The 55,686-nt window shown below is 66.1% G+C and carries 52 protein-coding genes, 1 other RNA gene and 1 riboswitch (1 of these 54 only partly in view); of the genes, 27 read left to right on the top strand and 26 right to left on the bottom strand.

What is annotated here, in order from left to right:
• From F6X37_RS14480 to F6X37_RS14455, 6 genes are all read left to right on the top strand, one after another.
• Nucleotides 1-351, top strand: the 3' end of a protein-coding gene (locus F6X37_RS14480; protein ID WP_187611803.1) for a LacI family DNA-binding transcriptional regulator. The gene continues 738 nt to the left of window position 1, outside the view; the window shows 351 of its 1,089 coding nt (coding positions 739-1,089); its start codon lies off the left edge, out of view; its stop codon occupies nt 349-351.
• Between the two features lie 3 nt (nt 352-354).
• Entirely contained in the window at nt 355-1,842 is a 1,488-nt protein-coding gene (locus F6X37_RS14475; RefSeq protein ID WP_187611802.1) for a sugar ABC transporter ATP-binding protein, read from the top strand.
• Nucleotides 1,823-2,836: an ABC transporter permease gene (locus F6X37_RS14470; protein ID WP_090803383.1), complete on the top strand. Its 1,014-nt coding sequence runs from the start codon at nt 1,823-1,825 to the stop codon at nt 2,834-2,836. Before F6X37_RS14475 ends, F6X37_RS14470 begins: the two co-directional genes overlap by 20 nt.
• A 147-nt stretch (nt 2,837-2,983) precedes the next feature.
• Nucleotides 2,984-3,946 carry a substrate-binding domain-containing protein gene (locus F6X37_RS14465; protein ID WP_187611801.1) on the top strand — a complete coding sequence of 321 codons (963 nt, stop codon included), beginning with the start codon at nt 2,984-2,986 and terminating at the stop codon, nt 3,944-3,946.
• A gap of 67 nt (nt 3,947-4,013) precedes the next feature.
• The gene (locus F6X37_RS14460) at nt 4,014-5,063 is read left to right on the top strand and encodes a sugar phosphate isomerase/epimerase family protein (RefSeq protein ID WP_187611800.1); all 1,050 of its coding nucleotides are present in this window, start codon (nt 4,014-4,016) and stop codon (nt 5,061-5,063) included.
• 44 nt (nt 5,064-5,107) lie between these two features.
• Nucleotides 5,108-6,259, top strand: a complete 1,152-nt coding sequence (locus tag F6X37_RS14455; protein ID WP_187611799.1) for a Gfo/Idh/MocA family protein — start codon at nt 5,108-5,110, stop codon at nt 6,257-6,259.
• A gap of 42 nt (nt 6,260-6,301) precedes the next feature.
• Here F6X37_RS14455 and F6X37_RS14450 read toward each other — a convergent pair whose 3' ends face one another.
• From F6X37_RS14450 to F6X37_RS14425, 6 genes are all read right to left on the bottom strand, one after another.
• Nucleotides 6,302-6,562 (bottom strand): hypothetical protein, encoded by a 261-nt coding sequence (locus F6X37_RS14450; protein ID WP_090803389.1) that lies wholly within the window; start codon nt 6,560-6,562, stop codon nt 6,302-6,304.
• 162 nt (nt 6,563-6,724) lie between these two features.
• The gene (locus F6X37_RS14445) at nt 6,725-7,489 is read right to left on the bottom strand and encodes a ParA family protein (RefSeq protein WP_187611798.1); all 765 of its coding nucleotides are present in this window, start codon (nt 7,487-7,489) and stop codon (nt 6,725-6,727) included.
• A 90-nt stretch (nt 7,490-7,579) separates the two neighbouring features.
• Nucleotides 7,580-8,578, bottom strand: coding sequence for a zinc-dependent alcohol dehydrogenase family protein (locus tag F6X37_RS14440; protein ID WP_187611797.1), 999 nt, complete (start codon nt 8,576-8,578; stop codon nt 7,580-7,582).
• Between the two features lie 23 nt (nt 8,579-8,601).
• A complete protein-coding gene (locus tag F6X37_RS14435; protein ID WP_262419917.1) occupies nt 8,602-9,141 on the bottom strand; it encodes a DUF302 domain-containing protein in 540 nt (179 codons plus the stop codon).
• 168 nt (nt 9,142-9,309) lie between these two features.
• Nucleotides 9,310-10,479, bottom strand: a complete 1,170-nt coding sequence (locus F6X37_RS14430; protein ID WP_187611796.1) for an ABC transporter substrate-binding protein — start codon at nt 10,477-10,479, stop codon at nt 9,310-9,312.
• Nucleotides 10,480-10,518: 39 nt separating this feature from the next.
• The gene (locus F6X37_RS14425) at nt 10,519-11,460 is read right to left on the bottom strand and encodes a CysB family HTH-type transcriptional regulator (RefSeq protein ID WP_184059671.1); all 942 of its coding nucleotides are present in this window, start codon (nt 11,458-11,460) and stop codon (nt 10,519-10,521) included.
• Between the two features lie 225 nt (nt 11,461-11,685).
• On the opposite strand from F6X37_RS14425, the gene F6X37_RS14420 reads away from it, so the two are divergent.
• The 6 genes from F6X37_RS14420 to cobA all read left to right on the top strand — a co-directional run bounded on the left by F6X37_RS14420 (nt 11,686) and on the right by cobA (nt 17,919).
• Nucleotides 11,686-13,365, top strand: coding sequence for a nitrite/sulfite reductase (locus tag F6X37_RS14420; protein ID WP_187611795.1), 1,680 nt, complete (start codon nt 11,686-11,688; stop codon nt 13,363-13,365).
• A 21-nt stretch (nt 13,366-13,386) separates the two neighbouring features.
• Entirely contained in the window at nt 13,387-13,929 is a 543-nt protein-coding gene (locus F6X37_RS14415; RefSeq protein ID WP_187611794.1) for a DUF934 domain-containing protein, read from the top strand.
• Nucleotides 13,926-14,672, top strand: a complete 747-nt coding sequence (locus tag F6X37_RS14410) for a phosphoadenylyl-sulfate reductase (RefSeq protein ID WP_184059665.1) — start codon at nt 13,926-13,928, stop codon at nt 14,670-14,672. Before F6X37_RS14415 ends, F6X37_RS14410 begins: the two co-directional genes overlap by 4 nt.
• A 101-nt stretch (nt 14,673-14,773) precedes the next feature.
• Entirely contained in the window at nt 14,774-15,736 is a 963-nt protein-coding gene (gene cysD / locus F6X37_RS14405) for a sulfate adenylyltransferase subunit CysD (RefSeq protein WP_090803401.1), read from the top strand.
• Between the two features lie 24 nt (nt 15,737-15,760).
• On the top strand, nt 15,761-17,077 hold the full coding sequence (locus tag F6X37_RS14400; protein ID WP_187611793.1) for a sulfate adenylyltransferase subunit 1: 1,317 nt from the start codon (nt 15,761-15,763) through the stop codon (nt 17,075-17,077).
• Between the two features lie 86 nt (nt 17,078-17,163).
• A complete protein-coding gene (cobA, locus tag F6X37_RS14395; protein ID WP_184059800.1) occupies nt 17,164-17,919 on the top strand; it encodes a uroporphyrinogen-III C-methyltransferase in 756 nt (251 codons plus the stop codon).
• A gap of 57 nt (nt 17,920-17,976) precedes the next feature.
• On the opposite strand, the gene F6X37_RS14390 is transcribed toward cobA, so the two are convergent.
• Genes F6X37_RS14390 through lptF form a run of 3 tightly spaced genes read right to left on the bottom strand, consistent with a single transcriptional unit; the run spans nt 17,977 to nt 20,645 of the window.
• Nucleotides 17,977-18,357 (bottom strand): sirohydrochlorin chelatase, encoded by a 381-nt coding sequence (locus F6X37_RS14390; protein ID WP_187611792.1) that lies wholly within the window; start codon nt 18,355-18,357, stop codon nt 17,977-17,979.
• 38 nt (nt 18,358-18,395) lie between these two features.
• Nucleotides 18,396-19,544, bottom strand: a complete 1,149-nt coding sequence (lptG, locus tag F6X37_RS14385) for an LPS export ABC transporter permease LptG (RefSeq protein ID WP_187611791.1) — start codon at nt 19,542-19,544, stop codon at nt 18,396-18,398.
• A 3-nt stretch (nt 19,545-19,547) separates the two neighbouring features.
• Nucleotides 19,548-20,645 (bottom strand): LPS export ABC transporter permease LptF, encoded by a 1,098-nt coding sequence (lptF, locus tag F6X37_RS14380; RefSeq protein ID WP_184059661.1) that lies wholly within the window; start codon nt 20,643-20,645, stop codon nt 19,548-19,550.
• A gap of 137 nt (nt 20,646-20,782) precedes the next feature.
• Here lptF and F6X37_RS14375 point away from each other — a divergent pair, with 137 nt between their 5' ends.
• From F6X37_RS14375 to F6X37_RS14365, 3 genes are all read left to right on the top strand, one after another.
• Nucleotides 20,783-22,294, top strand: a complete 1,512-nt coding sequence (locus tag F6X37_RS14375) for a leucyl aminopeptidase (protein ID WP_187611790.1) — start codon at nt 20,783-20,785, stop codon at nt 22,292-22,294.
• 52 nt (nt 22,295-22,346) lie between these two features.
• Nucleotides 22,347-22,763, top strand: a complete 417-nt coding sequence (locus tag F6X37_RS14370) for a DNA polymerase III subunit chi (protein WP_187611789.1) — start codon at nt 22,347-22,349, stop codon at nt 22,761-22,763.
• 84 nt (nt 22,764-22,847) lie between these two features.
• The gene (locus F6X37_RS14365) at nt 22,848-23,675 is read left to right on the top strand and encodes a DUF2486 family protein (protein WP_187611788.1); all 828 of its coding nucleotides are present in this window, start codon (nt 22,848-22,850) and stop codon (nt 23,673-23,675) included.
• A 24-nt stretch (nt 23,676-23,699) separates the two neighbouring features.
• Here F6X37_RS14365 and F6X37_RS14360 read toward each other — a convergent pair whose 3' ends face one another.
• Both F6X37_RS14360 and ilvD read right to left on the bottom strand, forming a co-directional pair.
• Nucleotides 23,700-24,038: a c-type cytochrome gene (locus F6X37_RS14360; protein WP_187611787.1), complete on the bottom strand. Its 339-nt coding sequence runs from the start codon at nt 24,036-24,038 to the stop codon at nt 23,700-23,702.
• Nucleotides 24,039-24,185: 147 nt separating this feature from the next.
• Nucleotides 24,186-25,859 carry a dihydroxy-acid dehydratase gene (ilvD, locus tag F6X37_RS14355; protein WP_187611786.1) on the bottom strand — a complete coding sequence of 558 codons (1,674 nt, stop codon included), beginning with the start codon at nt 25,857-25,859 and terminating at the stop codon, nt 24,186-24,188.
• Nucleotides 25,860-26,017: 158 nt separating this feature from the next.
• On the opposite strand from ilvD, the gene F6X37_RS14350 reads away from it, so the two are divergent.
• The gene (locus F6X37_RS14350; RefSeq protein WP_090803415.1) at nt 26,018-27,004 is read left to right on the top strand and encodes a LysR family transcriptional regulator; all 987 of its coding nucleotides are present in this window, start codon (nt 26,018-26,020) and stop codon (nt 27,002-27,004) included.
• A 60-nt stretch (nt 27,005-27,064) separates the two neighbouring features.
• Complete coding sequence (gene lgt / locus F6X37_RS14345) at nt 27,065-27,970, top strand: prolipoprotein diacylglyceryl transferase (protein ID WP_187611785.1); 906 nt, start codon at nt 27,065-27,067, stop codon at nt 27,968-27,970.
• A 94-nt stretch (nt 27,971-28,064) separates the two neighbouring features.
• Here lgt and F6X37_RS14340 read toward each other — a convergent pair whose 3' ends face one another.
• The 5 genes from F6X37_RS14340 to F6X37_RS14320 all read right to left on the bottom strand — a co-directional run bounded on the left by F6X37_RS14340 (nt 28,065) and on the right by F6X37_RS14320 (nt 30,554).
• On the bottom strand, nt 28,065-28,790 hold the full coding sequence (locus F6X37_RS14340; RefSeq protein WP_187611784.1) for an SIMPL domain-containing protein: 726 nt from the start codon (nt 28,788-28,790) through the stop codon (nt 28,065-28,067).
• A 245-nt stretch (nt 28,791-29,035) separates the two neighbouring features.
• On the bottom strand, nt 29,036-29,494 hold the full coding sequence (locus tag F6X37_RS14335) for an EVE domain-containing protein (protein WP_187611783.1): 459 nt from the start codon (nt 29,492-29,494) through the stop codon (nt 29,036-29,038).
• A gap of 141 nt (nt 29,495-29,635) precedes the next feature.
• A non-coding RNA gene (gene ssrS / locus F6X37_RS14330) (6S RNA) lies at nt 29,636-29,817 on the bottom strand.
• Between the two features lie 66 nt (nt 29,818-29,883).
• Nucleotides 29,884-30,198 (bottom strand): cell division protein ZapA, encoded by a 315-nt coding sequence (locus tag F6X37_RS14325; protein ID WP_018419691.1) that lies wholly within the window; start codon nt 30,196-30,198, stop codon nt 29,884-29,886.
• Nucleotides 30,195-30,554: an ATPase gene (locus F6X37_RS14320; protein ID WP_090803421.1), complete on the bottom strand. Its 360-nt coding sequence runs from the start codon at nt 30,552-30,554 to the stop codon at nt 30,195-30,197. The genes F6X37_RS14325 and F6X37_RS14320 overlap by 4 nt, the downstream gene beginning before the upstream one ends.
• A 220-nt stretch (nt 30,555-30,774) precedes the next feature.
• Nucleotides 30,775-31,040: riboswitch (cobalamin riboswitch) on the top strand.
• 89 nt (nt 31,041-31,129) lie between these two features.
• On the opposite strand from F6X37_RS14320, the gene F6X37_RS14315 reads away from it, so the two are divergent.
• From F6X37_RS14315 to cobC, 6 genes are all read left to right on the top strand, one after another.
• Nucleotides 31,130-33,061, top strand: a complete 1,932-nt coding sequence (locus F6X37_RS14315; protein WP_187611782.1) for a TonB-dependent receptor domain-containing protein — start codon at nt 31,130-31,132, stop codon at nt 33,059-33,061.
• Nucleotides 33,062-33,100: 39 nt separating this feature from the next.
• Nucleotides 33,101-34,165 carry a FecCD family ABC transporter permease gene (locus tag F6X37_RS14310; protein ID WP_187611863.1) on the top strand — a complete coding sequence of 355 codons (1,065 nt, stop codon included), beginning with the start codon at nt 33,101-33,103 and terminating at the stop codon, nt 34,163-34,165.
• Nucleotides 34,166-34,194: 29 nt separating this feature from the next.
• Complete coding sequence (locus tag F6X37_RS36860) at nt 34,195-35,004, top strand: ABC transporter ATP-binding protein (RefSeq protein ID WP_410451339.1); 810 nt, start codon at nt 34,195-34,197, stop codon at nt 35,002-35,004.
• A gap of 33 nt (nt 35,005-35,037) precedes the next feature.
• Nucleotides 35,038-36,099 carry a nicotinate-nucleotide--dimethylbenzimidazole phosphoribosyltransferase gene (gene cobT / locus F6X37_RS36855; RefSeq protein ID WP_262419916.1) on the top strand — a complete coding sequence of 354 codons (1,062 nt, stop codon included), beginning with the start codon at nt 35,038-35,040 and terminating at the stop codon, nt 36,097-36,099.
• 73 nt (nt 36,100-36,172) lie between these two features.
• Nucleotides 36,173-36,949: an adenosylcobinamide-GDP ribazoletransferase gene (locus F6X37_RS14300; RefSeq protein WP_187611781.1), complete on the top strand. Its 777-nt coding sequence runs from the start codon at nt 36,173-36,175 to the stop codon at nt 36,947-36,949.
• Entirely contained in the window at nt 36,934-37,524 is a 591-nt protein-coding gene (gene cobC, locus F6X37_RS14295; protein WP_187611780.1) for an alpha-ribazole phosphatase, read from the top strand. The genes F6X37_RS14300 and cobC overlap by 16 nt, the downstream gene beginning before the upstream one ends.
• 53 nt (nt 37,525-37,577) lie before the next feature.
• Here the strand turns inward: cobC and F6X37_RS14290 are convergent, their stop codons facing one another.
• The 4 genes from F6X37_RS14290 to cobU are packed head-to-tail and all read right to left on the bottom strand — an operon-like array spanning nt 37,578 to nt 41,188.
• Nucleotides 37,578-38,528, bottom strand: coding sequence for a cobalamin-binding protein (locus tag F6X37_RS14290; protein WP_262419915.1), 951 nt, complete (start codon nt 38,526-38,528; stop codon nt 37,578-37,580).
• Nucleotides 38,529-38,582: 54 nt separating this feature from the next.
• Nucleotides 38,583-39,659 carry a threonine-phosphate decarboxylase CobD gene (cobD, locus tag F6X37_RS14285; RefSeq protein ID WP_187611778.1) on the bottom strand — a complete coding sequence of 359 codons (1,077 nt, stop codon included), beginning with the start codon at nt 39,657-39,659 and terminating at the stop codon, nt 38,583-38,585.
• A gap of 33 nt (nt 39,660-39,692) precedes the next feature.
• A complete protein-coding gene (gene cbiB / locus F6X37_RS14280; protein ID WP_187611777.1) occupies nt 39,693-40,634 on the bottom strand; it encodes an adenosylcobinamide-phosphate synthase CbiB in 942 nt (313 codons plus the stop codon).
• On the bottom strand, nt 40,634-41,188 hold the full coding sequence (gene cobU, locus F6X37_RS14275) for a bifunctional adenosylcobinamide kinase/adenosylcobinamide-phosphate guanylyltransferase (RefSeq protein ID WP_187611776.1): 555 nt from the start codon (nt 41,186-41,188) through the stop codon (nt 40,634-40,636). Before cobU ends, cbiB begins: the two co-directional genes overlap by 1 nt.
• A gap of 89 nt (nt 41,189-41,277) precedes the next feature.
• Between cobU and F6X37_RS14270 the strand changes: the two genes are divergently transcribed.
• The gene (locus F6X37_RS14270) at nt 41,278-42,804 is read left to right on the top strand and encodes a cobyric acid synthase (RefSeq protein WP_187611775.1); all 1,527 of its coding nucleotides are present in this window, start codon (nt 41,278-41,280) and stop codon (nt 42,802-42,804) included.
• A gap of 57 nt (nt 42,805-42,861) precedes the next feature.
• On the opposite strand, the gene F6X37_RS14265 is transcribed toward F6X37_RS14270, so the two are convergent.
• On the bottom strand, nt 42,862-43,281 hold the full coding sequence (locus F6X37_RS14265; protein WP_090803438.1) for a PaaI family thioesterase: 420 nt from the start codon (nt 43,279-43,281) through the stop codon (nt 42,862-42,864).
• Nucleotides 43,282-43,525: 244 nt separating this feature from the next.
• On the opposite strand from F6X37_RS14265, the gene F6X37_RS14260 reads away from it, so the two are divergent.
• A complete protein-coding gene (locus tag F6X37_RS14260) occupies nt 43,526-44,164 on the top strand; it encodes a ParA family protein (RefSeq protein ID WP_090803440.1) in 639 nt (212 codons plus the stop codon).
• Nucleotides 44,165-44,209: 45 nt separating this feature from the next.
• On the opposite strand, the gene panD is transcribed toward F6X37_RS14260, so the two are convergent.
• The 4 genes from panD to F6X37_RS14240 all read right to left on the bottom strand — a co-directional run bounded on the left by panD (nt 44,210) and on the right by F6X37_RS14240 (nt 46,927).
• Nucleotides 44,210-44,596 carry an aspartate 1-decarboxylase gene (panD, locus tag F6X37_RS14255; protein WP_187611774.1) on the bottom strand — a complete coding sequence of 129 codons (387 nt, stop codon included), beginning with the start codon at nt 44,594-44,596 and terminating at the stop codon, nt 44,210-44,212.
• Between the two features lie 60 nt (nt 44,597-44,656).
• Nucleotides 44,657-45,490: a pantoate--beta-alanine ligase gene (gene panC, locus F6X37_RS14250; protein WP_187611862.1), complete on the bottom strand. Its 834-nt coding sequence runs from the start codon at nt 45,488-45,490 to the stop codon at nt 44,657-44,659.
• Nucleotides 45,491-45,773: 283 nt separating this feature from the next.
• A complete protein-coding gene (locus F6X37_RS14245) occupies nt 45,774-46,721 on the bottom strand; it encodes a segregation and condensation protein A (protein ID WP_222944839.1) in 948 nt (315 codons plus the stop codon).
• 20 nt (nt 46,722-46,741) lie between these two features.
• Nucleotides 46,742-46,927: a DUF3460 family protein gene (locus F6X37_RS14240; protein WP_090803441.1), complete on the bottom strand. Its 186-nt coding sequence runs from the start codon at nt 46,925-46,927 to the stop codon at nt 46,742-46,744.
• Between the two features lie 267 nt (nt 46,928-47,194).
• Between F6X37_RS14240 and F6X37_RS14235 the strand changes: the two genes are divergently transcribed.
• Both F6X37_RS14235 and F6X37_RS14230 read left to right on the top strand, forming a co-directional pair.
• Nucleotides 47,195-49,048, top strand: a complete 1,854-nt coding sequence (locus tag F6X37_RS14235) for an autotransporter assembly complex protein TamA (RefSeq protein ID WP_187611773.1) — start codon at nt 47,195-47,197, stop codon at nt 49,046-49,048.
• 45 nt (nt 49,049-49,093) lie between these two features.
• Nucleotides 49,094-53,413, top strand: a complete 4,320-nt coding sequence (locus F6X37_RS14230; protein WP_187611772.1) for a translocation/assembly module TamB domain-containing protein — start codon at nt 49,094-49,096, stop codon at nt 53,411-53,413.
• A gap of 97 nt (nt 53,414-53,510) precedes the next feature.
• On the opposite strand, the gene metG is transcribed toward F6X37_RS14230, so the two are convergent.
• Nucleotides 53,511-55,643, bottom strand: coding sequence for a methionine--tRNA ligase (metG, locus tag F6X37_RS14225; RefSeq protein ID WP_187611771.1), 2,133 nt, complete (start codon nt 55,641-55,643; stop codon nt 53,511-53,513).
• Between the last annotated feature and the right edge of the window lie 43 nt (nt 55,644-55,686).

The following is a 55,686-nucleotide window of genomic DNA, read 5'->3' as shown; positions in this document are numbered from 1 at the left end:
ATGAATCTGAACAGCCTCGATTACGAAGCGGGTGCGTCGGCCGCAGCTGCGTTGATGCGGCAGCGCGATGCGCCGAGCGCGATCTTCGCGGTGTCGGACACGCTCGCGATCGGCGTGATCCACGGCTTGCGCAGCGTCGGCAAGCGCGTGCCCGACGACGTCGCCGTGGCCGGCTTCGACGACATCTCGCTCGCCGCGCAGATCGATCCGCCGCTCACGACGATCGCGCAGCCGATGCGCGAGCTCGGCGAGACCGCCGCGCGTCTGTTGCTGCAACGCCTCGCGAATCCGCAGGCCAACGTGCCGGGCGTGCTGCTGCCGCATCGCCTCGTGATCCGCGGGAGTGCGTGAGCCATGAGCCTCGCGATCCGTTTCGACGACATCCGCAAGGACTTCGGGCCCGTGCGCGTGCTGCACGGCGTGAGCTTCGAACTCGCACCCGGCCGCATCTACGGTCTGCTCGGCGAGAACGGCGCGGGCAAGTCGACGCTGATGAAAATCCTCGCTGGCTATGAAACGGCAACGTCAGGCAGCGTGCTGGTCGACGGCCACGCGCAGCGCTTCGCCGGCTCACGCGACGCCGAGGCGCAGGGCATCGTGCTGATCCACCAGGAGTTCAACCTCGCCGAGCATCTGACGATCGCGCAGAACATGTACCTCGGTCACGAGAAGCGCCGCGGCTGGTTAGTCGACGATGCCGCGATGCGCAGCGACGCTGCGCGCTATCTCGCGCAGGTCGGGCTCGAGCGCGCGCCGGACACGAAGGTGCGCGAGCTGATCGTCGCGGAAAAGCAGATGGTCGAGATCGCGAAGGCGCTGTCGCGCCGTGCGCGTCTCCTGATCATGGACGAGCCGACCGCGACGCTGACGCCCGCCGAGACAGAACGGCTCTTCGCGCTGATGCTGAAGCTCAAGGCCGATGGCGTGACGATCGTCTACATCTCGCACAAGCTCGATGAAGTGGAGCACATCACCGACGACGTGATCGTGATGCGCGATGGCCGCTTCGTCGCGCGCGGTGAAACCGCGGGGCTCGCGCGTCAGCAGATGGCGAACCTGATGGTCGGGCGCGACGTGTCCGACATGTTCCCCGACAAGCAGACGGTGCCCGCCGACACGCCGATCGCGTTGCGTGTGAACGGCCTGACGGTGCCCGACTGGGTCGAGGATCTGAGCTTCGAAGTGCGCGCGGGCGAAGTGCTCGGCTTCGCGGGCCTCGTCGGCGCGGGCCGCACCGAGGCGTTCGAGGCGATCCTCGGCTTGCGCAAACGCACGGGCGGCACGATTGAAATCGCCGGCCGGGCAGTCGATCTGAAGAACCCGCGCGACGCGATGCGCCACGGTCTCACGTATCTGAGCGAGGACCGTAAGGGCAAGGGTCTGCACGTCGACCTGAGCCTGCAGGACAACGTCACGCTGATGACGCTCGAACGCTACGCGCATCCGCTGCTCGACATGAAAGCGGGGCGCGCGGCCTTGCAGAAGGCCGTCGGCGAATTCGGCATTCGTACCGGCGACCTGTCGAGCCGCGCGCGCATGCTGTCGGGCGGCAACCAGCAGAAGCTCGCGCTTGCGAAGTTCCTGCAGCCCGACCCGAACGTGATCGTGCTCGACGAGCCGACGCGCGGCGTCGACGTCGGCGCGAAACGCGACATCTACTTCCTGATTCATCGTCTCGCCGCGCAGGGCCGCGCGGTGATCGTCATTTCATCCGAACTGGTCGAGCTGATCGGCTTGTGCCATCGCGTCGCCGTCATGCGCGCGGGACATCTGCAAGCGACGCTGACGCTCGAGCATCTGACTGAACAGGAGTTGATCGCTCATGCGACCGGCACCCACTGAAGCCGTGCAATCACGGCGCGCGCTGCGCGTCGCGCAGCGGCTCTACACGCTCGGGCCGCTCGCCGGGCTGATCTTGCTGTGCATCGTCGGCACGCTGCTCAATCGCGACTTCGCGACGCTCGACAACCTGATGAACGTGCTCACGCGCACGTCGTTCATCGGCATCATCGCGGTCGGCATGACCTTCGTGATCATCTCGGGCGGCATCGATCTGTCGGTCGGCTCGATGGCCGCGCTGATCGCGGGCATCATGATCTGGCTGATGAACGGGCTCGCGGCGGGCGCCGCCGGTCATGCGTTGCCGCCGCTCGTGATCGTGACGATCGGCATCGTCGCGGCGTTCGTGCTCGGCGCGCTGTTCGGCTGCGCGCATGGGCTGTTGATCACCAAAGGGCGCATCGAGCCGTTCATCGTCACCCTGGGCACGCTCGGGATTTTTCGCGCGGTGCTGACATGGCTGGCCGATGGCGGCGCGCTGACGCTCAATGATTCGCTATCGGACCTCTACGGTCCCGTCTATTACGCGAGCCTGTTCGGCGTGCCGGTGCCGATCTGGGTGTTTCTCGTGGTCGCGGCCGGCGGCGCGCTGATCCTCAATCGCACCGCGTTCGGCCGGCACGTGCAGGCGATCGGCTCGAACGAACAGGTCGCGCGTTATGCGGCGATTCGCGTCGATACGGTGAAGATCGTCACTTATGTGCTGCTGGGGATTTGCGTGGGCGTGGCCACCGTGCTCTACGTGCCGCGCCTCGGCTCCGCCACGCCGACCACGGGCCTGTTGTGGGAGCTCGAAGCGATTGCGTCGGTGGTGGTCGGCGGCACCGCGCTCAAGGGCGGCGAGGGACGCGTGATCGGCACCGTGATCGGCGCGATCCTGCTGTCGGTGATCGCGAACATCCTGAACCTGACCAGCATCATCAGCGTGTATCTGAACGCGGCGGTGCAGGGCGTCGTGATTATTTTCGTCGCGTTCGTGCAGCGTGGGCGGCGCTAGCCGCGCACTTCCAGCGGCGCGAGCGCAGTGAACAAAGCGCGCTGAACAAATCGCAGCGAAGCAGGCGTAGCAAAGCAGGCGCAGTAAACCAACGGCAGGTCCGAAAAATCGAGGCGAGCGAACGCCTCATGATTGGAGACACACACCATGAAGCAAGTCATTCGAGCGATCGGCGCCGGCGTGCTGGCGTTGGGGATACTGGGCACGAGCGGCGCGGCGCGCGCCGACGACAAGGTCACGCTGGGCGTCGCGATTCCGACGGCCGATCACGGCTTCACCGGCGGCATCGTCTGGTGGGCGAACAAGGCGAAGGCGGATCTCGAGAAGGCGCATCCCGATCTGAAAGTGATCGTGAAAACGGCCGCCAACGCGCCCGAGCAGGCGAACCAGTTGCAGGATCTCGTGACGGTCAACAAGATCAACGCGCTCGTGATCTTCCCGTACGAATCGGCGACGCTGACACAGCCGGTCGAGCAGGTGAAGAAGAAAGGCGTGTACGTGACGGTGGTCGATCGCGGCCTGACGAACACGAGCGCGCAGGACGCCTACGTGGCCGGCGACAACACCGCGTTCGGCAAGATTCCCGCCGAATATCTGGCGAAGGCACTCGACGGCAAGGGCAACGTCGTCGCGCTGCGCGGCATTCCGACCACGCTCGACAACGAACGCTGGAGCGCCTTCACCGGCGTGATGAAAAACTATCCGGACATCAAGATTCTCGACGCGAAATACGCGAACTGGAATCGCGACGACGCGTTCAAGGTGATGCAGGACTACCTGACGCGCTTCAAGCACATCGACGCCGTATGGGCCGCCGACGACGACATGGCGGTCGGCGTGCTGAAGGCGATCGATCAGGCGAAGCGCAACGACATCAAGATCGTGTTCGGCGGTGCGGGCTCGAAGGGCATGGTGAAGAACGTGATGGACGGCGCGCCGATGATCAAGGCCGACGTGTCGTACTCGCCGAAATTCATCTACGACGCGATCAAGCTGACGGCCGAAGCGCGGCTGAAGGGCGACAAGCTGCCGGCCACCACGATCATTCCGTCGGTGCTGATCACGAAGGAAAACGCCCAGCAGTTCTATTTCCCCGACTCGCCGTTCTGAGCGGCGCGCCGAGCATCGTCTAGCACGCGCGGGCGCGGCCCGCGCGCAAAGTTCGAGGAACCGTACGATGAAAACCATCAAGGGGCCGGCGATTTTTCTCGCGCAGTTCGTGGGCGACGACGTGCCGTTCGACAACCTCGCGCATCTCGCGGATTGGGCCGCGGGTCTCGGCTTCAAGGGCATCCAGGTGCCGTGCGACCCGCGCCTGATCGATCTCGACAAGGCGGCCGCGAGCGACGCGTATTGCGACGAACTGCGCGAGAGCGTCGACAACGCGGGCGTCGCGATCACCGAACTATCGACCCATCTGCAAGGGCAACTGGTCGCCGTGCATCCGGCTTACGACACGCTGTTCGACGGCTTCGCCGCGCCGCAGGTGCGCGGCAAACCGGCGGCGCGCACCGAATGGGCGATCGCGCAGATGAGGCTCGCGGCGCAGGCGTCGCGTCGTTTGGGCCTGAGCACGCACGTGTCGTTTTCGGGCGCGCTCGCGTGGCCGTATCTGTACCCGTGGCCGCAGCGGCCGGCCGGTCTCGTCGAAGCCGCGTTCGAAGAGCTCGCGCGCCGCTGGACGCCGATTCTCGATGCGTTCGACGCGGCCGGCGTCGATGTCTGCTACGAACTGCATCCGGGCGAAGACCTGCACGACGGCGTGACGTTCGAGCGCTTTCTCGCGGCGGTCGATCAGCATCCGCGCGCGAACATCCTGTACGACCCGAGCCACTTCGTGCTGCAACAGCTCGACTATCTCGCGTTCATCGATATCTACCACGAGCGCATCAAGGCGTTTCATGTGAAGGACGCGGAGTTTCGTCCGACCGGCAAGCAGGGCGTGTACGGCGGCTACACCGGCTGGGTCGAACGCGCGGGGCGGTTTCGCTCGCTCGGTGATGGGCAGATCGACTTCAGCGCGATCTTCTCGAAGATGGCGCAGTTCGATTTTCCCGGCTGGGCCGTGCTCGAATGGGAATGCGCATTGAAGCATCCGCACGACGGCGCGCGCGAAGGCGCGGCGTTCATTCGCCGGCACATCATCCACGTGGCCGAGCGTGCGTTCGATGACTTCGCGGGAAGCGGTGTCGATACCGCGCAGTTAAAAAGCGTGCTCGGCATCTGACGGCCGGGCGGTGACAGCCGACGCAACACATGGGAGCGCAAACAATGCAGCGTAGAAGGCTCAGGCTGGGGATGGTCGGCGGCGGGCAGGGCGCGTTCATCGGCGCCGTGCATCGGATCGCCGCGCGGCTCGACGATCGTTTCGAACTGGTGGCGGGCGCATTGTCGTCCGATTCCGGGCGCGCGCGGGCGAGCGCCGTCGAAGCGGGCATCGCGCGCAGCTACGCGGATTGGCGCGAGATGGCGCGCGCCGAGGCCGCGCGCGAGGACGGCATCGACGCGGTCGCGATCGTCACGCCGAATCATCTGCACGCGCCGGTCGCGACGGCGTTTCTCGAAGCCGGCATCCACGTGATCTGCGACAAGCCGCTCGCGGTTTCGCTGGCCGAAGGCGAAGCGCTCGCGAAGCTCGCGCAGTCAAAGAAGCGGCTGCTTGCGTTGACGCATACCTATTCGGGCTACCCGCTCGTGCGGCATGCGCGCGAGCTGGTCGAACGTGGCGAACTGGGCGAGATTCGCGTCGTGCAGGTCGAGTATGCGCAGGACTGGCTCGCCGAGCCGGTCGAAACAGGCGGCGCGAACAGGCAGGCAAGCTGGCGCACCGATCCGGCGTTGGCGGGGCCGGCCGGGTGCCTCGGCGATATCGGCACGCACGCGTATCAACTGGCCGCTTTCGTGACGGGGATGATGCCGCGCGCGCTGTCGGCCGAGTTGCACACGTTCGTACCGGGGCGTCGTGTCGACGATCACGTGCAGGCGATGCTGCGTTATGCGAACGGCGCGCGCGGCATGTTGTGGGCGAGCCAGGTGGCGAGCGGCGCGGAGAACGCGCTGCGCTTGCGCGTGTATGGCACGAAAGCAGGACTCGCGTTCGATCAGGAGGAGCCGAACGCCTTGTGGTTCACGCCGTTGGGCGGCGCTGCCGAACGATTGACGCGCGCTCGGGTGAATAGTCAGGTTGCCGCGCATGCGACGCGCGTGCCGGCCGGGCATCCGGAAGGCTATCTGGAAGCGTTCGCGCAGTTGTACCAGGATGCGGCGTTGCAGATCGATGCGTTGAACGATGGTCGCGCGCCACCAGCCGAGAGCCTGCTATTGACGACGGTCGATGATGGCGTCGACGGTTTGCGGTTTATCGACGCGGTGCTGAAAAGCAGTGCGGCGGATGGACGGTGGGTGGAGATCGAAGAGGCGTGAAGCGTTGCAACAAAACGCCAGATCGACGAAGCTGCCGAAGCGTCAACCGCCCTTGCTTTTCTTGATCTGCGCTTCGAACGCGATATCGAGCTTGCTGGCCTTGCGCGGCTTCTGCGGGCCGTAGGCGTCGACGAACTTGACGAAGTCGTCGAGCGTCAGCGGGTCGGACACTTTCTTGTCGGCTCCGCTCGATTTGTCGACCAGGTAGAACAGGCCGCCGGACAGACTGATCGCGGCGAAGCGCGGGTTGCCGCTGCGCGTTTTCAGGCGCTCGACGGCGTGGATGGCTCGGGTGGTGCGCATGATGGGGACTGCGGCGGCTGATTGACGAGAGCGTTACTTTAACAATTTTGCCGACGGTATGCGGTTGGGGACTACGGACGAAAAACACGCGATGAACCACGACCCGCTCAGCGACAGCGGAGAAGGGTGGCTCGCGCTCGCGCTTCGGCGCCGCGCTCCGCCTTACTCGCTCAACTCCCGATGCAACGCCCGATACTCCTGCGCGAGCTTATGCCCCGGATCGAGATGAATGACGGGTGTCGCCAGCTGATGCGACTCACGGATCTTCACCGACGATGACAAGCGCGACCCCAGCACCGGCAAGCCTTCGCCGATCAGTTCGTCGACGAGCTTTTGCGGCAGGCTCGCGCGAGGCTGGAACTGGTTGATGACGATGCCCTCCACCTGCAGCGCCTCGTTGTGATCCTGCTGGATCTCCTTGACGTTTTCGAGCAGCGTGTAGAGCGCGCGACGCGAGAAGTCGTCGCAGTCGAACGGAATCAGACAACGCTCGACGGCGATCAGCGCCGAGCGCGTGTAGAAGTTCAGCGCGGGCGGCGTGTCGATGTAAATAGCGTCGTACATGTCGAGTTCGTTCAGCGCGTCGCGCAGCTTGTAGATCTTGTAGCGCGATTCGAGCTTGCCGTGCAGCGTGTCGAGGTCCGGATGGGCGGGCATCACGTCGAGATTCTCGAAGCGCGTCGGATGGATGAACGAGGTCGCTTCCACGGGTTTGAAGCTGAAGCCGAGCGCGGTTTCGAAGAAGCCCGCGACGGTGGGGTGGACTTCGCTCGCCTGCGGGCCGAGCAGATACTGGGTCGAATTCGCCTGGGCATCGAGGTCGATCACCAGCGTGCGCAGACCTTCGCTCGCGCTGATGGCCGCCAGGTTGCAGACGATGGTCGATTTGCCTACGCCACCTTTCTGATTGAATACAACGCGCCGCATGGTCTCCCCTTGAACGGAAGCGGTTACAAAGGGCCCAGCATACCTGAGTCGGGTGACGGCACTGATTTCGATGGGTTGTTCGTGACCGGGTCAGCGTTGCGCGGTATCCACCTCGACCACCACCTTCACACGTCCAGTCCCACTGGCAACGAGCTGATAGGCCTCGTCCGCGCTGCGCAAATCGAACCGTGTCTGATCGACCACGGGCGCGAGCGCGCCGCTTTCCACGAGCCGCGTCGCTTCGCGCATCATCTCGCCGAGGTGCGCGCGATATCGACCGGTCAGCAACGGATACAGCGTGAAGATCCCTGAATAGCTGGCTTCACGAAACGACAGCGGCGCAAGCGCATGCGTCCCCCAGCCCAGCGCACTGACCACGTGCCCAAAATGCCGGACCGCGGAAAACGACGCATCGAGCGAGGCCCCTCCTACCGTATCGACGACCAGATCGAATCCTTCGCCATCGGTCAAACTCGCCACATACTGTTCGACCGTCTGCGCGCGGTAGTCGATCGGTGTCGCGCCGAGCCGCCGCACCAGCTCGGCATTGTGTGCGCTCGTGGTTGCATAGACGTCGGCGCCGAGCGCGCGCGCCAGTTGCACGGCGATGTGGCCGACCCCTCCGGCGCCACCCTGGACCAGCACTTTGGTTCCGCCTTGCAGATGCGCGCGATCGACGATACCCGCATACGACGTGATGAACGCGAGCGGCAACGCGGCGGCCTCGCGCATCGACAGATTGCGCGGCGCATGGGCGAGCAGGGCGGCATCGACCGCAGCGTACTCGGCGAGTGACCCCTGGATGCCGCCGACGCCGCCGGTCATGCCATACACGTTGTCGCCGACAGCGAACCCGCCGACGCCATCGCCGAGCGCCTCCACCGTGCCCGCGAGGTCGATACCGAGGACGAGCGGCAACGGGTGTTGCGCGTGCGCGGCCTCGCCCGCGCGAATCTTGATGTCGAGCGGATTGAGGCCGCTCGCGGCGACGCGCACCAGGACCTGGCCGGCAGCGGGTTCCGGGCGGGGCAGCGGCGTGTATTCGAGCGGGCCGTTGTATTGGCTGAGGATCAGAGCGTGCATGGACATGACGGTCTCCTTGGTTCGACGCGTTACCGCGCGGCCGCATCGACGAGGGCGGCCACACCGCTCACCGGCTTCATCAAGTCGTCCGGCAGACCATGCCGCTCACGAAGATAGGCCGTCGAGTTGAACGATAGCCACGCACGGCCGTCCGCGTCCTCCCAGACGAGCACCTTCAAAGGAAGATCGAGCGCGGCGGTCGGCGCGAGTTGCATCAGCGGTGTACCGGCTTTGGGATTGCCGAAGATCAGGAGCCGGCTGAACGGCATCGCCAGTCCCTCGCGCCCAGCGTCACCGCTGAAATCGATGCACGCGAAAACCGTCAGCCCTCGCTCCAGAATCAAGGTTTGAAGACGCTCGGCGGTCGCGTCGCCCGCATGGTTGCTTGCAACGGTGACGATGCCAGCGCTGGCGTTCTCTGCGATCGAAGCGGTGGCCATCATGGCTCCCGTGCGGATGTTGTGCTCCGGCAGCGTTCGCGTGATCAGGTCTGCCGGACGGGCAACGCGTTGACCGTGACGCAGCATGCGTCGCATGCGTGCAATGCGCCAACGGAGAAGCGGATCCATGCAGTGTAGGCGTTCGCTGGTGCGGTGTGGCCGATCGTGCGGACGCGCTGTGAGGGAAGTTCTACCGAAAGGCGAAAGAAAGCGGATGGGGTGCCCGCTGCACGAACGGCGGCTTCCACATTCGCGAAGCCGCCGTCAGGGGCGCCTGATCGGCGCCCCGATGCCAGATTACTGGCTCAGGTAAACAAATTTGCCATTCTTGATGGTGCCCATCACGCTCGCCCGCTGATCGAGACCGACGTGATCCTTCGGGCTCGTATTGACGACCCCGTTCGGCACCACCAGCTCATGCGCGTGTTCGAGCTCGTCGCGCAATGCGACGCGAAACGCCGGCGTACCCGGCTGCGCGGTCTTCAACGCGCGCGCGACGGCGTCCTGCAGGCGAGGGTACACGCCGGCCGCGTCGCCCGCGAACTGCGTGACGCTGCCGGGGCCGTACTTCGCCTCGTACGCGTCGACGAACGCGAGCGCCGCCTTCTTCGACGGATGATCGGCCGGCAGCGTGCGCGCGACGACGACCGGTTGCGTCGGGAACAGCGTGCCTTCCACGTCTTTACCGCCGAGCTTGATGAACTCCGGCGTCGCGATGCCATGCGTCTGATAGATCGGGCCCTTGTAGCCGCGCTCGATCAGCGTGCGCTGCGGCAGTACCGTTGGGGTGCCCGCGCCGGCGATCAGGATCGCGTCGGGCTTCGCGGCCATCAGCTTCAGGATCTGGCCGGTCACGCTCGCGTCGGTGCGGTTGTAGCGCTCGGTCGCGACCAGCTGGATATGGCGCAGCGCAGCGAACTTGCTGAACTCGTTGAGCCAGCTTTCGCCGTAGCCATCCGCGAAACCGATGAAACCGACCGTCTTCACGTCGTGGTTCGACATGTAGCGCGTCATCACGTCGGCCATCGCGCTATCGGTCTGCGCCATCTTGTAGGCCCAGATCTTTTTGCCTTCCTGCGGCTCGACGACGATGGCCGAGCCGATCAGCGTGATCATCGGCGTCTGGCTGTCGGCGACCGGATCGAGCGCGGCCATCGCGGCCGGCGTGATGTTCGGGCCGACGACCACGTCGACGTGGTCCTCGTTGATCAGCTTGCGGATGTTGCGCACGGCGTTGCCGGGGTCGGACGCGTCGTCGAGGAAGATGTAGTCGGCTTTCTGGCCGGCGATCGTCTGCGGCCACATCAGCATCGCGTTCTTGCTCGTGATGCCGATCACGGCGGCCGGCCCCGTGTTCGACAGGTCGATGCCGACTTTCAGGTCGGCGTGCGCCGCGCCGGCGACGAGCAGCGCCGCGGCCGCGAGGCCGCGCAGGGTGTTGCGTACTTTATTGTTATGCAACTTCATCGGAAGGTCTCCGTAGCGAGAGAGCGGTATGGACGCGGTTCAAAGCTCATAGGTTTCGTGTTCGCCATTCAGCGCCTGCTCGATCAGCTTGCGGTTCAGGCTCGGCGACAGCAGCTCGACGAGCGTGTACACGTAGCTGCGCAGATACGCGCCCTGTTTCAGCGCGACGCGCGTCACGTTGCTGCCGAACAGATGGCCGACCGGCATCGCGCGCAAATGGCGGTCGCGCTCGGCGTTGAACGCGATGTCGGCCATGATGCCGACGCCGAGGCCCAGCTCGACGTAGGTCTTGATCACGTCGGCGTCGATCGCCTCGAGCACGATGTCCGGATGCACCCCGCGCAGGCGGAACGCTTCGTTGATCTTGGTGCGGCCGGCGAACGCGTTGTCGTACGTAATCAGCGGGTACTGGGTCAGGTCGTCGAGCGACAGCAGCTTGCGCTCGAGCAGCGGATGGTCGGGCTGCATCACCGCGACGTGGTGCCACTGGAAGCAGGGCAGCGACACCAGATCCTTGTAGTTCGAGATCGCCTCGGTCGCGATCGCGAGGTCGGCCTGGTCGTGCAGCACCATTTCGGCGACCTGGGTCGGGCTGCCTTGCAGAATTGAAAGGTGAACCTTCGGAAAGCGCTTCTTGAACTCCGCGATCGCCGCGGGCAGCGAGTAGCGCGCCTGCGTGTGGGTGGCGGCGATCGTCAGATTGCCCTGGTCCTGCGCCGCGAAGTCCTTGCCGACCCGCCTCAGGCTTTCCACTTCCTGCAGGATTTTTTCGACCGATTGCAATATGATGCGGCCCGGCTCGGTCAGCGAGCGCACGCGCTTGCCGTGGCGGGTGAAGATTTCGACGCCAAGTTCGTCCTCCAGCTCGATGATCGCCTTCGAGACGCCCGGCTGGCTGGTAAACAACGCCTTGGCCGCTTCGGTGAGGTTGAAGTTCTGCCGCACAGCCTCGCGGACGAAGCGGAATTGGTGCAGGTTCATATATAACCTCGCCGCATATAAAAAGAATTTTTTAGTCGTTTGAAATATAAGGCGAGTTTATTACGATCTGTCCATCTTTTTCAATATGGATATCTGTATTTGTTATAAGCAAATGAGCGATGGGTCTAAACGCTCGCTTGCGATAGCTGACAAAGCCGGTATTCAAGCCGCGGCCGATCCGGACGGTCGCGTGTCACGCAAGTTTCGAAAAATTGGGGCCCCCGAATGTACCAATACGATCAGTACGACCAGACCATCGTCGATGAACGGGTCGCGCAGTACGCCGATCAGGTTCGCCGCCGCTTGTCGGGCGAATTGAGCGAAGAGGAATTCCGTCCGCTGCGCCTGCAGAACGGTCTGTATTACCAGCGCCACGCGTACATGCACCGCATCGCGATTCCGTACGGCAACTTGCGCAGCGACCAGATGCGCGTGCTCGCGCAGATCGCGCGCGAACACGACCGCGGCTACGGCCATTTCTCGACGCGTTCGAACATCCAGTACAACTGGATCAAGCTCGAAGAAACGCCGGAGATTCTGCGCAAGCTCGCCTCGGTGCAGATGCACGGCATTCAGACCTCGGGCAACTGCATTCGCAACATCACCGCCGATCAATTCGCCGGCGTCGCGCCCGACGAAGTCGTCGATCCGCGTCCGTGGGCCGAAATCCTGCGTCAATGGTCGACGTTCCACCCCGAATTCGCGTGGCTGCCGCGCAAGTTCAAGATCGCGGTGTCGGGTTCGAAGGAAGACCGCGCGGCTGTGCAGATCCACGACATGGGCGTGTATCTGCGCAAGAACGAACAGGGCGAACTGGTGGCCGACATCCTCGCCGGTGGTGGTCTGGGCCGCACGCCGATCGTCGGCGCGGTGATCCGCCGCGATCTGCCGTGGCAGCACCTGCTGACCTATAGCGAAGCCGTGTTGCGTGTGTACAACCGCTACGGCCGCCGCGACAACATGTACAAGGCGCGTATCAAGATTCTGGTGAAGGCGCTCTCGCCGGAGAAGTTCGCCGCGCAGGTCGAAGAAGAGTGGCAGCACCTGAAGGACGGCCCGTCGACGCTCACGCAGGCCGAAGTCGATCGCGTGACGCAATACTTCGCGCCGCCCGCTTACGACAAGCTGCCGGACACCGATACGTCGTTCGAAAAGCATCTGCTGGAAAACCGCGCGTTCGCGCGCTGGGTCGAGCGTAACGTGCGTCCGCACAAGGTGTCGGGCTACGCGTCGGTCACGCTGTCGCTGAAGCCGACCACGGTTGCGCCGGGCGACGCGACGGACGTGCAGATGGACGCGGTCGCCGACTGGGCCGACGAATACTCGTTCGGCAAGGTCCGCGTGTCGCACGAACAGAACCTGATCCTCGCCGACGTCAAGAAGCGCGACCTGTTCGCGCTGTGGGAAAAGGCCAGGGCGCAGGGTTTAGCGACGCCGAACATCGGCTTGTTGACCGACATCATCTCGTGCCCGGGCGGTGACTTCTGCTCGCTCGCGAATGCGAAGTCGATTCCGATCGCGCTCGCGATCCAGGAACGTTTCAACGATCTCGACTACGTGTACGACCTCGGCGACGTGTCGCTGAACATCTCGGGCTGCATCAACGCGTGCGGTCACCATCACGTCGGCAACATCGGCATTCTGGGCGTCGACAAGGACGGCTCCGAGTGGTACCAGGTGACGCTCGGCGGCGAGCAGGGCACCGGCGCGACCGGCGCTCACCTTGGCCGCGTGATCGGCCCGTCGTTCTCGGCCGAGGAAATGCCCGACGTGATGACGAAGGTGATCGATACGTTCGTGGAAAACCGCCAGGAAGGCGAGCGTTTCATCGATACGTACACCCGCATCGGCATCGCGCCGTTCAAGGAGCGCGTGTACGCCGCGCGTCAACCGGCTCACGCGTAACCGCGAAAGGATACTGAACAGATGGCTTCAATCATCAAGAACCGCGCGATCGTCAACGACGACTGGAGCGTCGTGCGTGCCGCGGAAGACGGCGCTTTGCCGGCAGTGGCCGAACTGCCGGCCGGCAAGGTCATCGTGCCGCTGGCGCTGTGGCAGGCCGAGCGTGAAGCGCTCGTGGCCGCGCGTCAAGCCGCCGACATCGGCGTATGGCTCGCGCCGGATAACGAACCGGCGGACATCGCCGGCGACTTCGACAAGCTCGCGCTGATCGCCGTGGACTTCCCGGTGTTCCGCGACGGCCGTGGCTACAGCATCGGCCGTCTGCTGCGCGAGCGCTATGGCTACAAGGGCGAACTGCGCGCGATCGGCGACGTGCTGCGCGACCAGATCACGTTCATGCTCCGCTGCGGCTTCGACGCGTATGCACTGCGCGCCGACAAGGACATCAACGACGCGTTGAAAGCGTTCGACGACTTTAGCGTGCAGTACCAGGGCGCCGTGGACACGTCGCCGCTGTTCCGCCGCCGTGCCGCGCAGGCTGGCGCCGCCAAGGTCCCGGCATGAGCGCCGCCCAATCGTTGAGCCCGGAGCTCGCAGCGAAGGTCGAGCGTCTCGACGCGCTGCTCGACTCGATCGCCGCGCGTCACGCGAACGTGAAGCTCGCGAGCAGCCTCGCGGCCGAAGACATGCTGCTCACGCATGCGATCCTGTCGCGCGGCGTGAAGATCGGCATCTTTTCGCTGAACACGGGGCGTCTGCATGCGGAAACGCTCGGCATGCTCGACCGCGTGAAAGAGCGCTACGGCTACGACATCGAGCAGTTTCATCCGCAGGCGGCCGCGGTCGAGCAGTATGTGAACGGGCACGGCCTGAACGCATTCTATGAAAGCGTCGAGCTGCGCAAGCGCTGCTGCGAGATCCGCAAGGTCGAGCCGCTCAATCGCGCGCTTGCCGAGGTCAGCGCCTGGGTGACCGGGCAGCGTCGCGAGCAATCGGTCACGCGTGCCGAGCTGCACGAGGAAGAGCACGACGACGCGCGCAACATCGCCAAGTTCAATCCACTCGCGGACTGGACCGAAGCCGAAGTCTGGGATTATCTTAGTGCGTTCGACGTGCCGGTCAATCCGCTGCATGCGCGCGGTTATCCGAGCATCGGCTGCGAGCCGTGTACGCGTGCGATCCGCCCCGGCGAAGACAGCCGGGCGGGGCGCTGGTGGTGGGAGTCGCGCGATACGAAGGAATGCGGCTTGCATATCACGGCGATTACTCCGATTGCGGTCGAGCGCAACGAAAACGCGTCGGCCTGAGCGCCGCGTACCGAGCTTGCGGCGCACTACCGCCGAAACCGATCTGAATATTTTCGCCCGTGCGAGCAGCGCTTGCCGGGCGAACCAACGAAGGACCCGCTATGAGCACCACGCTCGATTCCACTGTCAACGCTCCACTTGCCAACACGGTCAACCGGATGGATCACCTCGATTGGCTCGAAGCCGAGTCGATTCACATCCTGCGCGAACTGGTCGCCGAATGCAGCAAGCCGGCGCTGCTGTTTTCGGGCGGCAAGGATTCCGTCGTGGTGCTCGCGCTCGCACTGAAGGCGTTCGGCCTCGGTGCGAACCGCAAAACGCAGCTACCGTTCCCGCTCGTGCATATCGACACGGGCCACAACTACGACGAAGTGATCGACTTCCGCGATCGTCGCGCGCAACAGATCGGCGCGGAACTGGTGGTCGGCCATGTTGAAGATTCGATCAAGCGCGGCACCGTGCGTCTGCGTCGCGAAACGGATTCGCGCAATGCCGCGCAGGCGGTGACGCTGCTCGAAACCATCGAGCAGTACGGTTACACCGCGATGATCGGCGGCGCGCGCCGCGACGAGGAAAAGGCCCGCGCGAAAGAGCGCATCTTCTCGTTCCGTGACGAATTCGGCCAGTGGGACCCGAAGGCGCAGCGCCCGGAACTGTGGAGCCTGTACAACGCGCGTCTGCACAACGGCGAACACATGCGCGTGTTCCCGATCTCGAACTGGACCGAGCTCGACGTGTGGCAGTACATCGCGCGTGAACAGCTCGAACTGCCGTCCATCTACTACGCGCACCAGCGCGAGATCGTGCGCCGCAACGGCCTGCTCGTGCCGGTCACGCCGCTCACGCCGATGCGCGAGGGTGAGACGAGCGAACAGGCGCTCGTGCGTTTCCGCACGGTCGGCGACATCAGCTGCACGTGCCCGGTCGAAAGCGACGCGGACGTCATCGAGAAGATCATCGCCGAGACGGCCGTCACCGAAATCACGGAACGCGGCGCGACGCGGATGGACGACCAGGTGTCGGAAGCGGCGATGGAGCAGCGCAAGAAGCAGGGTTATTTCTAAGCACACGACGAAGGCAAAGCAACCATGAGCAGTATTCATCAACCAGAAGACCTCGGCGTGCTGCGTTTCATCACCGCGGGCAGCGTCGACGACGGCAAGAGCACGCTGATCGGCCGCCTGCTGTACGACAGCAAGGCGGTATTGAGCGACCAGCTCTCGGCGCTGTCGCGCGCGAAGAACAAGCGCACCGTCGGCGATGAAATCGATCTGTCGCTGTTGACCGACGGCCTCGAAGCCGAGCGCGAGCAGGGCATCACGATCGATGTCGCCTACCGCTACTTTGCCACCGCCAAGCGTAAGTTCATCATCGCCGATACGCCGGGTCATGAGCAGTACACGCGCAACATGGTGACGGGCGCGTCGACCGCGCATGCGGCGATCATTCTCGTCGACGCGACGCGCGTGACGTTCGAAAACGGCGTCGCGCAACTGCTGCCGCAAACCAAGCGTCATAGCGCGATCGTGAAGCTGCTCGGTCTGCAGCACGTGATCGTCGCGATCAACAAGATGGACCTCGTCGACTACAGCGAAGCGCGCTTCAACGAGATCCGCGACGCTTACGTCGAGCTCGCGCGTCACCTCGGTCTGCAGGACGTGCGCTTCGTGCCGGTGTCGGCGCTGAAGGGCGACAACATCGTCACGGCGAGCGAGCGCATGCCGTGGTACGCGGGCGAGCCGCTACTCGACGTGCTCGAAGCGCTGCCGGTCGAAACCACGAACGGCGAGGCGCTGCGCTTTCCAGTGCAGTGGGTCGCGCGCCAGGACGGCAGCCAGGCCGACGATTTCCGCGGCTACATGGGCCGGGTCGAATCGGGCGAAGTGAAGCTCGGCGACACGATCGTCGTGTTGCCGGCCAATCGCGAAGCGACCGTGGCCGAGATCATCGCGCCGGTGGTCGGCGGCACCGCGCAGGTGGACCGTGCGTTCGCCGGTCAGACGGTGACGATCCGTCTCGCGGAAGACGTCGACGTGTCGCGCGGCGACACCTTCGTGCTGCGCGAAGCGGCGCCGGAGCCGGCGAAGAAGCTCGAAGCGGACCTCTGCTGGTTCGACGACGCGCCGCTGTCGACGCAGCGCAAGTATCTGCTGAAGCAGACCACCAGCACGGTGTTCGCCAAGATCGGCGCGATCAAGGAAGTGCTCGACGTGCATACGCTGTCGCAGGCGACCGATCGCAAGGAACTGGCGATGAACGACATCGGTCGTGTCGCGCTGACCTTGCAGAAGCCGCTCGTGTGCGACGCGTACGACTCGCATCAGGGCACCGGCGCGTTCGTGCTGATCGACGAGGCGACGAACCACACGGTCGCCGCCGGCATGATCCGCGCGTTTTCCGCCTGAGCACGGCAAGGCTAGCAGGCGACGGACGGGCCACACAGGCGACGCAACGCGCCGCCGCGTACGCTCCAACGAACAGGTTGATGTTAATGGGTAAGGTTTATCTGATCGGCGCGGGACCCGGTGCCGCGGACCTGATTACGGTGCGCGGCGCGCGGCTGCTCGGCGCCGCCGACGTCGTGCTGCACGACGCGCTGGTCGAGCCGGCGATGCTCGACTACGCGCCCGCGCGGGCGAAGCGCATTGCGGTCGGCAAGCGCTGCGGCCAGCTATCGACGGCCCAACAGTTCATCAACAAGCAGATCGTCGATGCGGCTTTGGAGCACGACGTGGTCGTGCGTTTGAAGGGCGGCGATCCGATGCTGTTCGGCCGCGCCGACGAAGAGATGCGCGCGCTCGAAGCCGCGGGCATCGAGTATGAAGTCGTGCCGGGCATCACCGCCGCGCTGGCGAGCGCGGCCACGCTGAAGCGTTCGCTGACGCTGCGCGGCGTGTCGCGCAGCGTCGCGCTCGCGACGTTCAGCCGCGCGCCAGGTTCCGATGAGATCCGCGAGCAGGTCAACGCCGATTCGCTGGTGTTCTACATGGGCCGCGACAGCGGCGTCGAAATCGCGCAGCAACTGATCGATGCTGGCAAGCCCGCGACGACGCCCGTGGCGATCGTCGAGGCGTGCAGCACGCCGCGCGAACGCATGCTGACGCTGACGTTGGAAGATCTTGCGGCCGGCGAAGCGCAGCGCTGGGTCGATGCGTCGCAGCCGAGTCTGTTGATGATCGGCGAGGCGTTCGCGGCGCGGCAGACCGAGGCGAAGCGCGCGTCGAATGGGATGCTGGTCGCGGCCTGAATATCCTCGGCAGGGCCGAGCCGAGAGCGGCGAATCTGAGCAACCAGAACGAAAAAATCAGAGCTGCCGCAAGCAATACTGCGCGAGCGCATCCAGCACCGAATCATCCTCGCCGACTGCCACCGCGCAGCGAATCTCGACACCGGGATGCGCGGCGCGGCAATGATCGACGATCGCGGGCAAATCCTTGCGGACATGACCGCCTTGCCCGAAGAACACCGGCACCACGGTGATCGCATCGCAGCCTTGCGTGACGAGTTGCGCGACGGCCGTCGGCAGGTCGGGTTCCATCAGTTCGAGAAAGGCGAGCGTAACCGCAGGAGCTTGGCCCGTCGCCGCGCGCGCGGCGCGCAGCTTGTCGGCGAGCCGTTCGAACGGCTCGCGCCAGCGCGCATCGCGCGCGCCGTGGCCAAACAGAATCAGTCCGTGCATAGCCATCGCATCAGCTCCTGACGATGCCCCTCAACGCACTGGCGTTAGTGCCGGTCGACCCACTTCAACCCGACGAGCCCCAGCACCAGGTAGACGAGCCCAGGTGTCGCCGCGGTCAACGGCGCGGGCCACGTATTGAGCGTGCCGATATGCGAGAACAGCGTGTTGAACAGCTGGAAGCTCATGCCGAGCATGATGCCGCCGAACACCTTCACGCCGACCACGCCCGCGCGCGTATGCAGATATGCGAACGGCAGCGACAGCACCAGCATCACGAACACCGCGAACGGATACAGCACCTTGCGCCACAGCGCGATTTCATAGCGCTGCGTGTCCTGATGGTTCTCGGTCAGATGCTGGATATAGCGGAACAGATTGAACATCGACATCCGGTCCGGCGACACCAGCAGCACCGACAGGATCTGCGGCGTCAGCTCCGAGCGCAGCGAATACTCGGGCAGCGTGACCTGTTTCGCGCGATAGACCGGATTGAGCGCATCTGCCGGCGTACCCGGAGCGGGGGCCACGTCGAGCAGTTGCGTATCGGTCACGCCGGTCAGCAGCCAGTGGCCCGGCGGCTGATAGCGGCCGCTCTTCGCGATGCGAATGTTCGACAGGCGGAACTTCGAATCGAACTCGTAGATGCGCACGTTGCTGATCGTCGCGTCGGGCTTCAGCTCGCCGACGTTGACGAAGCGCGTGACCTGCTCGCCGTCGGCGCGCTCGGTCAGCGTGTCCTTGACCCACACGCCCGACTGGAAGTTGCTCGACACCGACGAGCCGAGCGCCTCGAGCCGCACGCGCTCGGAGAGCTGATCCGTATACGGGCCGACCACTTCGCCGATCAGATAGGTGACGATCACGAGCGGAATGCCGATCTTCAGCAGCGAGCGCAGCGCCTGATTCGTCGCGAGGCCTGATACGCGGAAGATCGTGTATTCGGAGTTCGCCGCCATCTGCGCGAACACGTAGATGGCGCTGATCAGCGCCGCGACCGGAATGATTTCGTAGAAACGCGACGGCGTTTGCAGCGCGACGCGCAGCACCGCGTACTGAAACTTGTAGTTGCCGTGGCCGACCGAGTTCAGTTCGTTGATCAGGTCGAAGAAGAAGAACAGACCTGAAAATGCAAACAGGATGAACACGAACGTGAGATAGATCTGACGCGCGAAATACCTTTCATAAATGCGCATCGCTCAGGCTCCCTGCGAACGGCTGAACATGGCGCGCGTAAATAGCGGCCGGTTGCGCACCCGCATCCAGAAGATGAACGCGACGATCCCGAGCACGATCACGTGCAGGATCACGAGCCCGACGCCGAACGACATCTTGCCTTGCTCGATCCACGCCTGCACGACGTTCAGCAGATTCGAATAAGTGAGGTAGATCAACACGGCCATCACGAGGTTGATCGTGCGGCTGCGCCGCGGGTTCTGGTGCGCGAGCGGAATGGCGAGCAGCATCAGGTTGATCGCGATCAGCGGAAGACCCGCGCGCCACGCGAATTCGGCGAGGTTCTCTTTAGTGGGATTGCGCAGCAGCGTGAGCGTCGGCAAACCGGTGGTGGTCGGCGTATTGACGACCGGCTGGCTCTGGATCTTCACGCCGTAGCGCTCGAACTCCATGATGCGGAAATCGGGGCGGCCCGGTTCGCCGTCGTAGCGGCGGCCGTTTTCCAGCACGACGAAGCGGTCGCCGTTCTTGTGCGTCTCGATGTGGCCGTTCTTCGACACCACGACGTTGACCTTGCCGCCTTCGGTGCTCGTCACGAACACGTTTTCCACATGCCCCTGGTCGGGCGACATCTTCTCGATGAAGAACACGCGATGCGTGGTCGGCGATTCGCGGAACTGCCCCGGCGCGAGCAGCGAGACTTCGTCGCGCTGCTGGAAGCGCGCGCGGATCAGCTTGCTCTGCTGGTTCGACCACGGCCAGCCGACGAACACGAAGAACATGATCAGGATGATGATCGGCGTGGCGAAAATGCCGATCGGCTTGATGAATTGCGTGAGACTGACGCCCGAGGACAGCCATACGACCATCTCGGAGTCCTTGTACCAGCGCGTGAGCACGAACAGGATCGACACGAACAGCGTCGCGACGAGCATGATGGCCAGATAGCCGATCACGGTGAGGCCGATCAGGACCAGCACGTCGCGCGGGTCGACCTCGCCCGAGGCCGCGAAGCCGACGATGCGGATCATCATCGTCGTCAGCACGAGCGTGAGGAGAACCATGAACACGGCGCCAGCCGTGTACGCGAGCTCGCGCTGGAGGGAGCGTTCAAAGATCATTGTTGATGACGAGAGGGGGCGCTCACGGCGACGCGGGGATTCGTTCCCGTCACGCCTCCGGTGCAGCCGCCGCGGGAAAAATAGCGGATAATTGCGGCTTTCATCCTAAGCCCAGATTTTATCCGAGGACAAGCGCGATGGACTTTAGCATAAAAGCCTGTGATTGGACCAAAGGCTCGACGAACGGTTTCCTGACGGGGAAATCCGATTGCATCGTGATCGGTGTGTTCGAGTCGCAAACGCTGTCGGGCGCCGCGCTGGAGATCGACGCGGCCACCAAGGGCCTGCTCACGCGCGTCATCAAGGCAGGTGACATGGACGGCAAGGCGGGTACCACGCTGTTCCTGCACGAGGTGTCGGGCATCGGCGCGTCGCGCGTGCTGCTCGTCGGGCTCGGCAAACAGGACGCTTTCAGTCAGAAAGCCTACGGCGAGGCGGTCCGCGCCGCATGGCGCGCGCTGCTCGGCACGAAGATCGTTCAGGTCACGTTCACGCTCGCGCAACTGCCGGTGCTCGAACGCACGGCCGACTGGTGTGTGCGCGCCGCGATCCTCGCGCTGCGTGAGCTGACCTACCGCTTCACGCAAATGAAGAGCAAGCCGGAGAACACGCCGCGCGCGTTGAAGCGCATCGTGTTCAGCGTCAACACCGGTGACGAGAAGGCCGCCAAGCTCGCCGCCAGGCAGGGCGCCGCGCTCGCCAACGGCATGGACCTGACGCGCGAGCTCGGCAATCTGCCGAGCAACGTCTGCACGCCGACCTATCTGGCGAACACCGCGAAGAAGCTCGCGAAAGACTGGAAGCTGAAGGTCGAGGTGCTCGGCGAGAAACAGTGTGAAGCGCTGAAGATGGGCTCGTTCCTGTCGGTCACCGCGGGCGCGGTCGAGTCGGCGCAGTTCATCGTGCTGCAGTACCAGGGCGCCGCCGCGAAGGCCGCGCCGGTCGTGCTGGTCGGCAAGGGCGTCACGTTCGACACGGGCGGCATCTCGCTGAAGCCGGGCGAGGGCATGGACGAGATGAAGTACGACATGTGCGGCGCGGGCTCGGTGCTCGGCACGCTGCGCGCGGTCGCCGAGATGGGCCTGAAGATCAACGTGGTCGGCATCATTCCGGCCGTCGAGAACATGCCGTCGGGCACGGCCACCAAGCCGGGCGACATCGTCACCAGCATGAAGGGCCTCACGATCGAGGTGCTGAACACCGACGCCGAGGGCCGCCTGATTCTGTGCGACGCGCTCACCTACGCGGAGCGCTTCAAGCCGGCCGCGGTCATCGACATCGCGACGCTGACGGGCGCCTGCATCATCGCGCTCGGCCATCACAACAGCGGCCTGTTCTCGAAGGACGACACGCTCGCGGGCGAACTGCTCGACGCGTCGCGCGAAGCGGCCGACCCGGCATGGCGCCTGCCGCTCGACGACGAGTACCAGGACCAGCTGAAGTCGAACTTCGCGGACGTCGCGAATATCGGCGGGCGTCCGGCGGGCAGCGTGACGGCCGCGTGCTTCCTGTCGCGTTTCACGGATTCGTACCCGTGGGCGCATCTCGACATCGCCGGCACCGCGTGGAAGAGCGGCACCGCGAAGGGCGCGACGGGCCGTCCGGTGCCGCTGCTCGCGCAGTTCCTGATCGACCGCGCCGGCCAATGACGCAGTGCGGTCAGCGCGCGCACGGCGCGCGACAAGCGGGGCGGAGCGGCCGATGACGAGAATCGACTTTCACTCGAACGTCGGCGATTCGCTGCTGTACGCGTGTCGCCTCGTGCGCAAGGCGTATCTGGCGGGCCAGCCGCTCGTCGTGCTGGCCGAGCCCGCGCGCCTGCGCGCCTTCGACGAAATGCTGTGGACCTTCTCGCCGCTTGAGTTCGTGCCGCACTGCATGGCGGGCACGCCGCTTGCCGCCGACACGCCCGTCGTGCTGGCCACGAATCTCGACGACGTGCCGCATCATCAGGTGCTGCTCAATCTGGGCGCAACGGTGCCGGCGCAGTTCGCGCGCTTCGAAAGATTGCTCGAAGTGGTCGGTAACGCACACGAGGAACTCGCTGCGGGCCGCGAGCGCTATCGCTTCTATCGCGATCGCGGCTATGCTTTGAACAACTACAAACAGGGCGGCTAGTTCGTTGCGCTGCGCGTCATGGCCGCGAGGAACGCGGCATGCGGACCGCCTGCCCTGGCTTCGACTCAAACACGGAGAGCGCACGTGTCCGATCCCCACGACAATTCGATTCCGGTCCTGAACGAGGTCCTCGTGCCGGGCCGCGCGCGCGAGACGCGCGAGGCGTCGACCGATGCCGCCGCGCCTGCATCCCAGCCGGGCGCCGGGCCCGCAAGCCCAGCCGTCGCGCAACCGGCGGCGGTGCTCGAGCCCGCTTCCCGCACGGAGCCCGCGTTCGTGCCACCGCCCGCGCATCGAGCCGACCCGACGCTGGCGCCCGAGCCGGTACTCGCGCCCCAACCGGTGCCCACGCCCGAGCAACTGAGTTCGCCGGAGCCCGTGCTCGTGCCGGAGCCGAGGCCGACGCGAGAAGCCCCGCATGCGGCGGAGCATGAGCCTCTCGCGCAGACCGAGCTTCATCAGCCGCACGTGGCTGATCACACGCACCCGAGAAAACACGCACGGCCGCATCACGGCATTCATGTGCGACATGGGCATGACGACTTGCATGAGGACGTGGAGGTGTCGCCCGGCGTGTTCGATCGTACCGAGCCCTTCATACCGCTCGAAGCCGGCGCGACCGTGCCGCCGGATATCGACCATGAAGGCGCGCACGAAGCCGCTCCCGCTCAGCCCACACTCGATGCCGACGCGCTCGCCGCACGTTTGCACGGACGCTTCCAGCGTTTTCTGACGGGCGAGGGGCGCGGCATCATCGAGGCGCGCTGCCGTGATGCAGTGCAGCAGCACACGAGTCTGCTCGTGAGTCAGATCACGCGCGAGGTCGCGCAGACGCTCGAAGCCGAGATGACCGATTGGGTACGTGACGCGGTGGAAGAAGAAATCGCGGCGCTCGCGTTGACGCCGCGTTGACGCCGCGGTGAGCTGAGAGCGCCGTTATTTGAGCGTCAGCACCCAAGCCGCCAGCGTGGCCGCCTGATCGGGCGTCAGTTGCGTGTTGGCGGGCATCGGCACGGTTCCCCATGCGCCGGTGCCGCCATCGAGGATCTTGCGCTTCAGATAGGAGGCGGCGTCGTTGCGTCCCGCATAGCGGGCTGCAACGTCGTGCAGCGCCGGCCCCATGAACGGGCGAGTGACCGAGTGGCAGCTCATGCAGTTCTTCTGCTGGGCGAGCGCGAGCCCGGCTGTTTCGGCACGGGCTGCGGGACTGGCGGCGCTCAATGCGGCGGCGAGCGCAATAGTGGCTGCTACGGCCGCGTACGACATCGATTTCATTATGGTCTCCGCCAGTGCAGATGCCCGGCTCGTGGTGCACGCATTATAAGAGCAAAGGGGCGCACGGATTTTCGTGCGCCCCTTGCGTTTTCGCGTAACGTGGCGGCGGGTTATCCCTGTCGGGGCGGGCCGCGCCGGCCGCGGTCATTACCCCGTCACCGCCCCTCGATTCGCCGGCTGCGCGAGCGCGAAATACTTGGCCATCACGCCGCGTGTGTAGCGCGGCTTCGGCGCCTGCCATGCGGCGCGGCGGCGCTGCAGCTCGGCATCGTCGATGTTCAGTTGCAGCAGCAGCTGGTGCGCGTCGATCGTGATCGAATCGCCTTCGTGCACGAGCGCGATCGTGCCGCCGACGAACGCCTCCGGCGCGACGTGCCCAACCACCATGCCCCAGGTGCCGCCCGAGAAGCGGCCGTCGGTGATGAGCCCGACCGATTCGCCGAGCCCCTTGCCGATGATCGCCGAGGTCGGCGCGAGCATTTCCGGCATGCCGGGGCCGCCCTTCGGGCCAAGATAGCGCAGCACGACGACGTCGCCGGCGACGATCTTGTCGGCGAGGATCGCTTCGAGCGCGCTCTGCTCGTCGTCGAATACGCGCGCCGGGCCCGTGATGACCGGGTTCTTGAGCCCGGTGATCTTGGCGACCGCGCCGTCTTCGGCCAGATTGCCCTTCAGGATCGCGAGATGGCCTTCGGCGTAGAGCGCCTTGTCGATCGGGAAGATTACCTGCTGATCGCTGCGCGGCTTGGCTGGTACGTCCTTCAGCTCCTCGGCGATCGTTTTGCCGGTGATCGTCATGCAATCGCCGTGCAGAAGCCCGGCGTCGAGCAGGATCTTCAGCACCTGCGGAATGCCGCCCGCCTTGTGCAGATCGGTGGCGACGTACTGGCCCGACGGCTTCAGGTTGCAGATCACCGGCACTTTTTTGCGCATGCGCTCGAAGTCCTCGATCGTCCATTCGATCTCGGCCGCGTGCGCGATCGCCAGGTAGTGCAGCACCGCGTTGGTCGAGCCGCCGGTCGCCATGATCAAGGCAACTGCGTTTTCGATCGACTGCTTCGTGATGATGTCGCGCGGCTTCAGATCCTTCTTGACGGCTTCGACGAGCACACGCGCCGATTCGGCGGCCGAGTCGACCTTCTCCTGGTCGGGATTCGCCATCGTCGACGAATACATGAGCGACATGCCGAGCGCCTCGAACGACGAGCTCATCGTATTGGCCGTGTACATGCCGCCGCACGAACCGGTCGACGGACACGCATTTTTCTCGATGCCCTCGAAATCCTCCTGCGACATGCGGCCCGCCGTGAATTCGCCGACCGCCTCGAACGACGACACGATCGTCAGATCGGTGCCTTTCCAGTTGCCCGGCCGGATCGTGCCGCCGTACACGTAGATGCCCGGCACGTTCATGCGCGCGAGGCCGATCATGCCGCCCGGCATGTTCTTGTCGCAGCCGCCGATCACGACCACGCCGTCCATCCATTGCCCTTGCACGCAGGTCTCGATGCAATCGGCGATCACCTCGCGCGACACGAGCGAGTACTTCATGCCCTCGGTGCCCATCGACATGCCGTCCGAGATCGTCGGCGTGCCGAAGGTCTGCGGGTTCGCGTCGGCGCGCCTGATCGCGGTGACGGCCGCGTCGGCGAGACGCTGCAGGCCGGCGTTGCACGGCGTAATCGTCGAGTGGCCGTTGGCGACGCCGATCATCGGTTTGTCGAAATCCTCCTTCTGGTAGCCGAGCGCGTAGTACATCGAGCGATTCGGTGAACGCGCGATGCCTTGCGTGATGTTCTTCGAACGACGGTTGTAGGCCATGGAGAGCTCCAGTCTGGCTGTTCTGATGAAAGCGCGCGGCGGCGTGCGCGCGCGCATCCGTTCAGTGTAGTTCCGCCAGACCGTGCAAACCGGCGGTTTTGCGTGACTCGCGTCGTGTGTATTATTCGCGGTTATTCAGGTCGTAAAATATATCAATCATGCTGCCGACGATCCCCGACCTGCGCCAGTTGCGCTATTTCGTCACCGTCGCCGAAGAAAAGCACTTCGGGCGCGCGGCCGCGCGTCTGTCGATGACGCAGCCGCCGCTGTCGCAGGCGATCCGCGCGCTCGAGGAGACGCTCGGCGTCGAGCTGTTCGCGCGCACCAAGCGCTCGGTCGAGTTGACGGCGGTCGGCGCCGATCTGTTGCCGGAGGTGCAGCGGCTGCTCGCGGCCGCGGAAGGGCTCAGGCCGCTCGCGCAGAGCCTCGCGCGCGGCGAGGCGGGCGTGCTGTCGCTCGCGTTCGTGTCGACTGCGGATTACGGCCTGCTGCCGCTGCTGCTGCGCGATTTCGGCGCGCGGCATCCGCGCGTGCGGCTCGAACTGACCGAGGCGACCAGCGACGTGCAGGTCGAGGAACTGGTGGCCGGGCGTATCGACGCGGGTCTGGTGATCGCGCCGCTGCCGTCGCGGCATGCGGCGCAGCTGTCGTGGCTGCCGATCGCGCGCGAGCCGCTCGTGATCGCGATGTCGACGGAGATGGCGCAAGGCTTGCGGGGCAGCGTGAACGCAAACGGCAAGGGCAGCGCCGCCGAAGATCCCGCCGCCGAATGGCTCGACATGCCCGTCAGCCTGCGCGATGTCGCCGACGCGCCGCTCGTGATCTTCCCAAGGCGTCTCGCGCCAGGCTTTTATGACATCATTATGGATTGCTACGGCGTTGCCGGCCTCGCGCCACGGATCGGCCAGGAGGCGATCCAGATGCAGACCATCGTGAGTCTCGTGTCGGCCGGCATGGGCGTCGCGCTGGTGCCGCAATCGCTGCGTAACCTGCGGCGCACGGGCGTCGTGTACCGGCCGCTGTCCGAGTCGGTGCCCGCGATCGAGACGGGCCTCGTCTGGCGCAGCGACGAGGTCAGCCCGGTGCTGGCGGGCTTCATCGACATCGTGCGCGCGCATGCGGCGAGCGTCGCGTCGCGTGTCTAGATCCCGCTTCTGCTTCCCTGTAAAAACTGCTTTCGAACCTGAACTGCCCATAACTACACGATGCTCATTCACCCCAATTTCGACCCTGTCGCCATCCATCTGGGGCCGCTCGCCGTGCGCTGGTATGGCTTGATGTACCTCGTCGCATTCGTCGCGGCGATCGTCGTCGCCCGGCTGCGGCTGCGGCTGCCGTATGTCGCCGCGCAAGGCTGGACCGCGAAGGATATCGACGACATGCTGTTCTACGGCGTGCTAGGTACGATCCTCGGCGGCCGGCTCGGCTATGTGCTGTTCTACAAGGCGAGCTTTTATTTCGCGCATCCGCTCGACATCTTCAAGGTGTGGGAAGGCGGCATGTCGTTTCACGGCGGCTTTCTCGGCGTGACGATCGCGATGATGCTGTTCGCTTATCAGCGCAAGCGCTCGTGGCTGCAAGTCACCGACTTCGTCGCGCCGATGGTGCCCACGGGCCTCGCGGCGGGGCGCCTCGGCAACTTCATCAACGGCGAGCTGTGGGGCCGCGTGACCGATCCGTCGGCGCCGTGGGCGATGCTGTTTCCCGGCGCCGCGCCTGACGACGCCACATGGCTCGCCGCGCATCCGCAACTGGCCGCGCAATGGCATCTGAACGAAGTGTTCGCGCAATATCACATGCTGCCGCGACATCCGTCGGAGCTGTACGAGATCGCGCTCGAAGGCGTGGCGCTGTTCTTCGTGCTGATCTTTTTCTCGCGCAAACCGAAGCCGCTCGGCGCGATTTCCGCGATGTTCCTGATCGGCTACGGCCTGGCGCGCTTCACGGTCGAATTCGCGCGCGAGCCGGACGATTTCCTCGGCCTGCTCGCGATGGGGCTGTCGATGGGGCAATGGTTGTCGCTGCCCATGATTCTCGCGGGCATCGGCCTGATGGTGTGGGCGTATCGCCGTGGGCGTCGCGAGCCGGCGCAGGCGGTTGGCGCGAACTGAGTGGCGCTCGGCTAGCGTAGCGAGTGTTGCATGAAAAAACGCCACGGCATCGATGGATGCCGTGGCGTTTTCTGTTTGGGCTTGCGCTTGCGCGTCACTTCATCTGCACCGACCCCGACACGTTGACCGTCACCGTCGACGTGCCGCCTTCGAGCGACAGCGGCGCGCTCTTCGCGTCGGCGCCCATCGCGCGTGCGCTCATCATCATCATCGGACGCGGCATCACGCCGCTGTGATTCACGTTGACCTCGCGGATCGAATAGCCGCTAAAGCCGAACGCCTGCGAGGACGCCGCGGCCTGCTCGCGAAACGATTTGATCGCCTCGCCGCTGAGCCGCTGTTCGGCTGCGCGCTGCGCTTGCGGCGACAGCGAGAAACGCACGTTGCCAACCTGCATGATCGATGCCATCTGTCCGGCGAGCTTCGATGCCGCGGCAAAGTCGCGCGATTCGAGCACGACTTCCGTGCGGCCGCGCCACGTCGTGATGCGTCCGTCGCGGTCCGTCGACGGGAAGATCGAGAACGCGCCCGAGCGCGCGGTCACGCCGCTGACGCCGCGCGCTTTCTGCAATGCCGCGTCGGCGCGTTCGTTCAGCGTCGACGTCAGCGACGACGGCTCGCTCGCTTCCTGCTCGTAAAACAGCGTGATTTCGACTTCGTCCTGCGGGACTTCCGCGCTCGCCTGCGCATTCAGCGACAGCACGCCCGAGGGCTGCGGCATCATGGTCTGCGCTCGAGCGGGCGCAGGGTTCAGTGCAAGTGCCACAGGCGCGCCCAAGGCGAGCGCAAGTGCGAGGGACCGTGCGGTTTTTGTCGTCATGACTGGAATCCTTGTTTGAACAGGTTGTGCACGTTCGACGCGAGCGCCGGGTAGTGGCGCGCGGTTTGACGGATGCGCTGGCGAATGCATCGGCTTGCCGTCGAGCGGCCGGTTCGAGTTCACGCTTTCGTCGACCGATTAGGCGCGTTTTACCGACGCTTGGTTCCCCAATTAGTGCTTCGCCGCCGCATCGGAAACGATGACCTGGATGCGATCACGACAGGTGCCGCGTCGCGCGTTCGCCCTTAAACCAGCTGTTTAGTGATGAAGCGCCATTCGGCTTCGGTCACCGGCGTGATCGACAGGCGATTGCCTTTGGCGAGCACGCGCATGTCCTGCAATTCGGCATGCTCGCGCAGCGCGGCAAGCGGAATCAGCCCGATTTTCTTCTTGAACACGACGTCGACGAGCATCCAGCGCGGCGTTTCCGGCGACGATTTCGCGTCGTAGTACGGACTCTTTTTATCGAACTGCGTAGGGTCCGGATACGCGCTCGACGAGACCTCCGCGATGCCCGCGATGCCGGGCTCCGGACAGCTCGAATGATAGAAGAGCACGCCGTCGCCGACCTGCATCACGTCGCGCATGAAGTTGCGCGCCTGATAGTTGCGTACGCCGGTCCACGGCAAGGTGCGATGTGGTGCGTTGGCGAGGTCGTCGATGCTTGCTTCGTCCGGTTCGGACTTCATCAGCCAGTAGCGCATGAATCGGAGTGAGCGTGTGAGATTGAACGAAGCGCAACAACAGCAGGCGCGTACGGAAAAGCCCCTGAAAAAGGCGCTCAAACGAAAAAACGACGACCAAAGAAAAACGGCATCGAACCGAAGTCCGATGCCGTTCCAGATAAGGTCCCCGCCTTAGCCGCTAGGCCGGCATCCTGAACCGAGGGTTCAGAATTGGTCGCAGTTAGCAACACTTCGGGTACATCAGACTGAGTGACGCGCACACCCGTGCTACAAATTTCCGCAACCGTGCACATGGCATTGGTTCAAGGAATGTATGACCTTGGCGAACCAGGCAGGGAAGCTAAACCGATGAAGCTACAACCCAAACCGTTCAACACGTGACCGATTCGAAACCGGCCCACTACTGCTTACTGCAAGCTGTACTGCTCGATCACAGTACCTAGCTGTTCGTTCATTTGCTGCATTGTACGCCGGATTTCTTCAGCAGGAAATGCTTCTCCGTGTCGCACGCTGCTTTGCAGTTTAAGCAGTTCCGATGCCAGCGACAGCGCAGCCATCACCGCGATGCGATCGGTGCCGCGCACGTTGCTGCCGCTGCGGATTTTCTTCATCTCGGCGTCGACGCGCGCGACCGCCTCGAGCAGCGCGCCTTCCGTTTCCGGCGAGCAGGCGAGACGATAGGGTACTTCGAGAATCGATACTTCGATCTGCTTGGTGGTCATGCGCTTTCTCCGTGTCGGCTCACGTCGCTTTCCGCTTCCTCGTGTCCGGGCTGGGCGGACTCGAGCAGATCGAGCTGGTTATCCGGTTCGCTGCTCGCGCGTGCGCGCGGCAATTTTTCGAGAATCGCATTCAGGCGCACCTGAGCGTCGTCGATCTTGGCGGACAGCGCGTCGCGTTCCGCCTGCAGTGCGTCGCGCTCTTCGCGCAATTGCGCGAGTTCCGCATGCGTGGCTTGCACTTCGGCACGCGTTTGCGCGAGCTGCTCTTCGAGCGCGAGCCGCGCTTCGTTGTGGCGCTGGCTGATCGCAATCAGCTTGCCGATGTTCTGGGAGAGTGATTCGAGTTCGGTGAGCATGTGCTGCGTCCTCTAAAGACATCGCATTTTAGCGCGGAATATTACAGGTTCCGACAATTGTCTCGTTTCGAGACGTAACAGCATCGCTTCGTGCAGGTTCGTTGGGTGTCGCGTCGTCGACCATAAGGTAAAAAACCGGTAATCCATCGGACAATAAGCTGCATTCAACAGAACCGATTGCGCTCCGGTTGACCTTTCTTGACGCCCCGCGAGGCCGCTCGTAAACTTCCCGCACTCTGGTGCCCGCGCGCGCTTCTCGGCGCGCGCAGTTAAACGGGAAGCAGGACGCGCGCGGTGCCAAAACCGGATGCGCGAACCTGCGCTGCCCCCGCAACGGTAAGCGACCGCATGTGATGTGCTCATGCAGGTCGGTCCTGGTCGCAAGGTTGGAAGTTCAACGTGCGAGTGTGCCACTGCGCGTCACGCGTGGGAAGGCGGGATCGATGTGTCGTAGCCCGGATACCGGCCAGAAAAGAGGGACGTCCCCCGCGAAAACGCTAAACAAGGGGGCGCCTCGTGACGCGTCGGCCTGCGGGGAAGCAGGCCGCGCACGCTATCCACAGGAATGTCATCCCATGCTGTCCCCCATCGCCCGCGCAACGCTGCTCGCGTTCGCGAGCCTGCCGCTCGTCGTGCATGCGCAAAGCGCCGAGCCCGCGTCTTCATCGTCCGCGACGGATGCAACCGCTGCGAGCGCCGCAAACGTTGCCGACGCGGCCAATCTCACTTCCACCGATGCATCGGGCAACGTGCTGTCGCCGATCGTCGTGACCGCGCAACGCGGACCGCAAGCGTTGCGCGATGCGATCCCGCAGACTACGCAGTTCGATCAGCAGGACATCGCCGACACGACCGCGACCGATCTGCCCGGCCTGTTGCAACTCGCGCCAGGCGCGCAAATCTCGCGCACGGGTGGCCCCGGTTCGACCACGAGCCTCTTTCTGCGCGGCGCATCGTCGACGCAATCGCTGCTGCTGATCGACGGCGTGCGCGTCGATTCGGTGAGTCTCGGCTCAGCTCAACTCGCACAGATTCCGCTCGATCAGGTCGATCACGTCGAAGTGGTGAACGGCAACGTGTCGGCGTTGTATGGTTCGGGCGCGATCGGCGGCGTCGTGCAGGTGTTCACGAAAGACGGCGGCGATCATCCGCCGCGTTTCAATTTTTCGGTCGGCTACGGCAGCTATCACACGCAGACGCAAACGGCCGGCGTGAACGGCGCGCTCGATCAGGACGGCCGCACGACCTTCAACATCTCGCTCGCGCGCACGAAGGACGACGGCTTTTCGTCGCTCAATCCGCTCGAGGCGCCGAACGCGAATCCGAACGCAAACGGCAATCTGAACGAGAGCATCAGCGCGTCGCTGCGTCACAAGTTCACCGACAGGTGGGACGCGGGCGTCAGCTACTTCCAGTCGAACAACGACAACAGCTACGACAATGCGTACGGCGAGCCCACCGATCTGAACAATCTCTATAGCAAGGTGCGTCAGGTGTCGGTATTCGCGAACGGCAAGCTGACCGACTGGTGGACCACCCACGTCACGCTCGCCGAGGGCGACGACCGCAGCGTGTCGAACACCAATGGCATCTACAACGGCCGCTTCGATACCGACAATCGCCAGTACACGTGGCAGAACGATTTCGCGCTCGCCGCGAACCAGAAGCTGCAACTCGGCTACGAGCATCTCGACCAGACGCTCGACTCCGACACGTTCGCCGCGCCCGACCGTCGCGTCGATTCGGTCTTCGCGGGCTACAGCGCGCGCTTCGGCCGCAACCAGATTCAGGCCAACGTGCGACGCGACCAGTACTCCGATTTCGGTGGGGCGAACAGTTACTATCTCGGCTACGGATTCGACATCACGTCGCGCTGGAAGGTAACCGCAAGCTATTCGGATGCGTTCCGCGCGCCGAGCTTCGACGATCTGTACTATCCGATCAGCGGCAACCCGTCGATCCAGCCCGAGCGCAGTCATTCGGTCGAAGCCGGTTTGCAGTACGCGACCGATGCGCTCGGCGTGATGCGTCTGAACGCATTCCAGACGCGCTATACGAATCTGATCGACTACGTGCAGACGATCCCCGGCATCTACCTCGCGGAGAACGTCGGCCGTGCGAAGGTGCAGGGACTCGAGGGATCGTGGAGCGGTCATGTCGGCAAGACCGACGTGCGCGCAACGGTGACGCTGCAGAACCCGGTCGATCTCGACAACGGTACCGACCTCGTGCGGCGCGCGCGTCGGTTCGGGTCGTTCGCGGTGAACCGCAGCATCGGTGGATGGCGGGTTGGCGGCGAGTGGATCGTCAGCGGTCCGCGCACCGATAGCACCGGCAACCTCGGCGGTTATGGCATCGTGAATCTGTCGGCGCGCTACAACGTCACCAAAGCTTGGTACGTCAGTGCGCAAATCGACAATCTGTTCAACAAGGATTATGAAACGGCCTACTCGTATAACTCGCCGCGACGCGGTGCGTATCTCACGCTCGGCTGGCAGCAGCAGTGACGCGCGCGCCGAGGTGGCCGCATGCGTGAACGCACGCGGATGAGCCGCGCGTCCGCTTCGCTGTGCGCCGCGATGGCGACGCCGCGCCCGATGAACGCGAAACGCGCGGCCGCGATCTGGCTCGGGCTCGCGCTCGCCGCCATCGCGGTGCTCGGCGCCTCGCTGGTGCTCGGCAGTGTGCCGCTCGCGCCGTCGCGCGTGCTTGCGGCGCTCGTGCCGACGCACACGTTCGGCGGCACGGGCAGCGACGATCTCGCCGGCGAAATCGTGCGTACGTTGCGTTTGCCGCGCGCGCTCGCGGGCTTCGCGTGCGGCGCGTTGCTCGCGCTCGCCGGCGCGCTGCTGCAGGTGCTGCTGCGCAATCCGCTGGCCGAGCCATACGTGCTCGGCGTGTCGGGCGGCGCGGCGACGTTCGCGCTCGTTGCGATGATCGCGGGCGGCGCATGGTGGCTCGTCGATGCGAGCGCGTTCGCGGGTGCGTTCGTGTCGATCCTGCTGGTGCTCGGCCTCGCGCGTCGCGAGCTATGGCGCGGCGAGCCGCAGGACACGTCGCCCCGTTTGCTATTGACCGGCGCGGTGATCGCGGCCGGGTGGGGCGCGCTGATCACGCTGCTGCTCAATCTCGCGCCCGACAGCCGTCTGCGCGGCATGCTGTTCTGGCTCACCGGCGACCTCAACGGCGGCGCGCTGCCGTGGACCGCGCTGATGGCGCTCGCGCTCGTGCTGCTCGCGATCGTGCCGGCCGCGCCGCGTCTGAACGTGTTGCTGCGCGGCGACGCGGCCGCCCAGGCGTTGGGCGTCGCCGTGATGCCGCTGCGTTTGCGTGTGTACCTGGTCGCGTCGCTGGCGGCGGCCGCGGCGGTGACGACCGCGGGCACGATCGGCTTCGTCGGTCTCGTCGTGCCGCACATGCTGCGGCTCGCGTTCGGCAACGATCAGCGCATGCTGCTGCCGGCGGCCGCGCTCGGCGGCGGTGTCGCGGTGATGGGCGCGGATCTGATCGCGCGTACCGTGATCGCGCCCGCGCAATTGCCGGTCGGCGTGATCACGTCGCTGGTCGGCGTACCGGTGTTCCTGTGGATGCTGCTCAAACGCCGCCGATGATACGAGCCAAACCCAGCCCCACCTGTTCGATGCTGAGCACGCAGCGCCTCACGTTGCGCGCCGGCGCGCGCACCTTGCTCGACGCGTTCACGCACACGTTCCATGCGGGCGAAATCTGGTGCATCGCCGGGCCGAACGGCGCGGGCAAGACCACCTTGCTATCGACGCTGGCGGGGCTGTTGCATCCGGCGGCGGGCCATGTCGAACTCGATGGCGTGCGCGTGGCCGACTGGCAGCCGCTGCCGCTCGCACGGCGCCGCGCGCTGATGCCGCAAAGCGCGGCCGATGCGTTCAACGCAAGCGTGCTCGACATCGTGCTGCTGAACCGCTTCCCGCATCTGGGCGGCTGGGGCTGGGAGCGCGACGAGGATCGCGCGGCCGCGCGGGCGGCGCTCGAACGGCTCGGCCTTGCGGACTTTGCGGCGCGCGACGTGCTGTCGCTATCGGGCGGCGAGCGTCAGCGCGTTGCCCTCGCGGCGGTGCTGTGCCAGGACGCGCCGCTGTTGCTGCTCGACGAACCGTTGTCGCATCTCGACCTGCATCATCAGGTCGACTGTCTCGAAGCGCTCGTCGCATGGACGCGCGAACCGCGCCGCAGTGTGCTGTTCTCGTGCCACGACCTGAACCTCGCGCGCCGCTTCGCGACGCACGCGTTGCTGCTCGACGGCGCGGGCGGCGCGTATGCGGGCCCAGTGCGCGACGTGCTGACGCCCGCGTTGACGAGCCGCGCGTTCGGCTATCCGCTGATTCTGATTCGCGACGGCGAGCACGAGGCGCTGATACCCGCGCCGCGCGCGCGTCACGAATCGCCTGCCGGCCATGACGCACAGTCAGGCTGATATTTATTCCTATCCCTTGTTTCGATCACACCTATGACTCGCATCCCACACCCAGCCGGTTTGCCCGAAGTCGCGCCGCTCGATCAGACGCTACGCGCCGAACTGCAGCGGATCATCGATACGCGCACCAAACCGCCCGGCAGCCTCGGCCGGCTCGAAACGCTGGCGCGCCAGATGGGCCTGATCCAGCGTAGTACGCGTCCCACCGTGCAGCGTCCCGCGATGATCGTTTTCGCGGGCGACCACGGCATCGCCGCCGAAGGCGTGAGCCCCTATCCGCAAGCGGTGACCGCGCAGATGGTCGCGAACTTCATCGCGGGCGGCGCGGCGATCAACGCGCTCAGTCGCGTCGCGGGTCTCGAACTCGAAGTGGTCAACGCGGGCATCGCGACGCCGCTGCCGTCCACGGACCGACTCGTCGACATTCCGGTCGGGCCCGGCACGCGCAACTTCGCACACGAAGCCGCGATGACGCACGCCGAAGCGCTCGCCGCGATGCAGGCGGGCGCCGCGCGCGTGCATCATCACGCGGCGCTCGGCACAAACGTGATCGGCTTCGGCGAGATGGGCATCGCGAACACGTCGGCGGCCGCGTGTCTGATGAGCCGCCTGTGCGGTGTGCCGATCGACGACTGCGTCGGCCGCGGCACGGGTCTCGACAATGCCGGACTCGCGAAGAAGCGCAACGTGCTCGCGGCGGCGCTCGCGCGCCATGCGGATGCACGCGCGCCGCTCGACGTGCTCGCGACCTTCGGCGGCTTCGAAATCGCGATGATGGCGGGCGCGTATCTGGCGGCCGCCGAGGCGCGCATGACCATCCTCGTCGATGGCTTCATCGCGACGTCCGCGCTGCTGGTCGCCGATGCGTTCTCGCCCGACGTGCGCGAGTACTGTGTGTTCGCGCATGCGTCGAACGAGGCTGGGCATCGGCGCATGCTCGATCATTTCGGCGCGCAGCCGCTGCTGTCGCTCGACATGCGGCTCGGCGAAGGCACGGGCGCCGCGCTCGCGGTGCCGTTGCTGCGCGCGGCGGTGGCCTTCGTCAACGAGATGGCCAGCTTCGATTCGGCGGGCGTCGCCGATCGCGAACCGTGAAGCGCACGAGCACGCGCTTCGCGATAACGCGAAGCTCGGCCCGCAGCGCCGTGAACCTGCACTCGCCACGTTCATGAACCCGCTCGCGGAACTGCGCTATTTCTTCACGGCGCTCGGTTACTTCACGCGCGTGCCCGTGCCGCGCTGGGTCGGTTTCGAGCCGCATTATCTGAACGCCGCGGCGCGCTATTTTCCGCTCGTCGGCGTGTTGGTCGGCGGCTTCAGCGCGCTCGTCTATCTGGCCGCGCTGCGCGTGTTTCCGGCGAGTGTCGCGGTGCTGCTGTCGATGGCCGCGTCGCTCGTGGTCACGGGCGCATTTCACGAGGACGGTCTCGCCGACTGCATCGATGCGTTCGGTGGCGCCTATACGCGCGACGATGCGCTGCGCATCATGCATGACTCGCGCATCGGTGTTTTCGGCGCCATCGCGCTCGTGATCGCTCTGGCGATCAAGTGGCAAACGCTCGCGGCATTGCCGCCGCTGCGCGCCGCAAGCCTGATGCTTGCGGCGCATGGCGCGAGCCGCGCGTGCGCGATCAGTTACCTGGCCACGCTCGACTATGTGCGCGCGGCCGGCAAAGCCAAGCCGGTCGCGCAGCGTTTGAGCGGGCCGGCGCTGTTGTGCGCCGCGCTGTTCGGGCTGCCGTGGCTGCTGTGGCCGAACGGCCCCGGCATGCCCGACTGGCGTTTCGCCGCGCTCACGTGTGCTGTGCTGTTCGCGCTGCGCTTCGCGATGGGCCGTTATTTCGTCAGACGCATCGGCGGCTATACCGGCGACTGCCTCGGCTTCGCGCAGCAGATCTTCGAATTGAGCATCTACCTGGTGGGGCTTGCATGGATATCGTCCTGATTCGACATCCCGCTGTCGCGCTCGAGGCGGGGGTTTGTTACGGCCATAGCGATGTCGCGTTGGCGGAAAGCGCCGAGGTCACGTCCAATGCGTTGGCGGTGAAGCTCGCGAGCTTGCAGGTGCCGGCGCCGCGGGTGCTGATCACGAGTCCGCTTACGCGCTGCGCCGCGCTAGCGACCGAGATCGCGAACGACTTCGGCTGCGTGGTCAGCCACGACGAGCGCTTGAAGGAAATGGATTTCGGCGAGTGGGAAGCGCAGCGCTGGGATACGATCGATCGCGCGGTGCTCGACGACTGGGCCGCCAATTTCGAACATGCGCGCGCGCACGGCGGCGAGAGCGTCGCGCAATTCGTCGCGCGTGTGCGAGCGTGGTTCGATGCGTTCGCGCTGACGCGCGAGCTGTCGCCCGCATACGTGGTCACGCACGCGGGCGTGATGCGCGCGATCGCGTCGTGGGTGCTGGAGGTGCCGCTCGCGCATTGCCTGCAGTGGTCGCTAGATATGACGGGGATCGTCTGGTTGCGACGTAACGACGAGACGCTGCAGTGGTCGCTCGTGCGATGGAATGCGTGACCCGCGTGGTCATCCGGAAAACTGATCCTTTTTTCTCGCCACACGCGGCGCCGTCATGGCGCGGGCTGCTTGCTGCGCGAGCGCGCCAGTTCGAGGTCCTCGCACAGTTGCCGCGCGCCTTGCGCGATGCGCGGCGCGGGGCGATTGATCAGATCGCCGTCGATCGCAAACAGGTTGTTGTTCGCGACGGCCGCGAGGCCCGGCCATGCGCGCCATGTGTCGAGTTGCGGCAGCATCGTGTCGGGCCGCGTCGCGCCGGGCGCGGCGGTGACGATCGCCTGCGGATTCGCCGCGAGCACCGCTTCGATCGACACGGTCGGCACGAGCGGCTGCAGGTCCGCGAACACATTGCGGCCGCCGCATAGCGTGATCACGTCGCTGATCATGTGCTCGCCGTTGAGCGTCATCAGCGGCCGGTCCCATACCTGATAGAAGACGCTGACGGCCGGGCGGTTCGCATACCGCGCGCGCAGACGGGCGATGTCGTCGCGGAAGGCGGCCGCCGCCGCATCCGCGCTCGCCGATGTGCCGAGCAGCCGGCCGAGCTTGGTCAGCGACACGGCGATATCGTCGAGACGGCGCGGCTCGCTGAAAAAGAGCGGCACGTGTAGCTCGCGCAAGCGTTCGAGCTGGCGCTGCGCGTTGCCATGCCGCCATACGACGATCAGGTCCGGTTTCAGCGCGACGATGCGTTCGAGGTCGAGCGCCTTGTTGTCGCCGACGCGCGGGAGTTGCTTCGCTTCGGGCGGATAGTCGCTGTACGACACCGCGCCGACCATCTTCGGGCCGCCGCCCGCGGCGTACAGCAATTCAGTCACGTGCGGGGCGAGGCTGATCACGCGCTGCGCGGGCGCGGCGAGCGTGACGGTCGCGCCGCTGTCGTCGGTGACGGTGATCGCGGCGTGCGCGCTCAGTGCGGTCAGCGCGAGCGCTGCGGCGCCGAACCAATCGATCAAGCGGTGCGCGGGCGGGGCAAAGCGGATGGAACGAGCAAAGCGGATCATCGGACGAGGGCGGATCACGAAGCGTTGAGCGGCTTGGGTGCGAAGGTCACTGCGCTAACTCGACCGCGCGGTATCGATCGAGTCAACCGCCTGTTGCAACTGTTGCTCGAAGCGGGTCCATTCGGCTTCGTCGCCCGGCAGCCCGAAGCGCACGCTGGCCGACGGCACCCGAAGCGATGGCGGAAAAAGACGCGTCCACACGCCGCGCCGCGCGAGCGCTTCATGCAACGCGGCGGCGCGCGCATCGTCGGTCCATGCGAAAAGCGGCGTGCCGCGTGTCGCGAAACCGTGCGCATGCAACAGCCCGGCAAGCCGCGCGCTGTCGCCGATGAGCCGCTCACGCATGCGCGTTTGCCACGCGGCATCGTCGAACGCGGCGCTCACCGCATGACGCGCGGGACCGCTGACGGTCCACGCCCCCAGCCTGTCGCGCAACGCGGCGAGCAATGCGGGCGCGCCCAGCACGAAGCCGGCGCGCACACCCGCGAGCCCGAAGAACTTGCCGGGCGAGCGCAACACGACGAGCCCGTCCCGGTGCGTATGCGCCGCCAGCGACGCGACCCGCGCGGCCGGCAGCGTATCGGCGAACGCTTCGTCGACGAGCAGCGTGCCGCCGCGTTCGCGCAGCTGCGCGTGCCAGTGCAGCAGCCTGGCGGCATCGATATGCGTGGCGGTCGGATTGTCGGGGTTGACGATCGCGACGTGCGTGAGCGCGGCGGGCAGCGTGTCGCGATGCACGTCGAGCGGCGCGACCGCGTGTCCGGCGCGCGCGAACGCGGGCGCGTACTCGCCGTAGGTCAGCGGCGCGATGCCGACCGTCGCGGGCGACAGCAACGCGGGCAGCGCGCGAATCGCCGCCTGGCTGCCGGCGACGGGCAGCACGTGCGCGGCATCGGGCGCGCCGTAGTAGCGCGCGGCCCGCTCGGCGAAGCCGTCGCCTTCGTCGGGCAAACGGCGCCACGCGTCGGCGGGCAGCGGCGGCACCGGATAGCCGTGTGGATTGATGCCCGTCGACAGATCGAGCCACTGCGCGTACGCAATGCCGTAGCGCGCCGCCGCTTCATGCAGGTTGCCGCCGTGCGCGATCGGGCCGCTTGCGGCGTGCTCGCGCGGTTGCGTCCAGTCGGTCATGCGCTCATCCCATCGCTACGCGCGTCGTTCCGCTCAGCCATGAAACGGCACGCTCAACAACGCCAGCACGATCAGCACGGCCAGCCAGAGAATCACCGTGCGTTCGACCAGCATCAACGCGGCGCCCACATGACGCGCCTCGGCGGGACGCCCGAAGCCCAGCGTCGGCCGGTGCTCGAGCGTGCCGTGATATACGGCCGGCCCGCCGATCAGCACGTTCAGGCTGCCGGCGCCGGCAGCCATCACCGGGCCCGCGTTCGGGCTGTCCCAGCGCGGCGCCTGCTCGCGCCAGCAGCGCCAGGCGGTCAGCGTGTCGCCGAGCAGCGCGTAGCTCGTGGCAGTCAGCCGCGCGGGAATCCAGTTCAGGATGTCGTCGATGCGCGCGGCGGCCCAGCCGAAGCGCAGATAGCGCGGCGTGCGATAACCCCACATCGCATCGAGCGTATTGGCGAGGCGAAAGCCGAGCGCGCCGGGCCCGCCCGCGAGCGCGAACCAGAACAGCGCGCCGAAGATCGCGTCGTTGCCGTTTTCGAGCGCCGATTCGATCGCGGCGCGCGCGAGCGCGGCCTCGTCCGACTGCGCGGTGTCGCGCGAGACGATCCGTGCGGTCAACTCACGTGCCGTGGCCAGATCGCGTTGGCCGAGCGCCCGCGCGATCGGCGCGATGTGATCGCGCAGGCTGCGCGCGCCGAGCGCGAACCACAGCAGCGCGACATGCAGCGCGCAGGCCGCGAACAACGGCAGCACGGCGACGAGCCACCACGCGATCAACACCGGCGGCAGAACCGCGAGCGCCCATGCGAGCAGGCCCCTGAGCCGCAGACGCCGGTCGTGATTGAAGCGCGCCTCGATACGCGCCGCCCAGTTGCCGAAGCCGACCAGCGGATGCCGGCGGCCCGGCTCGCCGAACCAGCGGTCGACGGCGACGCCCGCGACCGCGAGCGTCGCGACCAGCGGCATGGTCAGCGGCGGCATCACACGCGGCTCGCGCTTTTCAGCGCGAGCGGCAGTCCCGCGACCATCAGCGTGGCCGCGCTGCTCAACGCGGCGATGCGCTGATTCAAGCGCCCGAGTTCGTCGACGTAAAGACGCGTGGCTTCGCCGAGCGGCACGACGCCGAGGCCGATCTCGTTGCTGACGACGATGATCTTGCCGCGCGCGCCGGCGAGCGCCGCTTCGAACGCGGCGGCCTGCTCGTAGTAGTGCGACAGCGGCGGCGCCGCGCCGTCGGCGGGACATAGCAGGTTTGCGAGCCACAGCGTCAGGCAGTCGATCAGCAGACACCGGCCCGGCGCGTCGTGTTGCGCGAGCGCGCCGGCGAGGTCGTCGTCCGCTTCGACGAGCCCCCAATGCGCGGGCCGCCGCTCGCGATGATGCGCAATGCGCGCGTTGAATTCGGCGTCGTCGGTGACGCGGGCGGTGGCGATGTAGGTGACGGGGAAGGCGCTGTCGCTGGCGAGCCGCTCGGCATGCGCGCTCTTGCCGGAGCGGGCGCCGCCGAGGACGAAGGTGAGGTCGCGGGGAGTCATCCTATGATTGTACCGGCGCGATGGGATAATGCCGCTCGATTGCATTGCAACGCCACTGTCCATCTTCCACCTGCACCGCCGTGACCCGAATGCCAATTCCTCCCGACACCCTGCCCGTGCCGCGCGGCACGCTGATGATCCAGGGCACCACGTCCGACGCGGGCAAGAGCACGCTGGTTGCGGGACTGTGCCGCCTCGCGCGGCGCGCGGGTGCGCGGGTCGCGCCGTTCAAGCCGCAGAACATGGCGTTGAACAGCGCGGTGACCGTCGATGGCGGCGAGATCGGCCGCGCGCAGGCATTGCAGGCGCTCGCCGCGGGCATCGACGCGCACACCGATCTGAACCCGGTGCTGCTGAAGCCGACCAGCGATCGCGGCGCGCAGGTGATCATCCACGGCAAGGCGCGCATCAATCTCGACGCGCGCGCGTATCACGACTACAAGCCGGTCGCGTTCGAGGCGGTGCTGGAGTCGTATGCGCGGCTGCGCGCGTCGTACGACACGATTTTCGTCGAAGGCGCGGGCAGTCCGGCCGAGATCAATCTGCGCGAGCGCGACATCGCGAACATGGGTTTCGCGGAGGCGGTCGACTGCCCGGTCGTGCTGGTCGCCGACATCGATCGCGGTGGCGTGTTCGCGCACCTGACCGGCACGCTCGCGTGTCTGTCCGACAGCGAGCAGGCGCGCGTGCGCGGCTTCATCATCAACCGCTTTCGCGGCGACATCGGTCTGCTGAAGCCCGGGCTCGACTGGCTGGAAGCGAAGACCGGCAAGCCGGTGCTCGGTGTCGTGCCGTATCTGCATGGCCTGACGCTCGACGCCGAGGACATGCTGCCGCCCGAGCTGCGCGCGGCGGCGAGCGTTGATTCGGGCCGTCTGCTGCGCGTGGTCGTGCCGGTGCTGCCGCACATCAGCAATCACACCGACTTCGACGCGTTGCGCGCGCATCCGCAGGTCGATTTTCACTATGTGCGCGCGGGTACGCCGCCGCCGGCCGCCGATCTGATCATCCTGCCGGGCTCGAAGAACGTGCCGGACGACCTCGCGTTTCTGCGCGCACAGGGCTGGGACGACGTGCTGGCGCGGCATCTGCGCTACGGCGGCCGCGTGATCGGCATCTGCGGCGGCATGCAGATGCTGGGCCGCGAGATCGCCGATCCGCATGGCGTCGAGGGCGCGCCGGGCACCTTCGCGGGCTTCGGCTGGCTCGACTATGCGACCGTGCTCACGCGCGACAAGACGCTGAAGAATGTGACCGGGCGCCTGGCGCTGCCCGGCACGCCGGACGTCGCCGGCTACGAGATTCATATGGGCGAGACGCGCGGGCCGGCATTGGACACGCCGGCGCTGCGACTCGACCACGCTGGCCCGCACGAGGGCGGCGCGGACTTTGGCCGTCCCGATGGCGCGATGTCCGCCGATGGCCAGATTCTCACGACCTACGTGCATGGGCTGTTCGACACGCCGGCCGCGTGCGCGGCGCTGCTCGCATGGGCGGGTTTGAGCGATGCCGAAGCGCTCGACTATCCGGCGTTGCGCGAGGCGTCGCTGGAGCGGCTGGCCGATACGCTGGCCGGGCACGTCGATATGCGCAGGCTGTTCGCGGCGCTGGGGTGACGCTTTGCGCCGGTCTTCTTTATCGGCTTGAACGCGATTGCTGCGCGGGCGGTTCGCTCAGTACAACACCATCTGCGTGCAACGAAACAGCGCGATGGTCTTACCATCCGGACCGGTGACCGTCGCGTCCCAGACCTGCGTGCTGCGCCCAAGGTGCACACCCTTGGCGACCGCGCGGATCGTGCCCTGCGTCGCGGTGCCGAGGAAGTTGCTCTTCAGCTCGATCGTCGTGAAGTTGCGCGAGTTTTCGGGCAGATGCGCGATGCACGCGTAGCCGCACGCGGTGTCGGCGAGGCCGATCACCGTGGCCGCGTGCAGGAAGCCGTTCGGCGCGAGCAGCGCCTCGCGCACGGTCAGTTCGGCGACCAGCGTGCCTTGGTCCACGGTCAGCACGCGCAGGCCCAGCAGGTCCGGCAGCGTGCCCTTCTGGCGCTCCAGCAGGCGTTCGACGGTGTATTCCGGGCGTAGTTTGCTCATGAGATTTCAGGTCCTTGTCGAAAAAAACGGCGGGTTGGAGCGGCCGATTCGCGATGCGGGGGCTTCGGCCGCGCTGAATTTGTCGATATTATCAACGGCTGGACCGGCGGGCGTCCCTGGAAACCGAACTTCGAACGGCAGCGATCGTGGAGCCCGCCGGCACCGGTCACAGCGGATCGGCGGGGACGGAGCAATAGCGCGGCAAACCGGCTGGCGGTGTCCAGCCTTCTTTCCGGGAGATTTCATGTCGGTGATCGTGGTGGCGAATCCGAAGGGCGGCGTGGGCAAGAGCACGCTAGCGACCAATCTGGCCGGCTATTTCGCCGCGGCGGGCGAATGGGTCGCGCTGGCCGACCTCGACAAGCAGCATTCCGCGCATGCGTGGCTCGAATTACGGCCCGCCACGCTGCCGAACATCGAAACCTGGGAGGTCAATCCCGACACGCCGGCCAAGCCGCCGAAAGGCCTCGAGCACGCGGTCGTCGACACGCCGGCCGGCCTGCACGGCAATCGCCTGAACATCGCGCTCGATCTCGCCGACAAGGTGATCGTGCCGTTGCAGCCGTCGCTGTTCGATATTCTCGCGACCCAGGAATTTCTCGAGCGGCTGGCGAAGGAAAAGGCGGTCAGGAAGGGCGCGATCGAGGTCGGCGTGGTCGGCATGCGCGTCGATGCGCGCACGCGCTCGGCCGAGCAGCTGCATCGCTTCGTCGAGGGATTGAAGCTGCCGGTGCTCGGTTTTCTGCGCGACACGCAGAACTACGTGCAGCTCGCGGCGCACGGCCTGACGCTGTGGGACGTCGCGAAAAGCCGTGTGGAGAAGGATCTGGAGCAGTGGCAGCCGATCGTCGAGTGGACGAACGGCGCGGGGAAGAAGGGCTGAGGCGGGGGCTGCCCGCCATCAGTCAAGCGTCAAGCTGAGCTTCGCTCAGCGCCAGGCCTGCGTGGGCACGTGGTCGCGGCTGCCCTTGATCTTGTTGTTTTCATCGACGAACACGAGGTCCGGCTTCCAGCCCGCCTTCAGCTCCGCCTCGTCGACCACCGCGAACGCCGCGATGATGACCAGATCGCCGAGCTGCGCGCGACGCGCGGCCGAGCCGTTCAGCGAAATCATGCCGCTGCCGCGCTCGCCCTTGATCGCGTAGGTCGAGAAGCGCTCGCCGTTGTTGATGTTCCAGATGTCGATACGCTCGTTTTCGACGATGTTCGCCGCTTCGAGCAGATCTTCGTCGATCGCGCACGAGCCCTCGTAGTGGAGCTCGCAGTGCGTGACCGCGACGCGGTGAATCTTCGACTTCAGCATATTGCGTTGCATGATCAATCCAATCCTGTGTGACTGCGCAGTGTAACTGTGTTCGCGCGGGCGGTTGCGGCGTCAGATTTCGAGGTTGTCGATGAGCCGGGTCGCGCCGAGCTTCGCGGCGGCCAGTACCACGAGCGGTGCGTTGGCGTCCTGCGCGCCGGGCGCGATCAGGTTCGAGCGCTTGCGGATCGCGATGTAATCGGGATTCCAGCCGCGCGTCGCGAGCGTCGCTTTGGCCGACTCTTCGAGTTTCGCGAAGTCGCGCTCGCCCGCGAGCACCGCGTCGCGCACCCGATTGAGTTCGGCGGCCAGCATCGGCGCCTCGGCGCGTTCGGCGGCCGAAAGGAACCGGTTGCGCGAGCTGAGCGCGAGGCCGTCGGTGTCGCGCACGGTTTCGGCTGCGACGATGTCGGTCGGCAACGCGAACTGGTGGCACATCTGGCGCACGATCATCAGCTGCTGGTAATCCTTCTTGCCGAACACCGCGACGCGCGGCTGCACGCACGACATCAGCTTCATCACGACCGTGCACACACCGTGGAAGAAGCCGGGGCGGAATTCGCCCTCGAGGATGTCGCCGAGATCGTGCGGCGGATGCACGCGGTATTCCTGCGGCTCCGGATACATGTCTCTTTCGGTCGGCGCGAACAGCACGTAGACCCCTTCCTTCTGCAGCTTCTCGATGTCGGCTTCGAGCGTGCGCGGATATTTGTCGAAATCCTCGTTCGGGCCGAACTGCAGGCGGTTGACGAAGATGCTTGCCACGACCGGGTCGCCGTGCTGGCGCGCGAGGCGCATCAGCGACAGATGGCCCTCGTGCAGGTTGCCCATCGTCGGCACGAAGGCCGTGCGATTCTGGCCGCGCAACTGGTCGCGCAATTCATGGATCGAGCTGATGACTTTCATGATCGGACAGGGATAGGCTCGCGCGGCGCGCGATCCGGTTGGCGCGACACCTGGCGGAATCGCGCGGCTCATCGCCTCACCGGCAAATGACGGGTTCGGAGCGCGGATTGTAGTGGATTTGGGCAGCGGACGCACCGAAACGCGGCGGCACTTCCGAGCGGCGCGCGGCCCGCTTGCCGCGCACTCCCCGCTGAGGCCCGCCAGGCTTCACTGCGACGGTGTTCGTAGCGAGATTTCCACGGTTCGGCCGTGGTCCGGCCGTCAAGCGGCCGTCATTCAGCGCTCAGGCCGGTAGATACGCCAATCGCACGTAAATCGGCGCGAACGGCTCCGCCTGGGTGATTTCGACGAGCGATTCACGGCACAGCTCGAGCACGGCGATGAAATTCACGATGACGACCGGCACGCCGCGGCTCGTGTCGAACAGATCGCAAAACTCGATGAAGCGCGCATTCTGCAACTGCCGCAGGATCAGGCTCATGTGCTCGCGCACCGACAACTCCTCGCGCGAAATCTTGTGATGCTGGACCAGCTTCGCGCGCTTGATCACGTCGGCCCACGCGGCGCGCAGGTCGTCGCTGTTCACGTCCGGGAAGCGCGGGGCGACACTCTGCTCGATGTAGACCTCGGCGCGCAGGAAATCGCGCCCAAGCTGCGGCAACTGGTCGATGCGTTGCGCGGCGAGCTTCATCTGCTCGTATTCGAGCAGGCGGCGCACCAGTTCGGCGCGCGGGTCTTCGGCTTCCTCGCCGGTGTCGGCCTTCTTGACCGGCAGCAGCATGCGCGACTTGATTTCGATCAGCATCGCGGCCATCAGCAGATACTCGGACGCCAGTTCGAGATTGGTCTTGCGCAGTTGCTCGACGTAGCCGAGATATTGCACGGTGACATCCGCCATCGGGATGTCGAGCACGTTGAAGTTCTGCTTGCGGATCAGGTACAGCAGCAGGTCGAGCGGCCCCTCGAAGGTCTCGAGGAATACCTCGAGCGCGTCCGGAGGGATGTACAGGTCGTTCGGCAGCTTGAACAGCGGCTCGCCGTACAGACGCGCGAACGCGACGCCGTCGACCGTGTCGGGCGTCGAATCGGTGGCGGGCGTGGAAAGCGCGGTGTCGGACGGTGCCGGCGCTGGGCCGTGAACGGGGCCGTGAACGGGGCCGTGAACCGGGCCGTGTATCGGGCCGTGAAGCGGGCCGTGAAGCGGACCATGCACCTCGTCAGCGTGACTCATCGTCGGCGTGACTGGGGAGCTTAGAAGTTCTGGTAGTACGAGTAAGGCGTCTGCTCCACGCGCGAAGTTTTCTGCTCGGCGCGCTCTTCCAGATCGATCGGCTGTTTGTCCCACAGCAGTGCGCGGCCTTTGCGTTGCTCGGCCTCCAGATTGGGCTTCTGTTGCTTGAGCTGGTTCAGGAACTGGGTGATGTCCGATTGATACATGGCTCGACGTCCGTGGTGGGTAGGGTGGCGGCTCTCGGGCTGGCCGCTGCGCGGTGCCGCGGGGAGGGCGCCGTCGTCCGCGATTTTACCGCATGCGTCGCGGGCGGTCGAAAATCGCCGCGGGCCGCCCATTTTTGAGATGAAGCGCGGAGCTCCGCCGGGGGTACGAGACAGGCCGATCGGGGTCGCGTTGTGGTCAAATAGCATGCCTCGATCGCATGCGCGGCCGGGGCGCGAGAATTCACTCATTGAGGCCGGAGGTCCTGTTTGGCGGGAGGTACGATCGACATGCCGCGTGCGTTGCGCGGCGAGACCGGCCAGGCGCGCGGGCGCGCGCGCGAGCGCGAGGCGCTCGCGCGGTGCTGGCTGCGTGTGTCGCTCGCCGTCGGCCTCGGCCTCCTGATGTTGCTGCTCGCCGCGGGCAAGGCTCACGCGGCGAGCAAGGCACCGAGCTACAAGCTTGAGGTGGTCGCCGAGCCGCGCGCGCTGCGCCGGCTGCTCGAACAGCACCTCGATATCTCGCGTTTCGCGAAGCGGCCCGACGTCACCGACGACCAGTTCTCGTTCCTGATCACCGCGACGCCACAGCAGGTGCGCGATCTCGCCGCGACGCAGGGCTATTTCTCGCCGCTCGTCAGCACCGACGTGCGCACCGTCGACAATCTGCGGCAGGTCACCGTGCGCGTGGAGCCGGGCCCGCAGACCAAAGTCACGTCGGTCGATCTGTCGTTTCGCGGCGCGGTGCTGACCGAAGACCCATCGCGCGAAAACGCGACGCGCTTCGCGTTCTCGCTGCACGAGGGCCAGCCGTTCTCGCAGGGCGCCTGGGACGACGCGAAGAACGCGTCGCTGCACGAGCTGCAATCGCGCCGCTACCTCGCCGCGAAGATCTACCACTCGGAGGCGCTGATCGATCCGCGCACGCACACGGCGAAGCTGTCGGTGATCTACGACAGCGGGCCGACCTTCACGATGGGCCAACTCGACGTGCAGGGCACGAAGCGCTATCCGGAGCGCATCGTCCACAACGTCAATCCGATCTCGCCGGGCGAGATCTACGACACGCGCACTGTCGCCGAACTGCAGCGGCAACTGCAGAACACGCCGTACTTCGCGAGCGTCGCGATCGACCTCGACGACAACCCCGCCAAGCCGCTCGACACGCCGGTGCACGTGAAGGTGTCGGAGTTTCCGTATCACAGCTTCCGCGGCGGCGTCGGCTATTCGACCGACAACGGCCCGCTCGTGCAGGGCGGCTACACGTATCTGAACACGTTCGGCGCGGCGTGGCCGTTCACCGTCGAGGGCCGCGCCGACAAGACGCAGCAATACGGGCAGATCCAGCTGTCGATGCCGCCGGGCCAGCACGGGTGGACCAATAGCGCGCTCGCGTCGTACACGACCACCGACGTCTCCGACACGCGCATCTACAGCATCCGCGGCGGCGTGCAGCGCTCGCGCACGTCGCAGTTCCTCGACTACAGCTATTCGCTGCTGTTCTACGACGATCAGCTCGACCAGAACGCGGCGCCGCCGACCCGCGCGCACGCGCTGGTGCCGGGGTGGTCGTGGACGCGGCGCGACACCGACGACCCGCTGTTCCCGCGCCGCGGCAACCTGATCCACGTCGAGGCGGGCTTCGCGGTGAAAGGTCTGCTCGCCGACCAGTCGTTCATCCGCGGCTACGCGCGCGGCCAGCAGTATTTCCCGATCGGCGTCGACGACATCGTGCTGATCCGCGCCGAGCTCGGCGGCGTATTCACGAGCGGCAGCTCGAGCGGCATTCCGGCGTCGCTGCTGTTCCGCGCGGGCGGCTCGAACTCGGTGCGCGGCTACGGCTTCCAGAGCATCGGTAACAACGTCGCCGGCTCGATCCTGCCGACCAAGTACCTGCTGACGAGCGCGGCCGAATACCAGCACTGGTTCTCGCACAACTGGGGCGCGGCCGTATTCTTCGACATCGGCACCGCGACCGACACCTGGGGCGAAAAAGTTTTCTATCCGGGCGCCGGCGTCGGCGCGCGCTGGCGCAGCCCGGTCGGCCCGGTCAATCTCGATGTCGCTTACGGGATCCGCGATAACCGGGTGCGGCCGTATATCACGCTCGGCATCGCGTTCTGACGTTTTGACGACAACCCACTATCTTATTTGCCACCGTATTCACGCATGACCACCGACGTCACCGCCCCGCCCCCCGCGCAGCCGCCCGGCGCCATGCCGCCAGGACCGCCGGATGGGCAGCAGCCGCCCGACACGCCGCCGCCGAAGCGGCGCTGGGGCCGGCTGCTGCTGAAGTCGGTCGCGGGCACGGTGGTCATGCTGGTACTGCTCGCCGCACTCGCGGTCGGTCTGCTGTACGGGGCGCTGACGACCGAGCGCGGCACCGCGTACGCGTGGCACGCGGCCGTGAAGCTGCTCGGCGGCCGGCTCGCCGGCACGCTCGACGGCGGCACGCTCGCGCGCGGCGTGCAACTGCGCGACGTGCGCTGGCGCAGCCTCGACGGCAGCGGCACCGACATCGAGATCGACCGCATCGCGGGCAGCTGGGCGCTCGCGCGCGAGCCGTGGCGGTTCACGATCGACTACCTGCACGTCGGCACGATCGAGGCGCGCGTCGGCCCGTCGTCGTCGAGCACCAGCGAGCCGCTGAGCTTGCCGCAGGATCTGCAGCTACCGATGCAGCTGGAGATCCGCGACGTGCGGGTCGAGCGGCTGCTGCTGCACCAGGGCGCGTCGACGACGGAGCTGTCCAGCTTCGCGTTTCATGGGCGCAGCGACGGGCGTCATCACGAGGCCGCGATCGATCGGCTCGATACGCCGTTCGGGGCGCTGACGGCAGCGGCGAAACTCGATGGCGTGCGGCCGTTTCCGCTCACCGGCGAAGTCGGTTATGCGGGCAAGGTCAACGATGAAGCGGTGCAGGTGGCCGGCCACCTGAGCGGCACGCTCGAGCAGCTCGTCGCCGAGCTCGATGCGAGCGGCATGAAGCTCGCCGGCCACGCGCGGGTCGAAGCGGCGCCGTTCGCCGCGGTGCCGTTGCAGCGCGCGACGCTGAGCTTCGATCATGTGAATCCGCAGGCTTTCGCGCCAGGTGCGCCGCTGGCCGATCTGGCGGTGCGCGCGGAGCTGCAGCCGGTCGAGCAGGGCGCGGCGACCGCCCCTGGCACAGCCAGCGCGGCGAAACCGTCGGCCGCGAGCCATCCGCATCACATCTTCGGCGGCCACCACACGCCGGCCAAACCGGCGGCGGGTTTCGCCGTCGCCGGCCATGTCTCGATCGTCAACGCGAAACCCGGCGCAATCGACCAGAAACTGCTGCCGCTGATCGATGCGAACGCCGACGTGCGCCTCGACGCCCACACGCAGAGCATCTCGAACCTGAACGTGCGGCTCGTGCGCAACGCGACGCTCACCGGCGGCGGTGCGCTGAGCGGCCGGCACGGCCGGCTCGATCTGAGCGTCGCGCGGCTCGACCTGAACGCGCTGCAGGCGACCGTGCGGCCGACGCAGCTGTCCGGCCCGATCGGCATCCGCCTGAACGACGACATCCAGACCCTGACGCTCGATCTCGCCGACCCCGCCGCCGCGCTGCGCGCCCAGGGCAAGATTACGTTCGACCCCGCACGCATCAGCTTCAACGACGTGCGCGTCACGTCGGGCCGTGGCCGCATCGATCTATCGGGCGCGCTGAAGCACGATGAGAACTTGACCTACAACCTGAAGGCGCAACTGACCGATTTCGATCCGCTGTCGCTGACCTCGCAGATGCCCGCCCGCACGCCTGTCACGACATCCGGCGCGTCCGCCGCGAGCGGCGCGCAACGCGAGCGGCAAGCGCAAGCCGCGGCGCTCGTGGGCAGCACCGCCGGCGCGAAGAGCACGGCGTCCGGCGATCAGGCCGCCGCCATCGCGAAGAACACCGCGCAGGCCGCGGCGCAGACCGAAGTGCTCGAGCGCAGGACGCCACCGCCCGCGCATCGAGCAGCCGCGCATGCAGGTCCGCCAGCGCGCAGGATCGAGGCGCGCGTGAACGCCACGGTCACGGCAGCAGGTGTGCTCGCGCCGGTCTTCACGACGCGCGCCGAATTCACGCTCGGTCCGAGCGTCTACAACGACCTGCCGCTCACGGGCGGCGGCATGATCCAGCTGGCCGGCTCGCGAATCCTGCCGAGCCACGCGAATCTTTCGGTGGCGGGCAACCGGGTGAATCTGCAAGGCAGCTTCGGCGCGGCCGGCGACCGGCTGCGCTTCGGCATCGACGCGCCGCAGCTCGATCGGCTCGGCTTCGGCCTCGCGGGCGCGGTCGCCGCGGACGGCGACGTTACCGGCTCGTTCGCGCATCCGAACGTCACGCTGAATTACAAGGCCGACAGCGTCGTGTTCGCGAGCAACCGCATCGGCCATGCGGAAGGCCACGCCGAGTTGCGCGACGGCGCGAACGGCGCGCTCGCGTTCACGACCGACGCGCGCAATGTCAACGCGGGCGGCGTCGACCTCGCCACGCTGACCGCCCGCCTGTCCGGCACACGCGCGAACCACACGCTCGAAGCCGCCGCGACCGGCAAGCTGCAGGACCGACCGCTCGATCTGACGCTCGCCGCCAACGGCAAGCTGACCGACACGCGCGACGGCTCGCGCTGGGACGGCACCGTCACACGTCTGCAAAATCGCGGCACGCCGGCGCTCAATCTCGAATCGCCGCTCGCGCTCAGCGCCGGGCCGGGGCACCTCACGCTCGGCGCAACGCGCCTGACGATCGAAGGCTCGGTGCTGACCCTGAAGTCATTCGCGTTCGATCACGGCCGCATCCAGTCGGCCGGCAGCCTGACCGATGTGTCGCTCGCGCACTTGCAGGAGCTGCGTCACCAGATCACCGGCGAGCCGCCCGCCGTGCGCACCGACCTCGTGTTCGACGGCGACTGGGACTTCTCGCTCGGCGCGACGGCGAGCGGCCACATCGAGCTGCGCCGGCGCAGCGGCGACGTGACGGTTGAAATCGGCCGCGGGCTCTCGTCGATGGGCATTGGCGACATCCGCGCGCGCGCCGAATTCACCGGCGGCAACCGACTCAATGCGACCGTGCATGCGCAGGCGAGCCGCGTCGGCGTGATCGATGCCGACGCGCACACGCCGCTCGTGCTGCGCGACGGCATGTTGAGCGTCGATCCGCAAAGCGCGCTGTCGGGCAACGTGAACGCGAACGTGCCGTCGCTGCGCACGACGGGCGGCCTGCTCGGCCCCAGCTATCTGCTCGACGGCCATCTCGCGCTGAAGCTCGCGCTCGGCGGCACGGTCGCGAAACCGAACGTGACCGGCTCGCTGACCGGCGACGGTCTGTCCGCGACGGTCGTGAGTCAGGGCGTGCAACTGAAGGACGGGGTCGTGCGCATCGCGCTGTCGCAGAACATGGTGGACTTCCAGCAGGTCGAGTTCCACGGCGCGAGCGGCACGCTGCGCGCGACCGGCCGCGTGCGTCTCGACAGCCCGGAGCCCGACATGACCGCGAGCATCGTCGCGGACAAGCTCGATGTGTTCGCGTCGCCGGACCGCCATCTGTCGCTGTCGGGCAGTGCGAACATCTCGAACGGCGGCGTGGAGCGCGGGCCTGTGATCGACGGCAAGTTCGTGGTCGACAGCGCGCGGTTCGATCTGCCCGAGCAGGCCGCGCCGAGCCTCGGCGACGACGTCGTGATCATCCGCCCGGACGGCACGCGCTCGGGCGGCCGGCCGCGTCCGAGCGAAGGCGGCCAGCCGCCGGCGAGCCCGTTCGCGCCACGCGCGAACATCGAGATCGGCCTCGGCAACGACTTCCGCTTCCGTGGGAAGGGCGCCGATCTCGGCCTCGCCGGCACGATCACCGCGACGAGCGCGCCGAATACGCCGCTGCGCGCGGTCGGCAACGTGCGCGTCACGCCGGGTTCGACCTACACCCAATTCGGCCGCAAGCTCGCGATCGAGAACGGTTTCTTCACGTTCAACGGGCCAGTCACGAATCCGGGCATCAACATTCTCGCGATGCGCCGCAACCAGCAGGTCGAGGCCGGCGTACAGGTAACGGGCACGCTGCAGGCGCCGGTCGCGCGACTCGTGTCGGAGCCAAGCGTGCCGGACAACGAAAAACTGTCGTGGCTGCTGTTCGGCCACGGCACCGACCAGGGCAACAACCTCGGCCAGCAGAGCACGATGACGACCGCGCTCGCGCTGCTCGGCAGCGCGACGGGTCAGCGGATCGCGCAGACCGTCGGGCTCGACGAGTTTTCGATCGGCCGCAGCGACGTCGGCCTGACCGATCCGCAAGTCGTGATGGTGTCGAAGGCGATCAACGAGCGGCTCGTGATCGGCTACGAGCAAGGGTTGCAGTCGGCGAGCAATGCGATCAAGGCGACGATCAATCTGACGCGATACTGGTCGCTGGTCGTGTATGGCGGCACGTTCTATGGCGCCGACGTGCTGTACACGCGGCGCTTCGACCGGTTCTCGTGGTGACGCGGGCAACATAAAAAAACGGCACGCCTGGAAGCGTGCCGTTTTCGTCATACCTGCCTGCGGCGAGGTGGGGCGAGGCGCCCGAAGGCGCCGCGCGTTACTTCACGCGCATGCCGGGCTTCGCGCCGCTATGCGGCTCGAGCACGTAGAGGCCCGGTTCAGCCTTCTCGTCCGCCGCCGATGCCGCCAGCACCATGCCCTCGGACATGCCGAACTTCATCTTGCGCGGCGCCAGGTTCGCGACCATCACGGTCAGCTTGCCGATCAGCTGCTCCGGCTGATACGCGGACTTGATGCCCGAGAACACGTTGCGGGTCTTCTCTTCGCCGACGTCGAGCGTCAGTTGCAGCAGCTTGTCCGAGCCTTCCACCGCCTTGCAGTCGACGATCTTCGCGATGCGCAGATCGACCTTCGCGAAGTCGTCGATCGTGATGATGCCGGCCTCTTCTTCCTTCGCGGCGACGGCCTTGGCGTGGGCCTTCGCCTTGGCCTTCGCGTCGGCCGGCGCCGCTTCCGGCGTGGCCTGCAGCGAGTCGCGATTGGCCGCGAGCAGCGCCTCGATCTGCTTCGGATCGACGCGCGTCATCAGATGCTTGTACGCGTTGATCGGGCGCGCCGAGCTGAGCGGCACGGTGGCGTCGGCCCACACGAGCGGCTCGATGCCGAGGAAAGCCTCGACCGCGTCGGCGAGCTTCGGCAGCACCGGCTTCAGGGCCAGCGACAGCAGACGGAACGCCTCGATGCTGACACTGCAGGTCTCGTGCAGCGCGACCGCATTGGCCGGGTCTTTCGCCTGATCCCAGGGCTTGGCGGTATCGACGTAGGCGTTGACCGAGTCGGCGAGCTCCATGGTCTGACGCAGCGCGCGGCTGTACTCGCGCGCCTCGTAGTGCGCGGCGATCTGCGGCAGCGCCGCGCGCAGCGTGCCGAGCAGCGGATGATGCATCGCGCTGTCCTGCACGCGGCCGTCGAAGCGCTTGATCAGGAAGCCGGCCGCGCGGCTCGCGATGTTCACGTATTTGCCGACCAGATCGCTGTTCACGCGCGCCTGGAAGTCGTCGAGATTCAGGTCGAGGTCTTCCATCGTGCTGTTCAGCTTGGCCGCGAAGTAGTAGCGCAGCCATTCCGGATTCAGGCCGGTGTCGATCACGCTTTGCGCGGTGATGAAGGTGCCGCGCGACTTCGACATCTTCGCGCCGTCGACCGTCAAAAAGCCGTGCGCGAACACGTTGGTCGGCGTGCGATGGCCCGAGAACTCGAGCATCGCGGGCCAGAACAGCGTGTGGAAATACAGGATGTCCTTGCCGATGAAGTGGTACTGCTCGGCCGTCGAGCCCTTGCGGACCCACGCGTCGAAGTCGAGGCCGCGTTTTTCGGCGAGGTTCCTGAAGCTCGCGTAGTAGCCGACCGGCGCGTCGAGCCACACGTAGAAATACTTACCGGGCGCGCCCGGAATCTCGAAGCCGAAGTACGGCGCGTCGCGCGAGATGTCCCAGTCGGCGAGCTTGGCTTCGCCGGCGTCGCCGAGCCATTCGCGCATCTTGTTGGTCGCTTCCGGCTGCGCGAGGCCGCCGACCCAGGCGCGCAGGAAGTTCTCGCAGCGCGGATCGGACAGGCGGAAGAAGTAGTGCGTCGAGGTCTTGCGAATCGGCGTCGCGCCCGAGACGACCGAGTACGGATTGACGAGCTCGGTGGGCTGGTAGGTCGAGCCGCAGACCTCGCAGCTGTCGCCGTATTGGTCTTTGGCGCCGCATTTGGGGCACTCGCCCTTGATGAAGCGGTCCGGCAGGAACATTTCCTTGACCGGGTCGTACGCCTGTTCGATCTCGCGCGCGTCGATCAGCCCCGCTTCCTTCAGCGCGAGGTAGACGTTTTCGCTGAGCACGCGGTTTTCGTCGGAGTCCGTCGAGTAGTAGTTGTCGAACGAAATGCCGAAGCTGTCGAAGTCGCGCTTGTGTTCGAGCCAGACGCGATCGATCAGCTGTTTCGGCGTCAGACCTTCCTGTTCCGCGCGCAGCATCACCGGCGTGCCGTGCGTGTCGTCTGCGCCGACGTAGTAGACCTCATGGCCGTGCATTCGCAGCGCCCGGACCCAGATGTCCGTCTGGATATATTCGACCAGATGGCCGATATGAATCTGCCCGTTCGCATAAGGAAGGGCCGACGTGACGAGAATCTGACGGCGGCCGGGCGGCGCGCCTGCTGGGAGGTCGGTGGCGGGTGCTGACATAAGGATCGGGGGTGCCTGCGGTGGCTGTCTCTTATACACAGCT

Origin of the sequence: Paraburkholderia sp. 31.1 (assembly GCF_014397645.1) — a bacterium.
In the GTDB taxonomy this organism is placed as follows: Bacteria; Pseudomonadota; Gammaproteobacteria; order Burkholderiales; family Burkholderiaceae; genus Paraburkholderia; species Paraburkholderia tuberum.
The sequence above is the reverse complement of the archived record's forward strand: the minus strand, read 5'-3'. Positions and strand labels throughout refer to the sequence as shown.

What these genes read in the sequence shown, in the direction of transcription:
- F6X37_RS14440 (WP_187611797.1), bottom strand. Translation starts at nt 8,578, where the DNA reads ATGTCCATGCACGCTCTGATCCTCAGCCAATACAACGGCCCGCTCGAA.
- lgt (WP_187611785.1), top strand. Translation starts at nt 27,065, where the DNA reads ATGCTCATTCACCCCAATTTCGACCCTGTCGCCATCCATCTGGGGCCG.
- F6X37_RS14265 (WP_090803438.1), bottom strand. Translation starts at nt 43,281, where the DNA reads ATGAGCAAACTACGCCCGGAATACACCGTCGAACGCCTGCTGGAGCGC.
- F6X37_RS14415 (WP_187611794.1), top strand. Translation starts at nt 13,387, where the DNA reads ATGGCTTCAATCATCAAGAACCGCGCGATCGTCAACGACGACTGGAGC.
- F6X37_RS14390 (WP_187611792.1), bottom strand. Translation starts at nt 18,357, where the DNA reads ATGGCTATGCACGGACTGATTCTGTTTGGCCACGGCGCGCGCGATGCG.
- F6X37_RS14420 (WP_187611795.1), top strand. Translation starts at nt 11,686, where the DNA reads ATGTACCAATACGATCAGTACGACCAGACCATCGTCGATGAACGGGTC.
- F6X37_RS14300 (WP_187611781.1), top strand. Translation starts at nt 36,173, where the DNA reads ATGAACCCGCTCGCGGAACTGCGCTATTTCTTCACGGCGCTCGGTTAC.
- F6X37_RS14310 (WP_187611863.1), top strand. Translation starts at nt 33,101, where the DNA reads ATGAGCCGCGCGTCCGCTTCGCTGTGCGCCGCGATGGCGACGCCGCGC.
- cysD (WP_090803401.1), top strand. Translation starts at nt 14,774, where the DNA reads ATGAGCACCACGCTCGATTCCACTGTCAACGCTCCACTTGCCAACACG.
- F6X37_RS14290 (WP_262419915.1), bottom strand. Translation starts at nt 38,528, where the DNA reads ATGATCCGCTTTGCTCGTTCCATCCGCTTTGCCCCGCCCGCGCACCGC.
- F6X37_RS14230 (WP_187611772.1), top strand. Translation starts at nt 49,094, where the DNA reads ATGACCACCGACGTCACCGCCCCGCCCCCCGCGCAGCCGCCCGGCGCC.
- F6X37_RS14435 (WP_262419917.1), bottom strand. Translation starts at nt 9,141, where the DNA reads ATGGATCCGCTTCTCCGTTGGCGCATTGCACGCATGCGACGCATGCTG.
- F6X37_RS14465 (WP_187611801.1), top strand. Translation starts at nt 2,984, where the DNA reads ATGAAGCAAGTCATTCGAGCGATCGGCGCCGGCGTGCTGGCGTTGGGG.
- ilvD (WP_187611786.1), bottom strand. Translation starts at nt 25,859, where the DNA reads ATGGCCTACAACCGTCGTTCGAAGAACATCACGCAAGGCATCGCGCGT.
- F6X37_RS14455 (WP_187611799.1), top strand. Translation starts at nt 5,108, where the DNA reads ATGCAGCGTAGAAGGCTCAGGCTGGGGATGGTCGGCGGCGGGCAGGGC.
- F6X37_RS14260 (WP_090803440.1), top strand. Translation starts at nt 43,526, where the DNA reads ATGTCGGTGATCGTGGTGGCGAATCCGAAGGGCGGCGTGGGCAAGAGC.
- F6X37_RS14445 (WP_187611798.1), bottom strand. Translation starts at nt 7,489, where the DNA reads ATGCGGCGCGTTGTATTCAATCAGAAAGGTGGCGTAGGCAAATCGACC.
- F6X37_RS14430 (WP_187611796.1), bottom strand. Translation starts at nt 10,479, where the DNA reads ATGAAGTTGCATAACAATAAAGTACGCAACACCCTGCGCGGCCTCGCG.
- cbiB (WP_187611777.1), bottom strand. Translation starts at nt 40,634, where the DNA reads ATGCCGCCGCTGACCATGCCGCTGGTCGCGACGCTCGCGGTCGCGGGC.
- panC (WP_187611862.1), bottom strand. Translation starts at nt 45,490, where the DNA reads ATGAAAGTCATCAGCTCGATCCATGAATTGCGCGACCAGTTGCGCGGC.
- cobD (WP_187611778.1), bottom strand. Translation starts at nt 39,659, where the DNA reads ATGACCGACTGGACGCAACCGCGCGAGCACGCCGCAAGCGGCCCGATC.
- F6X37_RS14410 (WP_184059665.1), top strand. Translation starts at nt 13,926, where the DNA reads ATGAGCGCCGCCCAATCGTTGAGCCCGGAGCTCGCAGCGAAGGTCGAG.
- F6X37_RS14425 (WP_184059671.1), bottom strand. Translation starts at nt 11,460, where the DNA reads ATGAACCTGCACCAATTCCGCTTCGTCCGCGAGGCTGTGCGGCAGAAC.
- F6X37_RS36860 (WP_410451339.1), top strand. Translation starts at nt 34,195, where the DNA reads ATGCTGAGCACGCAGCGCCTCACGTTGCGCGCCGGCGCGCGCACCTTG.
- F6X37_RS14375 (WP_187611790.1), top strand. Translation starts at nt 20,783, where the DNA reads ATGGACTTTAGCATAAAAGCCTGTGATTGGACCAAAGGCTCGACGAAC.
- F6X37_RS14320 (WP_090803421.1), bottom strand. Translation starts at nt 30,554, where the DNA reads ATGCTCACCGAACTCGAATCACTCTCCCAGAACATCGGCAAGCTGATT.
- F6X37_RS14475 (WP_187611802.1), top strand. Translation starts at nt 355, where the DNA reads ATGAGCCTCGCGATCCGTTTCGACGACATCCGCAAGGACTTCGGGCCC.
- F6X37_RS14245 (WP_222944839.1), bottom strand. Translation starts at nt 46,721, where the DNA reads ATGAGTCACGCTGACGAGGTGCATGGTCCGCTTCACGGCCCGCTTCAC.
- F6X37_RS14270 (WP_187611775.1), top strand. Translation starts at nt 41,278, where the DNA reads ATGCCAATTCCTCCCGACACCCTGCCCGTGCCGCGCGGCACGCTGATG.
- metG (WP_187611771.1), bottom strand. Translation starts at nt 55,643, where the DNA reads ATGTCAGCACCCGCCACCGACCTCCCAGCAGGCGCGCCGCCCGGCCGC.
- cobC (WP_187611780.1), top strand. Translation starts at nt 36,934, where the DNA reads ATGGATATCGTCCTGATTCGACATCCCGCTGTCGCGCTCGAGGCGGGG.
- F6X37_RS14460 (WP_187611800.1), top strand. Translation starts at nt 4,014, where the DNA reads ATGAAAACCATCAAGGGGCCGGCGATTTTTCTCGCGCAGTTCGTGGGC.
- F6X37_RS14325 (WP_018419691.1), bottom strand. Translation starts at nt 30,198, where the DNA reads ATGACCACCAAGCAGATCGAAGTATCGATTCTCGAAGTACCCTATCGT.
- cobU (WP_187611776.1), bottom strand. Translation starts at nt 41,188, where the DNA reads ATGACTCCCCGCGACCTCACCTTCGTCCTCGGCGGCGCCCGCTCCGGC.
- F6X37_RS14240 (WP_090803441.1), bottom strand. Translation starts at nt 46,927, where the DNA reads ATGTATCAATCGGACATCACCCAGTTCCTGAACCAGCTCAAGCAACAG.
- F6X37_RS14350 (WP_090803415.1), top strand. Translation starts at nt 26,018, where the DNA reads ATGCTGCCGACGATCCCCGACCTGCGCCAGTTGCGCTATTTCGTCACC.
- F6X37_RS14340 (WP_187611784.1), bottom strand. Translation starts at nt 28,790, where the DNA reads ATGACGACAAAAACCGCACGGTCCCTCGCACTTGCGCTCGCCTTGGGC.
- cobT (WP_262419916.1), top strand. Translation starts at nt 35,038, where the DNA reads ATGACTCGCATCCCACACCCAGCCGGTTTGCCCGAAGTCGCGCCGCTC.
- lptG (WP_187611791.1), bottom strand. Translation starts at nt 19,544, where the DNA reads ATGCGCATTTATGAAAGGTATTTCGCGCGTCAGATCTATCTCACGTTC.
- F6X37_RS14335 (WP_187611783.1), bottom strand. Translation starts at nt 29,494, where the DNA reads ATGCGCTACTGGCTGATGAAGTCCGAACCGGACGAAGCAAGCATCGAC.
- F6X37_RS14370 (WP_187611789.1), top strand. Translation starts at nt 22,347, where the DNA reads ATGACGAGAATCGACTTTCACTCGAACGTCGGCGATTCGCTGCTGTAC.
- F6X37_RS14315 (WP_187611782.1), top strand. Translation starts at nt 31,130, where the DNA reads ATGCTGTCCCCCATCGCCCGCGCAACGCTGCTCGCGTTCGCGAGCCTG.
- F6X37_RS14470 (WP_090803383.1), top strand. Translation starts at nt 1,823, where the DNA reads ATGCGACCGGCACCCACTGAAGCCGTGCAATCACGGCGCGCGCTGCGC.
- lptF (WP_184059661.1), bottom strand. Translation starts at nt 20,645, where the DNA reads ATGATCTTTGAACGCTCCCTCCAGCGCGAGCTCGCGTACACGGCTGGC.
- panD (WP_187611774.1), bottom strand. Translation starts at nt 44,596, where the DNA reads ATGCAACGCAATATGCTGAAGTCGAAGATTCACCGCGTCGCGGTCACG.
- cobA (WP_184059800.1), top strand. Translation starts at nt 17,164, where the DNA reads ATGGGTAAGGTTTATCTGATCGGCGCGGGACCCGGTGCCGCGGACCTG.
- F6X37_RS14360 (WP_187611787.1), bottom strand. Translation starts at nt 24,038, where the DNA reads ATGAAATCGATGTCGTACGCGGCCGTAGCAGCCACTATTGCGCTCGCC.
- F6X37_RS14450 (WP_090803389.1), bottom strand. Translation starts at nt 6,562, where the DNA reads ATGCGCACCACCCGAGCCATCCACGCCGTCGAGCGCCTGAAAACGCGC.
- F6X37_RS14400 (WP_187611793.1), top strand. Translation starts at nt 15,761, where the DNA reads ATGAGCAGTATTCATCAACCAGAAGACCTCGGCGTGCTGCGTTTCATC.